Origin of the sequence: Pseudomonas sp. MYb2 (genome assembly GCF_002979955.1) — a bacterium.
In the GTDB taxonomy this organism is placed as follows: domain Bacteria; phylum Pseudomonadota; class Gammaproteobacteria; order Pseudomonadales; family Pseudomonadaceae; genus Aquipseudomonas.
The window spans coordinates 57,672-115,342 of sequence record NZ_PCQC01000004.1 but is presented as its reverse complement, the minus strand read 5'-3'; the positions used below and the strand labels follow the sequence as shown (position 1 = coordinate 115,342).

The 57,671-nt window shown below is 59.4% G+C and carries 43 protein-coding genes and 1 tRNA gene (2 of these 44 cut by a window edge); 21 read left to right on the top strand and 23 right to left on the bottom strand.

The genetic code is table 11. From position 1 onward, the window contains the following. The 4 genes from CQ009_RS07855 to CQ009_RS07840 all read right to left on the bottom strand — a co-directional run. Positions 1-600: the 5' portion of a FadR/GntR family transcriptional regulator gene (locus tag CQ009_RS07855; protein ID WP_175559635.1), read on the bottom strand. The gene continues 150 nt to the left of window position 1, outside the view; the window shows 600 of its 750 coding nt (coding positions 1-600); the start codon lies at positions 598-600; the stop codon falls past the left edge of the window. A gap of 190 nt (positions 601-790) precedes the next feature. Beyond that, positions 791-2,518: an ABC transporter ATP-binding protein/permease gene (locus CQ009_RS07850; RefSeq protein ID WP_105705452.1), complete on the bottom strand. Its 1,728-nt coding sequence runs from the start codon at positions 2,516-2,518 to the stop codon at positions 791-793. 96 nt (positions 2,519-2,614) lie between these two features. After that, entirely contained in the window at positions 2,615-3,175 is a 561-nt protein-coding gene (locus tag CQ009_RS07845) for a response regulator transcription factor (RefSeq protein ID WP_003221630.1), read from the bottom strand. Next, a complete protein-coding gene (locus tag CQ009_RS07840) occupies positions 3,168-4,430 on the bottom strand; it encodes an ATP-binding protein (protein WP_064387918.1) in 1,263 nt (420 codons plus the stop codon). Before CQ009_RS07840 ends, CQ009_RS07845 begins: the two co-directional genes overlap by 8 nt. Before the next feature lie 315 nt (positions 4,431-4,745). Here CQ009_RS07840 and CQ009_RS07835 point away from each other — a divergent pair, with 315 nt between their 5' ends. Then, positions 4,746-5,462, top strand: a complete 717-nt coding sequence (locus CQ009_RS07835; RefSeq protein ID WP_016984326.1) for an SIMPL domain-containing protein — start codon at positions 4,746-4,748, stop codon at positions 5,460-5,462. 169 nt (positions 5,463-5,631) lie between these two features. On the opposite strand, the gene CQ009_RS07830 is transcribed toward CQ009_RS07835, so the two are convergent. Further along, positions 5,632-6,033, bottom strand: a complete 402-nt coding sequence (locus tag CQ009_RS07830) for a DUF6124 family protein (protein WP_177430963.1) — start codon at positions 6,031-6,033, stop codon at positions 5,632-5,634. 931 nt (positions 6,034-6,964) lie between these two features. Here CQ009_RS07830 and CQ009_RS07825 point away from each other — a divergent pair. The 9 genes from CQ009_RS07825 to CQ009_RS07785 all read left to right on the top strand — a co-directional run bounded on the left by CQ009_RS07825 (position 6,965) and on the right by CQ009_RS07785 (position 19,591). Further along, positions 6,965-8,566, top strand: a complete 1,602-nt coding sequence (locus CQ009_RS07825) for an ABC transporter substrate-binding protein (protein ID WP_105705450.1) — start codon at positions 6,965-6,967, stop codon at positions 8,564-8,566. Positions 8,567-8,826: 260 nt separating this feature from the next. Beyond that, a complete protein-coding gene (locus CQ009_RS07820) occupies positions 8,827-10,452 on the top strand; it encodes an ABC transporter substrate-binding protein (RefSeq protein ID WP_105705447.1) in 1,626 nt (541 codons plus the stop codon). Positions 10,453-10,751: 299 nt separating this feature from the next. Then, positions 10,752-12,347, top strand: a complete 1,596-nt coding sequence (locus tag CQ009_RS07815; RefSeq protein ID WP_105705444.1) for an ABC transporter substrate-binding protein — start codon at positions 10,752-10,754, stop codon at positions 12,345-12,347. 175 nt (positions 12,348-12,522) lie between these two features. Then, complete coding sequence (locus CQ009_RS07810) at positions 12,523-13,938, top strand: OprD family porin (RefSeq protein ID WP_105705441.1); 1,416 nt, start codon at positions 12,523-12,525, stop codon at positions 13,936-13,938. Between the two features lie 77 nt (positions 13,939-14,015). Beyond that, a complete protein-coding gene (locus CQ009_RS07805) occupies positions 14,016-15,611 on the top strand; it encodes an ABC transporter substrate-binding protein (RefSeq protein WP_064387911.1) in 1,596 nt (531 codons plus the stop codon). A gap of 73 nt (positions 15,612-15,684) precedes the next feature. Next, positions 15,685-16,695, top strand: coding sequence for an ABC transporter permease subunit (locus tag CQ009_RS07800; protein ID WP_007953665.1), 1,011 nt, complete (start codon positions 15,685-15,687; stop codon positions 16,693-16,695). Positions 16,696-16,705: 10 nt separating this feature from the next. Further along, positions 16,706-17,632 carry an ABC transporter permease subunit gene (locus tag CQ009_RS07795; protein ID WP_064387910.1) on the top strand — a complete coding sequence of 309 codons (927 nt, stop codon included), beginning with the start codon at positions 16,706-16,708 and terminating at the stop codon, positions 17,630-17,632. 10 nt (positions 17,633-17,642) lie between these two features. Continuing rightward, on the top strand, positions 17,643-18,611 hold the full coding sequence (locus CQ009_RS07790; RefSeq protein ID WP_105705439.1) for an ABC transporter ATP-binding protein: 969 nt from the start codon (positions 17,643-17,645) through the stop codon (positions 18,609-18,611). Further along, positions 18,611-19,591 carry a peptide ABC transporter ATP-binding protein gene (locus tag CQ009_RS07785; protein ID WP_064387908.1) on the top strand — a complete coding sequence of 327 codons (981 nt, stop codon included), beginning with the start codon at positions 18,611-18,613 and terminating at the stop codon, positions 19,589-19,591. The genes CQ009_RS07790 and CQ009_RS07785 overlap by 1 nt, the downstream gene beginning before the upstream one ends. Before the next feature lie 211 nt (positions 19,592-19,802). Here the strand turns inward: CQ009_RS07785 and CQ009_RS07775 are convergent, their stop codons facing one another. From CQ009_RS07775 to CQ009_RS07765, 3 genes are all read right to left on the bottom strand, one after another. Further along, entirely contained in the window at positions 19,803-20,066 is a 264-nt protein-coding gene (locus CQ009_RS07775; RefSeq protein WP_064387907.1) for a hypothetical protein, read from the bottom strand. Between the two features lie 156 nt (positions 20,067-20,222). Then, complete coding sequence (locus CQ009_RS07770; protein ID WP_105705437.1) at positions 20,223-21,416, bottom strand: MFS transporter; 1,194 nt, start codon at positions 21,414-21,416, stop codon at positions 20,223-20,225. An 865-nt stretch (positions 21,417-22,281) separates the two neighbouring features. Next, positions 22,282-23,865, bottom strand: a complete 1,584-nt coding sequence (locus tag CQ009_RS07765) for a peptide chain release factor 3 (RefSeq protein WP_064387905.1) — start codon at positions 23,863-23,865, stop codon at positions 22,282-22,284. Positions 23,866-24,223: 358 nt separating this feature from the next. Here CQ009_RS07765 and CQ009_RS07760 point away from each other — a divergent pair, with 358 nt between their 5' ends. From CQ009_RS07760 to CQ009_RS07735, 5 genes are all read left to right on the top strand, one after another. Further along, complete coding sequence (locus CQ009_RS07760; RefSeq protein ID WP_172667905.1) at positions 24,224-24,913, top strand: ABC transporter permease; 690 nt, start codon at positions 24,224-24,226, stop codon at positions 24,911-24,913. Between the two features lie 21 nt (positions 24,914-24,934). Next, positions 24,935-25,828: a glycine betaine ABC transporter substrate-binding protein gene (locus tag CQ009_RS07755; RefSeq protein ID WP_105705435.1), complete on the top strand. Its 894-nt coding sequence runs from the start codon at positions 24,935-24,937 to the stop codon at positions 25,826-25,828. Positions 25,829-25,840: 12 nt separating this feature from the next. Then, complete coding sequence (locus CQ009_RS07750; RefSeq protein WP_064387903.1) at positions 25,841-26,494, top strand: ABC transporter permease; 654 nt, start codon at positions 25,841-25,843, stop codon at positions 26,492-26,494. Continuing rightward, entirely contained in the window at positions 26,491-27,648 is a 1,158-nt protein-coding gene (locus CQ009_RS07745) for a betaine/proline/choline family ABC transporter ATP-binding protein (protein ID WP_105705433.1), read from the top strand. The genes CQ009_RS07750 and CQ009_RS07745 overlap by 4 nt, the downstream gene beginning before the upstream one ends. 650 nt (positions 27,649-28,298) lie before the next feature. Then, positions 28,299-29,462: a type III PLP-dependent enzyme gene (locus CQ009_RS07735; protein ID WP_016986476.1), complete on the top strand. Its 1,164-nt coding sequence runs from the start codon at positions 28,299-28,301 to the stop codon at positions 29,460-29,462. Between the two features lie 282 nt (positions 29,463-29,744). Here CQ009_RS07735 and CQ009_RS07730 read toward each other — a convergent pair whose 3' ends face one another. After that, entirely contained in the window at positions 29,745-30,500 is a 756-nt protein-coding gene (locus tag CQ009_RS07730; protein ID WP_105705429.1) for a tetratricopeptide repeat protein, read from the bottom strand. Next, positions 30,497-31,177 carry a Fe2+-dependent dioxygenase gene (locus CQ009_RS07725; protein ID WP_064387900.1) on the bottom strand — a complete coding sequence of 227 codons (681 nt, stop codon included), beginning with the start codon at positions 31,175-31,177 and terminating at the stop codon, positions 30,497-30,499. Before CQ009_RS07725 ends, CQ009_RS07730 begins: the two co-directional genes overlap by 4 nt. 207 nt (positions 31,178-31,384) lie before the next feature. Here CQ009_RS07725 and CQ009_RS07720 point away from each other — a divergent pair, with 207 nt between their 5' ends. Together CQ009_RS07720 and CQ009_RS07715 are read left to right on the top strand one after the other, a co-directional pair. Beyond that, positions 31,385-33,700: a TonB-dependent siderophore receptor gene (locus CQ009_RS07720; protein WP_105705426.1), complete on the top strand. Its 2,316-nt coding sequence runs from the start codon at positions 31,385-31,387 to the stop codon at positions 33,698-33,700. A gap of 208 nt (positions 33,701-33,908) precedes the next feature. Then, positions 33,909-36,437, top strand: a complete 2,529-nt coding sequence (locus CQ009_RS07715) for a sulfite reductase flavoprotein subunit alpha (RefSeq protein ID WP_105705761.1) — start codon at positions 33,909-33,911, stop codon at positions 36,435-36,437. A 223-nt stretch (positions 36,438-36,660) separates the two neighbouring features. On the opposite strand, the gene CQ009_RS07710 is transcribed toward CQ009_RS07715, so the two are convergent. From CQ009_RS07710 to ptsP, 4 genes are all read right to left on the bottom strand, one after another. Continuing rightward, a complete protein-coding gene (locus tag CQ009_RS07710; protein ID WP_105705424.1) occupies positions 36,661-38,202 on the bottom strand; it encodes an alkaline phosphatase in 1,542 nt (513 codons plus the stop codon). Between the two features lie 186 nt (positions 38,203-38,388). Continuing rightward, positions 38,389-40,122 (bottom strand): PTS fructose-like transporter subunit IIB, encoded by a 1,734-nt coding sequence (locus CQ009_RS07700; protein ID WP_105705422.1) that lies wholly within the window; start codon positions 40,120-40,122, stop codon positions 38,389-38,391. Positions 40,123-40,133: 11 nt separating this feature from the next. After that, positions 40,134-41,075: a 1-phosphofructokinase gene (gene pfkB / locus CQ009_RS07695; RefSeq protein WP_105705420.1), complete on the bottom strand. Its 942-nt coding sequence runs from the start codon at positions 41,073-41,075 to the stop codon at positions 40,134-40,136. Beyond that, positions 41,075-43,936, bottom strand: coding sequence for a phosphoenolpyruvate--protein phosphotransferase (ptsP, locus tag CQ009_RS07690; RefSeq protein WP_064387895.1), 2,862 nt, complete (start codon positions 43,934-43,936; stop codon positions 41,075-41,077). Before ptsP ends, pfkB begins: the two co-directional genes overlap by 1 nt. Before the next feature lie 306 nt (positions 43,937-44,242). Here ptsP and cra point away from each other — a divergent pair, with 306 nt between their 5' ends. Then, positions 44,243-45,238 (top strand): catabolite repressor/activator, encoded by a 996-nt coding sequence (cra, locus tag CQ009_RS07685; RefSeq protein WP_105705418.1) that lies wholly within the window; start codon positions 44,243-44,245, stop codon positions 45,236-45,238. A 3-nt stretch (positions 45,239-45,241) separates the two neighbouring features. Next, positions 45,242-46,018, top strand: coding sequence for a TatD family hydrolase (locus CQ009_RS07680; protein ID WP_105705416.1), 777 nt, complete (start codon positions 45,242-45,244; stop codon positions 46,016-46,018). Positions 46,019-46,134: 116 nt separating this feature from the next. Here CQ009_RS07680 and CQ009_RS07675 read toward each other — a convergent pair whose 3' ends face one another. From CQ009_RS07675 to CQ009_RS07660, 4 genes are all read right to left on the bottom strand, one after another. After that, the gene (locus CQ009_RS07675; protein ID WP_105705414.1) at positions 46,135-48,165 is read right to left on the bottom strand and encodes a methyl-accepting chemotaxis protein; all 2,031 of its coding nucleotides are present in this window, start codon (positions 48,163-48,165) and stop codon (positions 46,135-46,137) included. A 219-nt stretch (positions 48,166-48,384) separates the two neighbouring features. Beyond that, positions 48,385-49,224 carry a regulatory signaling modulator protein AmpE gene (gene ampE / locus CQ009_RS07670; protein WP_064387891.1) on the bottom strand — a complete coding sequence of 280 codons (840 nt, stop codon included), beginning with the start codon at positions 49,222-49,224 and terminating at the stop codon, positions 48,385-48,387. Next, a complete protein-coding gene (gene ampD, locus CQ009_RS07665; protein ID WP_105705412.1) occupies positions 49,221-49,781 on the bottom strand; it encodes a 1,6-anhydro-N-acetylmuramyl-L-alanine amidase AmpD in 561 nt (186 codons plus the stop codon). The genes ampE and ampD overlap by 4 nt, the downstream gene beginning before the upstream one ends. A gap of 64 nt (positions 49,782-49,845) precedes the next feature. Further along, positions 49,846-52,026, bottom strand: coding sequence for a DUF1631 domain-containing protein (locus CQ009_RS07660; protein WP_105705410.1), 2,181 nt, complete (start codon positions 52,024-52,026; stop codon positions 49,846-49,848). Between the two features lie 255 nt (positions 52,027-52,281). Here CQ009_RS07660 and nadC point away from each other — a divergent pair, with 255 nt between their 5' ends. After that, the gene (nadC, locus tag CQ009_RS07655) at positions 52,282-53,130 is read left to right on the top strand and encodes a carboxylating nicotinate-nucleotide diphosphorylase (protein ID WP_105705408.1); all 849 of its coding nucleotides are present in this window, start codon (positions 52,282-52,284) and stop codon (positions 53,128-53,130) included. A gap of 49 nt (positions 53,131-53,179) precedes the next feature. Here the strand turns inward: nadC and CQ009_RS07650 are convergent, their stop codons facing one another. Then, positions 53,180-53,479 (bottom strand): DUF6388 family protein, encoded by a 300-nt coding sequence (locus CQ009_RS07650; RefSeq protein WP_064119459.1) that lies wholly within the window; start codon positions 53,477-53,479, stop codon positions 53,180-53,182. Between the two features lie 277 nt (positions 53,480-53,756). Between CQ009_RS07650 and CQ009_RS07645 the strand changes: the two genes are divergently transcribed. Further along, the gene (locus tag CQ009_RS07645) at positions 53,757-54,251 is read left to right on the top strand and encodes a hypothetical protein (protein WP_064387887.1); all 495 of its coding nucleotides are present in this window, start codon (positions 53,757-53,759) and stop codon (positions 54,249-54,251) included. A 6-nt stretch (positions 54,252-54,257) separates the two neighbouring features. Here the strand turns inward: CQ009_RS07645 and CQ009_RS07640 are convergent. The 4 genes from CQ009_RS07640 to truB form a co-directional block, all read right to left on the bottom strand. Continuing rightward, positions 54,258-54,333, bottom strand: a tRNA-Thr gene (locus CQ009_RS07640). A 193-nt stretch (positions 54,334-54,526) separates the two neighbouring features. Beyond that, positions 54,527-56,632 (bottom strand): polyribonucleotide nucleotidyltransferase, encoded by a 2,106-nt coding sequence (pnp, locus tag CQ009_RS07635; RefSeq protein ID WP_008088348.1) that lies wholly within the window; start codon positions 56,630-56,632, stop codon positions 54,527-54,529. A 193-nt stretch (positions 56,633-56,825) separates the two neighbouring features. Beyond that, a complete protein-coding gene (rpsO, locus tag CQ009_RS07630) occupies positions 56,826-57,095 on the bottom strand; it encodes a 30S ribosomal protein S15 (RefSeq protein ID WP_003197723.1) in 270 nt (89 codons plus the stop codon). A 142-nt stretch (positions 57,096-57,237) separates the two neighbouring features. Continuing rightward, positions 57,238-57,671 carry the end of a tRNA pseudouridine(55) synthase TruB gene (gene truB, locus CQ009_RS07625; protein WP_034154423.1) on the bottom strand. Its footprint extends 484 nt past the window's final position, so only the last 434 of its 918 coding nucleotides appear in the window; the start codon falls outside the window, past its right edge; its stop codon occupies positions 57,238-57,240.

Genomic DNA, 57,671 nt, shown 5'->3' with positions numbered 1-57,671 from the left:
CATGTAGTGCTGCTGATCATCGTGAGCCAGACGCGCAGAATTGAGCCGCGTACGCGGAATGATGCTGGTGCCCAGGTGGGTCATGATGTCGGTGAAGTAGCGGTTGCCGGTGGACAGCGCGATTTCCAGGTGGAAGGCAAAGTCCGAAGCAACAGCATCACTGGCGTGGGCCGCGCTTTCGTTGAGTGCATCGAGGGCGGCGCGCATGGTCGCCAGCTGCTCGGCGCTGCGGCGTTGCGCGGCCAGGCCGGCAGACTCCACTTCGAGGCTGATACGTAATTCGAGAATGGCCAGCACATCACGCAGGGTGACGACAGTGGCCGGGTCGATGCGGAAACCACTCGGGCTCGGCGTGTCGAGCACGAAGGTGCCGATGCCGTGGCGGGTTTCCACTTGCCCTGCAGCCTGCAAACGCGAAATCGCCTCGCGCACCACGGTGCGGCTGACGCCATGGGCTTCCATGATCGCCGACTCGGTGGGCAGTTTGTCACCGCGCTTGAGCAGGCCATCGCGGATCTGCTCGCTCAGCACCGTCACCAGTTCCTGGGCCAGGCTACGGCGCTTGCGCGGGAGGCGCGGGGTGTCGATCAGGTTTTCCATGGTTTGCATTTTGTCTCGAAAGTTCGGCTTGGGGGCATCATAGCTCAAGCGGGTTGTACGATCACTTTCCGGTTTACATCACTTTATGTAGGAGTGAGCCTGCTCGCGATGACGTCCGCACATTCAGCATCGATGTGACTGACCCAACGCTATCGCGAGCAGGCTCACTCCTACAGGGGTTTAACGATGATCAGGCGGTCACGGTCTGTTCAACCAAATGCCCGCTGTCGATCCGCACGTGCCGTGGATGGAAGCGTTTCAAACTGCTGCGATGGCCGACGCTGACAATGCTCAGCCCCGGTATCTGATCAATCAACGCCTGATACAGCGTCGCCTCGTCTTCCTCATCCATCGCTGAAGTCGCTTCGTCCATGTACAGCCATTGCGGCGCATAAAGCATGGCGCGGGCGAACGCCAAACGCTGCTGTTCGCCCGGCGAGAGCATGCGTTGCCAGTGATTGGCCTCGTCCAGTCGCGCGACCAGATGCGGCAAGCGGCAGGTTTCCAGCACTTGTGCATAACGTTCCGGCGCGTAGGTGTCGCCCGGTTGTGGATAACTCAACGCCTCGCGCAGAGTGCCGATCGGCAGATACGGTTTCTGCGGCAGAAACAGATAGCGCGCCGCCGGCAGACGAATGTTGCCGTGGCCTGCCGGCCACAGATGCCCCATCGCCCGCAGTAAGGTCGACTTGCCGCTGCCGGAACGGCCGCTGAGCATGACACGCTCGCCCGGCTCGACGGTCATGTCGGCGCTGGTCAGCAGATGGCGCCCGTCCGCCAGATCGAGGCCAAGGTTGTGCACCTGCAATTCACTGCCCTGATTCTGCACATCGATGGCTGGTGCGCGCTGTTCGTTGTCGGTCATCGCCTGACGAAAACTCAGCAGACGATCACAGGTGGCGCGCCAGGAAGCGAGGCTCTGGTACGCACTGATGAACCAGCTGAAACTTTCCTGGACGTTGCCGAAAGCCGAGCTGATCTGCATCAGCTCGCCCAGCTCGATCTTGCCGGCCAGGTAACGTGGTGACGCCACAATGAACGGAAAAATGATCGCGGCCTGGCTGTAACCGGCAGTGAAAAACGTCAGGCGCTTGGACACTTTCATGATGTCCCAGAAATTGTGCCAGACATTGCCGAAGCGGGCGCTCAAGCGACGGTTTTCGTTCGGTTCGCCGTTGTACAACGCGATGCTCTCGGCATTCTCGCGAATCCGCACCATGGAAAAACGCAGGTCGGCTTCGAAGCGTTGTTGTTGGTTGTTCAGACCGATCAAACGACGACCGATCAAGTGTGTCAGCCAACTGCCCACTACCGCATAAACCAGCACACACCAGAACATGTAGCCGGGAATCGTGATTCCATAGACCTCGATACTGCCAGACACGCCCCAGAGAATAATCGAGAACGACACCAGACTGACGATATTGCGCAGCAGCCCGATACCCAGTTCGAGGGTGTTGGAGGTGAAGTTGTTGAGGTCTTCGGAAATCCGCTGGTCCGGGTTATCGGTGTAACCGCCCTGCTCCAGCTGGTAGTAATTCTTGTCGGCGAGCCAACGCGAGAAATGCTTTTCAGTGAGCCAGGCCCGCCAGCGAATCGTCAGCATCTGAGTCAGATAGAGCCTGTACACCGCACCGATAATCGCCACGGCCGCAATGCCGCAAAAATACAGAATCAAGCGCCAGAACGCCGCTTCGTCCTTCTTTTGCAGGGCGTTGTAGAAATCCTTGTACCAAGTGTTGAACCACACCGAGATGCCCACGCTCAGCAGCGAGAGCGCGATCACCGCAATCAGCAGCGTCCAGGCCTTGCCCTTCTCTTCACTGCGCCAATACGGCGTGATGATCGCCCACACCTTGCGAAAAAACTGCCCGCGCACAGCATCGTTGACCGCGGAATATTCAGCGTTCTGATTCATGGATAAGGCTCGATATAGAAAAGAACAGACACGCACCGATCATAAATGATCGGTGCGTTTTATCGCGAGGGCTGGCGATAGTCGTTCAGCGCAGGTTCAGCGACGAACCGGGCGCTTCTGCAGTTTGCGCTGCAGGGTGCGGCGGTGCATGCCCAGGGCACGGGCAGTAGCGGAGATGTTGCCTTCGTGCTCGGTGAGCACGCGCTGGATGTGTTCCCACTGCAGGCGGTCGACCGACATCGGGTTTTCCGGCACCAGACTGTCGAGGTCGGCGTGCTCGGACAACAACGCGGCCAGCACGTCGTCAGCATCGGCCGGTTTGCACAGGTAGTTGCAGGCGCCGCGCTTGATCGCTTCGACCGCAGTGGCAATGCTCGAATAACCGGTGAGGATCACCACGCGCATTTCCGGGTCCAGCTCCAGCAGCTTGGGCAGCAGCACCAGACCGGAGTCGCCGTCCATTTTCAGGTCGAGCGCAGCGTAATCAGGCAGATCGGCCTGGGCGATGGTCAGGCCTTCCTCAGCGGAGCCGGCGGTGCTGACGCGAAAGCCACGGCGAGCCATGGCGCGGGCCATGACGCGGGTAAATGTTGCGTCGTCGTCGACCAGCAGCAAATGCGGCAGTTCTTCGCCTTCGACTTGGATTTCGTCACTCATGTTGGTCTCCTCGGGCGCCGTGGGGCAGGCGCAGCTCGGTGAGCGTGCCGCCTTCCTCATGACTATAGAGTTTCACTGAGCCGCCGGCGCGTGTCACGCTGGCCTTGCTCAAAAACAGGCCCAGGCCGAAACCTTTGCCCTTGGTGGTAAAAAACGGTTTGCCGATCTGCTCGGCGATGGCCAGCGGCACACCGGCGCCGTGGTCACGAATGCTGATGGTCAGGTTCTCGACGTCCCAGTCCAGGGTCACCTGGAGATTTTCCGGGCAGGCATCGGCGGCATTGTTGAGCAGATTCAACAGTGCCTGCGTCAGATCCGGCGGCGGCGCCATACGCGGCACCGTGCCTTGGCCGAGACGGTGGAAGCGATAACTGGCCTCCGGACGCATCAGGTGCCAGCGGTTGAGGGCTTCGTCGAGCCAGTCGGTGACGTCCTGCATCTCGACGGCCAGACGTCGATTGGCTTCGGCGGCGCGGACCAATTGCTGCAAGGTTTCCTTGCACAGTTTGACCTGGTCCTGCAGCACCTTCAGATCGTCCTGCAACAACGGGTCGGGATGATCCTGCTGCATCTCCTTGAGCAGTACGCTCATGGTCGCCAGCGGCGTACCCAATTCATGCGCCGCGCCAGCGGCCTGAGTGGCAACAGCCAGCAATTGCTGATCGCGCAGGCCTTCTTCGCGGCGAATAGCCCGTAACTCTTCCTGACGGCGCAACTCTTCGGCCATGCGTGCAGCGAAGAACGTGATCACTGCAGCGGCCAAGGCAAAGCTTAGCCACATACCGTAGATCTGCAGATTCTCGCGGGCCACCGGCAGGGTTTCCAACGGATAGAAACGCGTGAGCATCACGGTGTACAGCGCCAGCGCGATGCCGGACAGAATCACCGAATAGCGCCACGGCAGCGTCACCGCCGCGATGGTCAGCGGCACCAGATAGTAAGAAACAAACGGGTTGGTCGAGCCGCCGGAGAAGTACAGCAACGCACTGTGGATCACCAGATCACAGGCCAGTTGCAGCGCATATTCGAGTTCGGTCACCGGCCACGAAGTGCGCAGGCGCACGGCGGTAAACACGCAGAGCAGCGTCGAGCAGCCGAGGGTCATCGCCAGTTGCACCCACGGCAACGGCAACAATTGCAGCCAGTAGGCCAGGCCTACGGAACCGGCCTGCGCGGCGAGCACCAGGGTGCGGATGAAAGTCAGCCGCCAGAGATTCTGGCGAGTGGCGGAAGTCAATTGTACGGGGGCGAGCATGAGCTCTCCTGATGAGCGCTCCAGGCGGATCGCACGGAGTATAACCAACGCACGGCCTCGAGAGGCGAAAGTGCGGCAAACGACCACATGGCAAAAACATTATCGGCGGCTATAAGGACGCCTTCGCGAGCAGGCTCGCTCCCACCTTTGAAATGCATTTCCCTGTGGGAGCGAGCCTGCTCGCGAAGGGCTGCGCAGCAGCCCCGGCCATCTGTATAGAAGTTGTAACTGGGCGAACCGGATCACAGAAGCTAGAGTCTGATGGTTTCACGCAGGCCCCCGAACCATCACCTGCGCCCTCATCAAGGAGCTTTCATGCACACATTTCGCCGCAGCGCCGCCCTTCTCGCCCTGACCGTCGGCAGCATCGCCAGCCTCCCGGCCCTGGCCGCTGATGAGCTGCATTACAACCAGATTTCCCTGCGCGCCGAAGTCAGCACGGAAGTCGCCCGCGACCTGATGATCGTCACCCTCTACACCGAAGAGCAAAACACCGACCCGGCGAAACTCGCCGCCGACGTCAGCACCACCATGAACAAGGCATTGGCCCAGGCCAAGCAAGTCAAGGACATCACCCTGCGCCAGGGCAGCCGCAACAGTTACCCGATCTACGACACCAAGGGCCAGAAGATCACCGGCTGGCGTGAACGCGCCGAACTGCGCCTGGAAAGCGCCGACTTCGCCGCCCTGTCGAAACTCACCGGCGAACTGCTGGGCGACCTGAAAATGGGCGGTATGGACTTCGCCATCGCCGACCCGACCCGCAAGTCCAGTGAAGACCAGTTGCTCAAAGAAGCCGTCACCGCCTTCAAGGCCCGCGCCCAACTGGCCACTGATGCACTGGGCGGCAAGGGCTACAAAATCGTCAACCTGAACCTCAACAGTAACGGTTATCCACAGCCGTACCTGCGCGCACCGATGATGATGAAAGCGGCAGCGATGGATTCGGCCCCGGTGACGCCGGAAGTCGAAGCGGGCACCAGCCAGGTGAGCATGACGGCTGATGGTTCGATTGAAGTGTTGATGCAGTGATTTGATGTGGGCTGAATGAAAGACCGGCGATCAGTGAATGATCGCCGGTTTTTTTGTGTCCGAATTTTGGGGGGAATGATCTGCCCTCATCGCGAGCAGGCTCACTCCTACAGAGGAATGCATTTCAATTGTAGGAGTGAGCCTGCTCGCGATGAACGATAACGCGGTATCAAGCCTGCGGATCAACCCGATCCAGCGCCCGATTCACCGCCAACTCCGCCAGCATCACAATCTGCTGAATCGCCAACGCCGTGCTGCGTTGCGGGCGGCTGAGCTGATCAGCGAAATCGCCTGCCATGACATTCGCCGAAGCGAGTGACTCGCAGGCATGCGCGAGCAGACTTTCCGTGTCGATGTTCGGATGGACAAGGAACATCGTGCTGGGTAGACGCGGTTTACTGGGTTCGGGGCTGAGGTAGAAGTCGAGGGCGCGCTTTATCGCTTCGCGGTTTTTGATCTGATCGTCGGCGCGGATGGCGTCTTCGAGCGGGGTTGTGGATTCGAGGGGTGGATCGGGGACAATTTGATCTTTCATAAAAATCTGCTCGTCATTCGAGCCGCCCTCAGCCATTTCTCACGTGGCAAAGGGTGGCAGCTATGTGCGGAGTGAGAAACCGGTGAGCAGAAAACCGGCCAGACCGAAGTCTGCCCGCACACAGCCGCCATAAGGCATTGCGACAGCTAATAAGCCGGCCGCAATTATGGTCTTACTGGTGCTAGTTTCAAGCTCGGCGGGTTCTCACACCCGATCACTGAACATTCAGCGACACCCAGAGCCTAGAGAGCCGACGTCCGACGGACAACCTGAAAACCTTGTGGGAAGGTTCTGGTTATCTGACACAGATTTAAACAGTCAAAAGCAAACCCTCACCCTAGCCCTCTCCCAAAGGGAGAGGGGACTGACCGAGGTGTTTGGGCGAGCTACGCCGACGTGAAATACCGAGTCGAACTCAGATTTTGAAATGCCCAAAAATCGGCTCCCTCTCCCTCGGGAGAGGGCTGGGGTGAGGGGCAAATCCAACTCAAAACTAAAGCAGACACCCGCTTTTCACCACTCAATAGGCCGAGTGTCAGCTCGCCTGCTTTTGATCTTGATCCACGGGCGACGTCGGAAGGCTGAGTGGAGGGATTGATCCGGGCGTGGGAGCGCAGCGACCGTTTGGCGAAGCCAAACACAGCGGAAGTAGGTGCAGCGAAGCAAACCGGAGACGCTGCGCCCGGATCGATCCCGGAGCGAAGGAACCCCGAGCCCCAGCGAGCGGGCCGCACGCAGGAGCAAGCGTTTTTGGTTACTTTTTTCTGGGCCGGCATTCCGGGCGTTTGTAAAAAGTGACCCGCCGTAAGGGCGGAACCCTAAGCAGCCATCACCGCAGCAACGGATATGCCCACAACCGCTGGATATACCGAGATAGACACTCCCCCAAGAAAAACGATATTTCCGAAGCCCCCCAAATCCCCGCTACCCTGAAATCACAACCACCTCCAATCTCCCCGGGGACTCCATGGAAAGATTCACCCTCAAACCACTACTAATCACCCTCGCACTAACAGCCATAGCCCCGATCGCCAACGCCGCCACAACACTCGTTTATTGCTCCGAAGCCAGCCCGGCAGGCTTCGACCCCAGCCAATACACCAGCGGCACCGACTTCGACGCCTCCGCCGAAACCGTCTTCAACCGCCTCACCCAATTCAAACGCGGCGGCACCGACATCGAACCCGGCCTGGCAACCAAATGGGACGTCTCCAGCGACGGCCTGCAATACACCTTCCACCTACGCCAAGGTGTGAAATTCCACACCACGGAATATTTCACCCCGACCCGAGACTTCAACGCCGACGACGTCCTCTTCACCTTCCAGCGCCTGCTCGATCCGGACAACGCCTTCCGCAAGGCCTACCCGGCCGAGTCCCCGTATTTCACCGACATGGGCCTGAACACCACGATCAAGTCGGTAGAAAAACTCGACGAACAAACCGTGCGCTTCAACCTCAACAACGTCGACGCCGCGTTCGTGCAAAACCTCGCCATGAGCTTCGCCTCGGTGCAATCGGCCGAGTACGCCGCGCAGCTGTTGAAGGAAGGCAAAGCCGCCGACCTCAACCAGAAACCGATCGGTACCGGCCCGTTCGTGTTCAAGCGCTACCAGAAGGATTCGCAGATCCGCTACGCCGCCAACACGGCCTACTGGAAACCCGAAGACGTGAAGATCGACAACCTGATCTTCTCGATCACCCCGGACGCCGCCGTTCGCCTGCAAAAACTCAAGGCCGGCGAATGCCAGGTCAGCGGCTATCCGCGCCCGGCCGACATCGAAGTGATGGAAAAAGACCCGAATCTGCGCGTGCTAAAACAGGCCGGTTTCAACCTCGGATTCCTCGCCTACAACACCACCCACGCGCCGCTCGATCAGCTCAAGGTGCGCCAGGCGCTGGACATGGCCATCGACAAACCGGCGATCATCAAAGCCGTCTACCAAAGCGCCGGCCAGTTGGCGCAAAACGCCTTGCCGCCGGCGCAATGGTCGTATGACCCGACCATCAAGGACGCCCCATACGACCCGGCAAAAGCCCGGGTGCTACTGAAGGAAGCAGGGGTTGCGCCGGGTACAACCATCAACCTTTGGGCAATGACAGTGCAACGCGCCTCGAACCCGAATGCGCGGATGTCGGCACAGATGATCCAGCAGGACTGGGAGAAAATCGGCATCAAGGCCAACATCGTCAGCTATGAATGGGGCGAGTACATCAAACGCGCGAAAAATGGCGAACACGACGTCATGATCTATGGTTGGACCGGTGACAACGGCGACCCGGACAACTGGCTTGGCGTGCTGTACAGCTGCGCGGCAGTAAAGGGCAGCAACTACGCCAAATGGTGCGACCCGGCTTACGACAAACTGGTGCAACAAGCCAAGTTGTCCACCGACAAAACGCAGCGGGTAAAACTGTATCAACAGGCGCAACTGATCCTTAAACAGCAGGTGCCAATCACGCCGATTGCCAACTCCACGGTGTTCCAGCCACTGCGCAAGGAAGTCACTGATTTCCGGATTAGCCCGTTCGGTCTAACCCCCTTCTATGGCGTCGGTATAAATAAGTAACACCAGGCCCCAAGCCGGCGCGCACAACATGACTGTCGCACCGTTTTGGGGCTTCATTTGCACCGTAAAAACCACCCGCAAACGGTCAAATGCGTCAAAAGTTACACAGATGCGACATTAAGGTACGTACGTGCCACCGTTTAACGCTCGCTCACACTCTGGATCTTGCAATGGGTATGGCCCCTGCATAAGTATCCGCAGGCACGACTCACGAGGTCGTACCTCACAACTAAAAAATGACAACAAATCATGAGGCCAACATGCTTAAACACGCGGTCATTCCGTTTCTAGTCGGCGCAGGCTTGTTAGCCTCCGCACCTTTCGCATCCGCTGCGACTAACCTGGTGTTCTGCTCCGAAGGCAGCCCGGCCGGTTTCGACCCGGGCCAGTACACCACCGGAACCGACTTCGACGCCTCAGCTGAAACCATGTTCAACCGTCTGACCCAGTTCGAGCGCGGCGGCACCGCTGTGATTCCTGGTCTGGCGACCAAGTGGGACATTTCCGATGACGGCCTGACTTACACCTTCCATTTGCGTGAAGGCGTCAAGTTCCACACCACCCCGTATTTCAAGCCGACTCGTGAGTTCAACGCCGACGACGTGCTGTTCACCTTCAATCGCATGATTAACAAGGATGACCCGTTCCGTAAGGCGTACCCGACCGAATTCCCGTACTTCACCGACATGGGGATGGACACCAACATCACCAAGATCGATAAAGTCGACGAGCACACCGTCAAGTTCACTCTGAAAGAAGTCGACGCTGCGTTCATCCAGAACATGGCCATGAGCTTCGCTTCGGTGCAGTCCGCCGAGTACGCTGCCCAGCTGCTCAAGGACGGCAAAGCCGCCGACATCAACCAGAAGCCGATCGGCACTGGCCCGTTCGTGTTCAAGAGCTACCAGAAAGACTCCAACATCCGCTACACCGGCAACAAGGACTACTGGAAGCCTGAAGACGTGAAGATCGACAACCTGATCTTCGCCATCACCACCGACCCGTCGGTACGTATTCAGAAGCTGAAAAAGAACGAGTGCCAGGTCACCCTGTTCCCGCGTCCGGCCGACCTGAAAGCGCTGAAAGAAGACAAAACCCTGAAGATGCCTGACCAGGCTGGTTTCAACCTCGGTTACATCGCCTACAACGTGATGGACAAGGTCAAGGGCAGCAACGAGGCCAACCCGCTGGCTGACCTGCGCGTGCGCCAGGCGCTGGACATGGCCGTGAACAAGCCGCAAATCATTGATTCGGTTTACCAGGGCGCAGGCCAACTGGCCGTTAACGCCATGCCGCCGACCCAGTGGTCTTACGACACCACCATCAAGGACGCCAAGTACGATCCTGAGAAAGCCAAACAGCTGCTCAAGGAAGCCGGCGTCAAGGAAGGTACCGAGATCGTGCTGTGGGCGATGCCGGTGCAGCGTCCGTACAACCCGAACGCCAAACTGATGGCTGAAATGCTCCAGTCCGACTGGGCCAAGATCGGCTTGAAAGTGAAGATCACCAGCTACGAGTGGGGCGAGTACATCAAGCGCTCCAAAGGTGGCGAGAACCAGGCCATGATCATTGGCTGGAGCGGTGATAACGGTGACCCGGACAACTGGCTGAACGTACTGTTCGGCTGCGACTCGCTCAGCGGCAACAACTTCTCCAAGTGGTGCGACAAGAAGTTCGATGGCCTCGTCAAGGAAGCCAAGCGCACAACCGACCAAGGTAAGCGCACCGAACTGTACAAAGAGGCACAACATGTCCTCAAAGATGCAGTCCCGATGACACCTATCGCTCACTCGACGGTGTACCAACCCATGCGCGCCAACGTGCAGGACTTCAAGATCAGCCCATTCGGCTTGAACTCCTTCTACGGCGTCAGCGTCAGCAAATAAGGCACTGCAACGGCGACGTTTTTGACGTCGCCGTTGTTTTACCTGCCGGAAACTCAGGAAATTGCCTACAGCCAATTCCACTGCGGATTACAACAGTGGTATAGGACGCGTCGCCTTTTCCTACGAGCTTTAAGGCATTTACGCATTTACTGCCAGGACCGCGGCCCCTACCGTCGGGTACTGACCAGTTTCTGTGTGGGCCACCGGTTTGCCGTACGCACTGGATTGAGCTCGATGCAGCCAAACGTCTCAGGATGGGACGGCGGCGCATTGAACAACACTAAAAAAGAGGGAGCGTCATGCGCCATACCTTGATTTTTTCCGCATTGCTGGGCGCCGGCCTGTTGGCTTCGTCCGCCAGTTTCGCCGCCAGCAAGAGCCTGGTGTTCTGTTCCGAAGGCAGCCCGGCGGGTTTTGATACCGCGCAATACACGACAGCGACCGATAACGACGCGGCCGAACCGATCTACAACCGTCTGGTCGAGTTCGAAAAAGGCGCGACCAACGTCGTACCGGGTCTGGCCACCAAGTGGGACATTTCCGAGGATGGTCTCAAATACACCTTTCACCTGCGTGAAGGAGTGAAGTTTCATACAACGCCGTACTTCAAGCCGAGCCGCGACTTCAATGCCGACGACGTGCTGTTCACGTTCAATCGCATGCTTGATGCACAGCAGCCATTCCGTAAGGCTTACCCGACCGAGTTCCCGTACTTCAACGGGATGAGCCTGAACAAGAACATCGCCAAGGTCGAAAAGACCGGGCCGCTGACCGTGGAGTTCACGCTCAACAGCGTCGACGCCGCGTTCATCCAGAACCTCGCCATGAGCTTCGCCGCCATCCTGTCCGCCGAATACGCCGACAAGCTGCTGGCCGACGGCAAGCCGAGCGATATCAATCAGAAGCCGATCGGCACCGGGCCATTCGTATTCAAGAGTTATCAGAAAGACTCGAACATTCGTTACACCGGCAATAAACATTACTGGGACCCGAGCCGGGTCAAACTCGACAATCTGATCTTCGCGATCAATACCGACGCCTCGGTGCGCGTGCAGAAACTCAAGGCGGGCGAATGCCAGATCACCCTGCATCCGCGCCCTGCCGATGTTGAAGCGCTGAAGGCCGATCCGAAACTGCAGTTGATCTCCAAGCCGGGTTTCAACCTCGGCTACATCGCCTATAACGTGCGCCACAAGCCCTTCGACCAGCTCGAAGTGCGCCAGGCGCTGGACATGGCGGTGAATAAACAGGGGATTCTCAACGCTGTTTATCAAGGCGCCGGCCAACTGGCCGTCAACGCCATGCCGCCGACCCAGTGGTCCTACGACGACAGCATCAAAGACGCCGCCTACAACCCGGAAAAAGCCAAAGAGCTGCTCAAGGCTGCCGGTGTCAAAGAAGGCACCGAGATCACCCTGTGGGCGATGCCGGTGCAGCGTCCATACAACCCGAACGCCAAACTGATGGCCGAAATGCTCCAGGCTGACTGGGCGAAGATCGGTCTGAAAGTGAAAATCGTCAGCTACGAATGGGGCGAGTACATCAAGCGCACCAAGAACGGCGAGCACGACATCAGTCTGATCGGCTGGACCGGTGACAATGGGGATCCGGACAACTGGCTCGGCACGCTGTACAGCTGCGATGCCATTGGCGGCAACAATTACTCCATGTGGTGTGATCCGGCGTACGACAAGCTGATCAAACAGGCCAAGGTCGTCACCGACCGTGACCAGCGCACCGTGCTCTACAAACAGGCCCAGCAATTGCTTAAACAGCAAGTGCCGATCACGCCTGTCGCCCACTCGACGGTCAACCAGCCACTGAGCACCAGCATCGAAGGGTTCAAGGTCAGCCCATTCGGTCGCAACGTGTTCTCGGGTGTCAGTATCGATTAACCCAACCGATTAGCCGCAACGCTGAGGGGCGCTGTCTAGCCCCTCACGCAAGCGCTTTGCCGAAATTCGCCAATCCGGCCTTTGGCAAACGTTTGCGATGTGTGAATGAGTTCTAAACCAATAACCGGCATACCAAAAAAAGCCGGCATAAAAAGAAAGTAAAGGAGCTTCACCCATGAAACTGAGCAGCACCGCGATACTGGCCTTGGCCATCAGCAGCGTCACCGCCACGGCTTACGCGGAAACCCAAAGCCAGGCGTTCACCCCGGTGACCGTCAACGAAAAAAGTGCCCAGGCCGAAGCCACTGGCTTCCTCGAGGGTCAATCGATCAGCGGTTCGACCCGTAACTGGTACGCCAACGAGCAACTCAAGCGCGGCGGCAAGTTCGCTTACCGCAAGAACGGTCAATCGGCCGAAACCGACCGCCGTATCAACTGGGTACAAGGCACGATCATCAAGTACAACTCGGGCTTCACCGAAGGTACTGTCGGTTTCAGCACCGAAGTGGCGGCCTACAACGCCATTGCGCTGGAGCGTGATCGCGAAAACCTCGCGTCCAACAACGGCGGCGCACCGGGCACCCGTCCAGGCGCGGGCAACAACCGTACCCTGACCCGTGAAGGCGGTGACGCTGTCGGTCAATGGAGCAAATTGGGCCTGGCCAACGTCAAGGCGCGTATCTCCAACACCACTCTGACCGCCGGCCGCATGAACTTCAGCAGCCCGCAGGTCGACGTGATCGGCAACCGTCCGCTGCCATCGAGCTTCGAAGGGATCGCGATCCACAGCGAAGAACTGAACAACCTGTCCTTCGACCTGGCAACCTTCGACCGCGTCTCGCCACGTACCGAAGAAAGCCTCAGCAAGTTCCGCTCCGAATACGGCAGCATCGACGCTGAAGCTGACCACGTGAACACCGCCGGTATCTCGTACCAGCCGTTCGCCAGTCTGACCACCAGCCTGTGGGGCACTCAGGCTGAAGACCTGTGGAACCAATACTACTTCGGCGCTACGCACGTACTGGGTGACAGCTCCGTGCTGAGCCTGACCACCGGTCTGAACTACTACAAGACCGTCGACGAAGGCAAAAAACTGCTGGGCGAAATCGACAACGATACCTACTCGCTGTCGTTCGGTCTGACTCACCTGGCGCACACCCTGACTTTCTCGTATCAGGAAGTGAACGGTAACGAGTACTTCGACTACCTGCACGAAACCAACGGTATCTACCTGGCCAACTCCCTGCTCTCGGACTTCAACGGCCCGAACGAGAAATCCTTCCAGGTTTCCTACGGCATCAACATGGCCGAATACGGCGTGCCGGGCCTGAAGTTCAACATCTACCAGGCGCGCGGCTGGGGCATCGACGGCACTCACTACAAGGGTGGCGGCTATGATGGCGTGCAGTCGATGGACGGCGAGCACCACTATGAATACGGCGTTGGCGCAACCTACGCCGTACAAAGCGGCCCGCTCAAGGCCACCACGATTCGTGGCACCTACACCGCTCACCGCGCCAGTGAAAACCAGGCTGACGGCAGCATCAACGAGTTCCGTCTCGTGACCACGATTCCGTTCAACATCCTGTAAGAACGCCAACCGTCGGCTGACTCATGATGAGTCAGCCGTTCGGTTTTTTGTCTTCAACCGATTGCAGAGGGTTATCGATGAAAATGCTTCCCCTACGTGCGGCCATTGCGGCTGCGTTGCTGAGTGTCGCTGTCGGCGTCTCGGCCAAACCCTTGGTGGTCTGCACCGAAGCCAGCCCGGAAGGCTTCGATATGGTCCAGTACACTACTGCAGTCACGGCCGATGCGGTGGCCGAAACCATCTTCAACCGACTGGCGGACTTCAAGCCCGGCACCACGGAAGTGATCCCGGCGCTCGCCGAGTCCTGGGACATCAGCGAAGACGGCCTGACGTACACGTTCCACCTGCGCAAAGGCGTCAAGTTTCACACCACCGAATACTTCAAGCCGACCCGCGACATGAACGCCGACGATGTGGTCTGGAGCTTCCAGCGTCAGCTGGACCCGAATCACCCGTGGCACAAACTGTCGAGCGTGGGCTTCCCGTACTTTGAAAGCATGGGCTTCAAGGAACTGCTCAAAAGCGTAGAAAAAGTCGACGACAACACGGTCAAATTCACCCTGACCCGCCGCGAAGCACCGTTCCTGGCCGACCTCGCGATGGCGTTCTCCTCGATCTACCCGGCCGAATACGCCGATCAGTTGCTCAAGGCGAACAAGACCGGCGACCTCAACAACAAGCCAGTCGGTACCGGCCCGTTCATCTTCCAGCGCTACGCCAAAGACGCCCAGGTACGGTTCAAGGCCAACCCGGAATATTTCCGTGGCAAGCCGCCGGCCGACGCGCTGATTCTGGCGATCGCCATCGACAACAACGTGCGTCTGCAAAAGCTCAAGGCCAACGAATGCCAGGTCACCCTGTATCCGAAGCCGGATGACATCCCGAGCATCAAGAAAGACAGCAACCTGAAAGTCGATGAACTGGACGCAATGACCGTGGCCTACATCGCCTTGAACACTCAGCACAAGTACATGAGCGACGTGCGGGTGCGCAAGGCGATCGACATCGCCTTCGACAAGGAAGCCTACGTCAACTCAGTGTTCGGCAAGGGCAACGCTACAGCAGCCGTCAACCCGTACCCGCCGACCTTGCTCGGCTACAACCACGACCTGAAGAACCCGCCACGCGATCTGGACAAGGCCCGCGCCCTGCTCAAGGAAGCCGGGGTTCCGGAAGGCACCGTGTTTACCCTGTTTACCCGCAACGGCGGCGGCCCGACCAACCCGAACCCGATGCTCGGCGCGCAAATGATGCAGGCTGACCTGGCCAAAGTCGGGATCAAGATCGACATCCGCGTGATGGAATGGGGCGAAATGCTCAAACGCGCCAAGGCCGGCGAGCACGACATGGTTTCGGCCGGATGGGCGGGCGACAACGGCGACCCGGATAACTTCCTGACGCCTATGCTCAGTTGCGAAGCGGCAAAAAATGGCGAGAACTATGCTCGCTGGTGCAACGAAAAATTCCAGGCACTGCTGGATGAAGCACGGGCTAAAGTAGATCCGGCCGAACGCGCAAAGCTCTACGCACAGGCGCAAGTGCTGTTTAATCAGGACCAGCCATGGATCAGCATGGCCCATACCAGGATGTTTACCGCAATGCGCAACAACGTAGAGGGTTATCACATCAGCCCTCTCACCACTAATAACTTCGCCACCACCCAGGTGAAGTAGATAAGAAACTCCCGGTGTCCCTGACCCCAGGGACGCCGGGCACGCCTAACCGGCTGATGAGGTACCACACAAGATGTTTAGTTTTATTGCCCGCCGACTGGGGTTGTTGATCCCCACGTTTTTCGGCATCACCTTGCTGACTTTCGCGTTGATTCGCATGATTCCGGGCGACCCCGTGGAAGTGATGATGGGCGAACGTCGGGTCGACCCCGAAATGCACGCTCAGGCAATGGAACGCCTAGGTCTGAACAAGCCGCTGTATGCCCAGTATCTGGATTACATCGGCAAACTGGCCCACGGCGATCTCGGCGAATCCCTGCGTACGCGTGAAAGCGTCTGGACCGAGTTCACCTCCCTCTTCCCGGCGACCCTGGAACTGTCCATGGCCGCCCTGCTGTTCGCCGGCATTCTCGGGCTTCTGGCCGGAGTGATTGCGGCACTCAAGCGAGGATCGCTGTTCGACCACGGGGTGATGGGCATCTCCCTCGCGGGGTATTCGATGCCGATCTTCTGGTGGGGTCTGATCCTCATCATGTTCTTCTCGGTGAGCCTGGGCTGGACCCCGGTTTCCGGGCGCATCGACCTGCTTTACGACATCGAGCCGCGCACCGGTTTCATGCTGATCGACACCCTGCTGGCCGATGACATGGGCGCATTCCTCGATGCCCTGCATCACCTGATTCTGCCGGCCATCGTGCTTGGCACCATTCCGCTGGCGGTGATCGCGCGGATGACCCGTTCGTCGATGCTCGAAGTGCTGCGCGAAGACTACATCCGTACCGCCAAGGCCAAAGGCCTGTCGCCGTCGCGCGTGGTGTTCGTTCACGGTTTGCGTAACGCACTGATTCCGGTACTCACCGTGGTCGGTCTGCAAGTCGGCACATTGCTGGCCGGTGCGGTTCTGACCGAAACCATTTTCTCCTGGCCCGGCATCGGTAAATGGCTGATCGAAGCCATCGGCGCCCGGGACTATCCGGTTGTGCAAAACGGCATCCTGTTAATCGCCTGCCTGGTGATTCTGGTCAACTTCGTAGTGGACATCCTCTACGGCTTTGCCAACCCACGCATCCGTCATCAGCGCTGAGGTCCATACCATGAGCACTCCAACATCCTCAGTAGCCACGTCCGCCGCAAGCGCGGATCAAAGCCTGCTGTACCCGTCTCCGTACAAAGAATTCTGGCAAGCCTTCTCCAAGAACAAAGGCGCGGTTGCCGGCCTGCTGTTCATGTCGCTGGTGATTTTCTGCGCACTCTTCGCGCCGTGGGTCGCCCCGCACAACCCGAGCGAGCAATACCGCGACTTCCTGCTGACGCCGCCAGCGTGGCTGGAAGGCGGGCAGATGCAGTTTCTGCTCGGCACCGATGAACTGGGTCGTGACCTGCTGTCGCGTCTGATCCAGGGCTCGCGTCTGTCGCTGCTGATTGGCTTGTCGTCGGTCGTCATGTCGCTGATTCCGGGGATCCTGCTCGGCCTGTTCGCCGGTTTCTTCCCGAAGATGATTGGCCCGACCATCATGCGTCTGATGGATATCATGCTGGCCCTGCCGTCGCTGCTGCTGGCTGTGGCGATTGTCGCCATCCTCGGCCCTGGCCTGATCAACACCGTGATCGCTATCGCCGTGGTTTCGCTGCCGTCCTACGTGCGTCTGACCCGTGCCGCCGTGATGGGCGAACTGAACCGCGACTACGTGACCGCCGCGCGCCTGGCCGGTGCCGGTCTGCCACGCCTGATGTTCATCACCGTGCTGCCGAACTGCATGGCGCCGCTGATCGTGCAGGCGACCCTGAGCTTCTCCTCGGCGATTCTCGATGCCGCAGCACTGGGCTTCCTGGGCCTTGGCGTACAACCGCCAACCCCTGAGTGGGGCACCATGCTGGCCTCGGCCCGCGACTACATCGAACGCGCCTGGTGGGTAGTCAGTCTGCCTGGTTTGACCATTTTGCTCAGCGTGCTGGCAATCAACTTGATGGGCGACGGCCTGCGCGATGCGCTCGACCCGAAACTCAAGAACGCCGCCTGAGGAGATTCCCATGTCACTGCTAGAAATCAAGAATCTCAACGTTCGCTTCGGCGACAAAAACGCGACCCCGGTGGTCGACGGCCTCGACCTCAAAGTCGACAAAGGCGAAGTATTGGCCATCGTTGGCGAGTCGGGTTCGGGTAAATCCGTGACCATGATGGCGCTGATGGGCCTGATCGAGCATCCCGGCATCGTCACCGCTGACTCGCTCAGCTTCGACGGCAAAGACATGCTCAAGCTGAGCAATCGTCAGCGTCGGCAGATCGTCGGCAAAGACTTGTCGATGGTCTTTCAGGATCCGATGACCGCGCTGAACCCGAGCTACACCGTCGGTTTCCAGATCGAAGAAGTGCTGCGTCTGCACCTGAAAATGTCCGGCAAGCAAGCGCGCAAACGTGCGATCGAACTGCTGGAAAAAGTCGAAATCCCCGGTGCTGCCAGCCGTATGGACGCCTACCCGCATCAACTGTCCGGCGGTATGAGCCAACGCGTTGCGATCGCCATGGCGATTGCCGGCGAGCCGAAACTGCTGATCGCCGACGAACCGACCACGGCACTCGACGTGACGATTCAGGCGCAGATCATGGATCTGCTGCTGGCGTTGCAGAAAGAACAGAACATGGGCCTGGTGCTGATCACTCACGACCTTGCGGTCGTGGCGGAAACCGCTCAGCGCGTCTGTGTGATGTACGCCGGCCAAGCCGTTGAAGTCGGTCAGGTGCCGCAACTGTTCGACATCCCGGCGCACCCCTACAGCGAAGCGCTGCTCAAGGCGATTCCCGAGCACAGCCTCGGCGCTACACGTCTGGCCACCCTGCCGGGCATCGTCCCGGGTCGTTACGACCGTCCGCAAGGCTGCCTGCTGTCACCGCGCTGCCCGTACGTGCAGGACAGCTGCCGCGCGCAGCGTCCAGGCCTTGATCCGAAAGCCCACAGCCTCGCCCGCTGCTTCTACCCGCTGAACCAGGAGGTGGCGTAATGGCCGTCGTACTTACCGCCCGCGACCTCACCCGTCACTATGAAGTCTCCCGTGGCCTGTTCAAGGGCCACGCGACCGTGCGCGCACTCAATGGCGTGTCGTTCGAACTGGAAGCCGGCAAGACCCTCGCCGTCGTCGGTGAATCGGGCTGCGGCAAATCCACTCTGGCCCGCGCGTTGACGCTGATTGAAGATCCGTCCTCCGGCTCGTTGAAAATCGCCGGCCAGGAAGTCGCCGGCGCCGACAAGGCCCAGCGCAAGCAACTGCGCAAAGACGTGCAGATGGTCTTCCAAAGCCCGTACGCGTCGTTGAACCCACGGCAGAAAGTCGGTGACCAACTCGGCGAACCACTGCTGATCAACACCAACCTTTCCGCCGCCGAGCGTCGCGAAAAAGTCCAGGCGATGATGAAGCAGGTCGGCTTGCGTCCTGAGCACTATCAGCGTTATCCGCACATGTTCTCTGGTGGTCAGCGTCAGCGTATCGCGCTCGCCCGGGCGATGATGTTGCAACCGAAAGTGCTGGTGGCGGACGAACCGACTTCGGCCCTCGACGTGTCGATTCAGGCGCAGGTGCTCAACCTGTTCATGGATCTGCAGCAGGAGTTCAACACCGCCTACGTGTTCATCTCGCACAACCTCGCAGTGGTGCAGCACGTGGCCGATGACGTGATGGTGATGTACCTCGGTCGCCCGGTGGAAATGGGCCCGAAGAACGACATCTACGAACGCCCGCTGCACCCGTACACCCAGGCGCTGCTCTCGGCGACCCCGACCATTCACCCGGACCCGAACAAGCCGAAAATCAAGATCGTCGGCGAACTGCCTAACCCGCTCAATCCGCCACCGGGCTGCGCGTTCCACAAGCGCTGCCCGTATGCGACCGAGCGTTGCAGCACTGAAGAGCCGTTGTTGCGTCCGCTGGACAACCGGCAGGTGGCTTGTCACTACGCCGAGCAGTTCCTCGACGGCGCGGCGTAAACAAATCCGGAAGCTACAAAGAAACTGTAGGAGTGAGCCTGCTCGCGATGGCGTAATTTCAGTCAACATCCTCATCGACTGATCCACCGCTATCGCGAGCAGGCTCACTCCTACAGGGATCGTATTTCAAATAGCGTTAGGTATTGAGCAAACCCCTTCCACCTCGATTGCGCATCAGTCGAGTCAGAAGGGGTTTTCTTTTGCCGGCGATTTACGTCTGGCTATCGCCTTCGTCATCCGGATCGTCGGTGTCCGGCTCGTCGGTGGTCGAGTCGTCATCATCGGCGCTGCCACCCTGCCCCTGATCGCCCGGCTCGGACTCGGACTTGGCCAACATCAGTCCGCTGTGCCCAACCTGACCATTGAAGGCCTGGGAATCGTGATCCTCGCACTCGGCCCAGGCCGTTGCGGTGCCGAGGGACAGCATGACCATCACTTTCAACAGCAATAAAACCCGTAGCAACCTGCTTTTCATAGCCGACTCCATCCATTTTCAGGTGAGACATTCGTGCCGGACTGGCGCTGTGTGAAATCTAGTTCCGATCAGTCGGGCTCACCAGTTAGGACGCTAACGGGCGCGCAGAAATGCCGTCGGCGGACAGATTGCTTTCGAATAAGCTCAATAACCGGATCAGCTAATCGCGCGGGTGGCTTGCCACGTCAACGGGATCGATATCAGCAGCAGGGTTGCACTGGCCAGCCACACGCTGTGACCGCCGAAGTTGCCGTACAGCTGACCACTGAGCACCGGCGACAGCAGCGCGCTGGCACTCCAGCTCATGAAGAACAAGCCGAAGTACTGCCCACTTTTGCCACGCTGGGCATACTGCATGGCCAATACATTCAGCGGCGGCATGAACAGCGCCTCGCCCAAGGTCCAGATCACCGTTGACAGGCAGACGAACGCCAATCCGGAACCGAACGGCAACATGCCCAGCCCACAGGCCAGCAGCAAACTGCCCGCCACCATTTGTCGTCGCGAGCCCCAGCGCTCGCCCCAGTGCGACAGCGGGATCTGCAGCGCGATCACCAACAGCGCATTGAGCCCGAACTGCCAGCCGATTGCCTCGGTGCTCAAGTGGTAGTAATCACGCAGATAGTTGCCCAGCGTGCTGTAGACAGTGTCGAACGCGATGCCGAGCACGGCCGTCGCTGCCAGCAACCAGAGGAAGGGTTTGTCGCGGTATGGCACACCCGCTCCAACCGCGCCGGTCGTAGAAAGCTCGGCATTGATCAGCACCGGCCGACGCCATGTCGTCCGGACAAACCACAGCAAGGCCAACAACGTCATCGCTGCACTACCGAAAAACACCCAGCGAAAATCGGTCTGCGCCAACACCCCGCCCGCGACCCCGGCGGCGGCCATGCCGAGATTACGCGCCACCCGGCTCAAGGCCTGCGCACGCGAACGCTGCGCCACCTCGCAATATTCCATGATCAGGCGCTGGTGCAGGGTGCGAATGGCGCCATCAATGGTCCCGCTGAGCAACAGCAAAGCCGCCAGCAACGGCACCTGCGTCACCAGCCCCAGCAGAATCAGCACCCACACCGAGATGAAAAACAACGCTGCCGTCAGCCGCGCGGTGCGCACATGATCACTGAGCCAGCCACCGAGCATCGAACCGACCAGCAAACCCGCACCGTACGCCGACAGCAACCAGCCGACAGTCTCGATCGCCAGCCCCAGCTCCTGGCGCAGGTACAACGCCATGAACAGCTTGACCATGCTGCTCAGGCGATTGATGAACAATAACGCCGCGAGCACCCAGGCCATCACGCCGAAATAGCCGTCCAGTCGTAGCCAGTGAGTCAGGCGACTCGTCATTCCGTTGACCTCTCCAAAGCGACTTGCGTGGAGCGGAACACTAACGATCAGCACGCGGGTTGTCGCGTTCAAGTACATCGAGATTACAAAAAACCGAGTCGTCCTACAGCCATTGCGCGCGATAAAACCGTGCCGAAGATCAACAGCCCCTCACCCTAACCCTCTCCCAAAGGGAGAGGGGACTGACCGAGGTGTTTGGGAGAGCTACGCCGACGTGAAATACCGAGTCGACCCTCAGATTCTGCAACAGATCAAAAGCCCCTCACCCTAGCCCTCTCCCAGAGGGAGAGGGGACTGACCGAGGTGTTTGGGAGAGCTACGCCGAAGTGAAATACCGAGTCGACCCTCAGATTCTGCAACAGATCAAAAGCCCCTCACCCTAGCCCTCTCCCAGAGGGAGAGGGGACTGACCGAGGTGTTTGGGAGAGCTACGCCGAAGTGAAATACCGAGTCGAACCAAGGATCTGAAAGGCTCACAAATCGGCTCCCTCTCCTTGGGGAGAGGGCTGGGCGGGCGGCGTTCCGATGAGGGGCAAATCCACCACAAATCCAAAGCCGACCAAGCTGTGCTCCTCACCACTCAACAGGATGAGCGTTAGCTCGGCTGCAGCTTTTGATCTTGATCCACGGGCGACGTCGGAAGGCTGAGTGGAGGGATTGATCCCGGAGCGAAGGAACCCCGAGCCCCAGCGAGCGGGCCGCACGTAGGAGCAAGCCTTTTGGGTTACCTTTTCGGCGTTTGGAAAAGGTGACTCGCCGTAAGGGCGAAACCGCCAGCCGCAACAACCAAAAAAACGGATATACACCCAGAAAAAAGCCCCCAAGGCCAAAACCTTGGGGGCTCTCGAACAACAAAGCTCAACGCTTAATGATGCTCACGCGTCGCACGGAATTTCACATCCGGCCAACGCTCTTCCATCAACGCCAGGTTAACCCGCGTCGGCGCCAGGTAAGTCAGGTGACCACCGCCATCGACCGCCAGGTTTTCCACAGCCTTGTTGGAAAATTCCTCAAGCTTCTTCTTGTCGGCGCACTCAATCCAGCGCGCGGAATACACAGTGATCGGCTCATACGAGCACTCAACCTTGTATTCCTCTTTCAAACGGCTGGCGACCACATCGAACTGCAGCACACCCACAGCGCCAAGAATGATGTCGTTGCTGCGCTCCGGGAAGAACACCTGTGTTGCGCCCTCTTCGGCCAACTGCTGCAGACCCTGACGCAACTGCTTGGACTTCAGCGGATCACGCAGACGCACACGACGGAACAGTTCCGGCGCAAAGTGCGGAATACCGGTAAAGCCCAGGGTTTCACCTTCACTGAAGGTGTCGCCGATCTGGATGGTGCCGTGGTTGTGCAGACCGATGATGTCGCCGGCAAAGGCTTCTTCAAGCTGTTCACGCTCGGAGGAGAAGAACGTCAGGGCGTCGCCGATGCGCACGTCCTTGCCGGTGCGCACATGGCGCATCTTCATGCCTTTTTCGTACTTGCCCGAGCAGATACGCATGAAGGCGATACGGTCGCGGTGCTTCGGGTCCATGTTCGCCTGGATCTTGAAGATGAAGCCCGAGAACTTCTCTTCGACCGGCTCAACAGTCCGCTCGTTAGCCACACGGGCCAGCGGACGTGGCGCCCAATCAACGACGGCGTCGAGTACGTGGTCAACACCGAAGTTGCCCAATGCAGTACCGAAGAACACCGGAGTCAACTGACCGTCGAGGAATTCCTGCTGGTTGAATTCGTGGCAGGCGCCCTGAACCAGTTCCAACTGTTCGATGAAACGGTCGTACTCGTCGCCCAGGTGCGCGCGCGCCTCGTCCGAATCGAGCTTCTCGATGATCTTGGTTTCGGTGCGTTCGTGACCGTGACCGGCGGTGTAGACGATGATGTAGTCGTCGGCCAGGTGGTACACGCCCTTGAAGTCGCGGTAGCAACCGATCGGCCAGGTGATCGGCGCGGCTTTGATCTTCAGAACGGCTTCGATTTCGTCGAGCAGTTCGATCGGGTCGCGGATGTCACGGTCGAGTTTGTTGATGAAGCTGACGATCGGCGTGTCACGCAGACGGCAGACGTCCATCAGCGCAATGGTCCGTGGTTCGACACCTTTACCGCCGTCGAGAACCATCAATGCCGAGTCCACCGCCGTCAGAGTGCGATAGGTATCTTCGGAGAAGTCTTCGTGGCCCGGGGTGTCGAGCAGGTTGATCATGTGTTCGCGATACGGGAACTGCATGACCGACGTGGTAATGGAAATACCCCGCTGTTTCTCCATCTCCATCCAGTCGGATGTCGCATGGCGATCGGATTTACGGGATTTCACCGTACCGGCCACTGCAATCGCCTTGCCCATCAACAGGAGCTTTTCGGTGATCGTGGTTTTACCGGCATCGGGGTGGGAAATAATGGCGAAAGTGCGGCGTTTCGCGACTTCGGCGGCCTGGTTGGTCATGGGAAATCGCCTGGCGGTGATTCAAAAAAGGGCCGCGATTATAGCCCAACTCGATGCAATAACCGAACCGTTGAGCACATTAAGGGTGGCCAAATGCTGCCGCAGATGGGAACCTTTTAAAGCACGGAGACGTCCATCCCCTGTTACGAATTTTCGTCAGGGGCTGAAAAATCAGCAAGTTAGCCTGACGAGGCTGCGCTCATGGCTCGCTTTCAGACCGCTTTGCCGGGACTGAAAAACGGCTACTTTTCGCGAACGACGCTCCCGGCAGCCAAGGCTTGGCTTGCCACACGGGACTGCGCTCGCCGACTACAAAAAAAGGAGTCCGCCTGTGGCTATCCGCTATGGCAAAGGGCTGATGGGAGGTGCGGTGGTGATCGCGCTCCTGGCCCTGCTGGTCCACTGGATCGGCATCAACACGATCGAACACTACCGCGACGATTTGTTGTTTTACCTGCAAGCTCATCTGATTCTCGTCCTCGCTTCAATGCTGGCCGCCCTTGTCGTGGGCATCCCCGCCGGCATCTTCCTCAGTCGCCCGACCATGGTCGGACGCGCCGAACGCTTCATGCAGATCTTCAATATCGGTAACACCGTGCCTCCGCTGGCCGTGCTCGCGATTGCCCTGGGCATCCTCGGCATCGGCAGTGGCCCGGCGATCTTCGCTTTGTTCCTCGCCTCCCTGTTGCCGATTGTGCGCAACACCTACGAAGGCCTGAAAAATGTCCAGGGCTCGCTGAAAGAAGCAGCCGTCGGCATCGGCATGACCCCGCGCCAGGTGCTGTGGAAAGTCGAGCTGCCCAACGCCGTGCCGATCATTGTCGGTGGTGTGCGCGTGGCTTTGGCAATCAACGTCGGCACCGCGCCGCTGGCCTTCCTGATCGGTGCCAACAGCCTTGGCAGCCTGATCTTCCCTGGCATCGCCCTGAACAATCAGCCGCAACTGCTGCTCGGCGCCGCGTGCACCGCGCTGCTGGCCTTGCTGCTCGATGGCGTCGTCACCCTCGCCAGCCGTCTCTGGCTGGAACGCGGTTTGCGCCCGTCTTAAGGCTTTTGCGAAGGAATATTTATGAAACGACTTAGCTTGATCTTAGGCTGCGTATTGCTGTTCGCGGGAATCGCGCAAGCCGCTGAAAAACCGTTGATCCGCCTCGGCGCCCGGGTCTTCACCGAGCAGACCCTGCTCGCCGAAATCACCGCGCAATACCTGCGCAGCAAAGGCTACGACGCGCAGATCACCGGCGGTCTGGGCAGCAACCTCGCCCGCAGCGCCCACGAAAGCGGACAGCTGGACATGCTCTGGGAATACACCGGCGTGTCGCTGGTGGCCTACAACCATGTCACAGAAAAACTCGACAGCGCCCAGTCCTACGCCCGGGTGAAAGAACTCGACGCGAAAAAAGGCCTGATCTGGCTGACGCCGTCGAAATTCAGCAACACCTACGCCCTCGCCCTGCCGAAAAGGGTCGCCGAGGAATATCCGCAGATCAACAACATCAGCCAGTTGAACGAAGTGCTGCGCGCCGAAGCCAAGACCAATCATCTGGTGGCTCTGGACACCGAGTTCGCCAACCGCTCCGACGGCCTGATCGGCATGGTCGATCTCTACGGCATGAACCTGACCCGCAAGAACATCCGCCAGATGGACGCGGGCCTGGTCTACACCGCGTTGCGTAACGGTCAGGTATTTGCCGGTCTGGTCTACACCACCGACGGTCGCCTCAACGCCTTCGGCCTGAAGTTGCTGGAAGACGACAAGCACTACTTCCCCGACTACACCGCCGCGCCGGTGGTGCGTCAAGCAACGCTGGACGCCAATCCGAAACTGGCCGAGCAACTCAAGCCACTGGCCGAACTGTTCGATGACGAAACCATGCGCCAGCTCAACGCGCGGGTCGACGTCGATCATGAAAGCCCATCGAAAGTGGCCGCCGATTTCCTGCGCCAGCACCCACTTGATTAAGGAGGAAAAGTCATGGAATTTCTGAACGCCTTTTCCCACCTCGACTGGCAGCAGGTGATGCACCTGACCTGGCAGCACATCACCCTCGTCGGCATCGCCGTGACGTTGGCGATCCTCATCGGCGTGCCGCTGGGCATTCTGATGACACGCTTTCCGACCCTCGCCGGTCCCTTGCAAGCCAGCGCCACGGTGCTGCTGACCGTGCCGTCGATTGCCCTGTTCGGTCTGCTGCTGCCGTTCTACTCCAAGTTCGGCCAAGGCCTTGGGCCGATGCCGGCGATCACCGCCGTGTTCCTTTATTCATTGCTGCCGATCATGCGCAACACCTACCTCGCCCTCACCGGCGTCGAACCGGGCATCCGTGAAGCCGCACGCGGCATCGGCATGACCTTCGGCCAGCGCCTGCGCATGGTCGAGTTGCCGATCGCCGTGCCGGTGATCCTCGCTGGCGTGCGCACCGCCGTGGTGATGAACATCGGCGTGATGACCATCGCCGCAACCATCGGCGCCGGCGGCCTCGGTGTGTTGATCCTCGCTTCCATCAGCCGCAGTGACATGTCGATGCTCATCGTCGGCGCGCTGCTGGTCAGTCTTCTGGCCATTTTCGCTGACCTGTTTCTCCAATGGCTGCAACGCTCGTTGACTCCAAAAGGACTGCTCAAATGATCGAACTTCAAAACCTCAGCAAAACTTTCCAAAGCAACGGCAAAGACGTCAAAGCCGTGGACTCGGTAAGCCTGACCGTCAATGAAGGCGAAATCTGTGTGTTCCTCGGGCCATCGGGTTGCGGCAAAAGCACCACGTTGAAAATGATCAACCGCCTGATCAAACCGACCTCGGGCAAGATCCTCATCAACGGCGAAGACACCACCGATCTCGACGAAGTGACCCTGCGTCGCAACATCGGTTACGTGATCCAGCAGATCGGTCTGTTCCCGAACATGACCATCGAAGAGAACATCGTCGTCGTGCCGAAACTGCTCGGCTGGGACAAACAGAAATGCCACGACCGCGCCCGCGAATTGATGAGCATGATCAAGCTGGAGCCCAAGCAGTATCTGCATCGCTATCCGCGTGAATTGTCCGGTGGCCAGCAACAACGCATCGGTGTGATCCGCGCACTGGCAGCGGATGCTCCGCTGCTGTTGATGGACGAGCCGTTCGGTGCGGTCGACCCGATCAACCGCGAGATGATCCAGAACGAATTCTTCGAAATGCAGCGCGCGCTGAACAAGACCGTGATCATGGTCAGCCACGACATCGACGAAGCGATCAAACTCGGCGACAAGATTGCAATTTTCCGCGCCGGCAAACTGCTGCAGATCGATCATCCGGACACGCTGTTGGCGCACCCGGCGGACGATTTTGTCAGCAACTTCGTCGGCCAGGACAGCACGCTCAAGCGTCTGTTGCTGGTGAAGGCGGAAGACGCGGCGGACAACGCGCCGTCGGTGAGCCCGGAAACGCCGGTGGCCGATGCGCTGGAATTGATGGACGAACATGACCGCCGTTATGTCGTGGTCACTTGCGCCGAGAACAAAGCGCTGGGGTATGTGCGTCGTCGTGATCTGCATCGTCAGACCGGCACTTGCGCGCAATATCTGCGCGAGTTCAACGCCACGGCGGCGTACGACGAGCATCTGCGCATCCTGCTGTCGCGCATGTACGAGTTCAATCGCGCATGGTTGCCGGTGATGGATGCCGAGCGGGTGTTCCTCGGTGAGGTCACGCAGGAGTCGATTGCGGCTTATCTGAGTTCGGGTCGTTCGCGCGGGATGAAGACCAATATCGTCTCGCCGGCTGAGGCGGTGGTCGCCTGATCAACCGGTAAAACACAAAACCCTGTAGGAGTGAGCCTGCTCGCGATAACGCAATATCAGTCAATGAAGATGTCGGCTGAAAAAAAGTCATCGCGAGCAGGCTCACTCCTACAGAACCGGGGGTGTTACCAAGTCATTCACAAGGCGGAAAAGAATCTCAACACCTGAGAACCAGACAGCATGCGCTGGGTAGCCTTCCAAACAACCAAAATCCCCCTCACCCCGCCCTCTCGCCGCCAACGTCGCCGATGTTGCCGCCATCACACTTCCCCACGACTTAGCCGACATAATCCGCGAACGTGCAGGTATTTTTAACACTCGAAAATTCTCGGGGAACATCTGCCCGTCATCTCGGTCGGCTACAAAGAGTGATGAACGCGACGCACGTCAGAAGCGTGCAAAAACGCGACATTTTTAGTTGATCTCACGCCCCTCACGCCCTAAAGTTCGCGCCGAACGTCCATGCTGGAAACGATCCATCCGGCTCAAGTACTGACGACGAGACAGCAAGGCCAAGGGAAAGCTGCACATCCCATGGCCTTTTTGCTTTCGGCGACATGCCTTGGGAAGTAGGCGAACCAAAGTGGGGATACGGAGGGCGTTCATTTGCACCCATTGATTAACTTAGTTTGCCAGTAGGAGTTCCCAGCATGTCGATCCAGGTCGAAGACTATTTTGCGCGCGCTACATTCGACAAAATGAAGGCGTTTGCCGACAAACAGGAAACCCCGTTCGTGGTGATCGACACCGCGATGATCAGCCAGGCCTACGATGACCTGCGCGCCGGTTTCGAATTCGCCAAGGTCTACTACGCGGTCAAGGCCAACCCGGCCGTCGAGATCATCGACCTGCTCAAAGAGAAAGGTTCGAGCTTCGACATCGCTTCGATCTACGAGCTGGACAAGGTAATGGATCGCGGCGTCAGCGCCGACCGTATCAGCTACGGCAACACCATCAAGAAATCCAAGGACATCCGCTACTTCTACGAGAAGGGCGTGCGTCTGTTCTCCACCGACTCCGAAGCCGACCTGCGCAACATCGCCAAGGCTGCCCCGGGCTCGAAAGTCTACGTGCGAATCCTCACCGAGGGCTCGACCACCGCTGACTGGCCACTGTCGCGCAAATTCGGCTGCCAGACCGACATGGCCATGGATCTGCTGATCCTCGCTCGCGACCTGGGCCTGGTGCCTTACGGCATTTCCTTCCACGTTGGCTCGCAGCAACGCGACATCAGCGTCTGGGACGCAGCAATCGCCAAGGTCAAAGTGATCTTCGAGCGTCTGAAAGAAGAAGACGGCATCCACCTCAAGCTGATCAACATGGGCGGCGGCTTCCCGGCCAACTACATCACCCGCACCAACAGCCTGGAAACCTACGCCGAAGAAATCATCCGCTTCCTGAAGGAAGACTTCGGTGATGACCTGCCGGAAATCATTCTTGAGCCAGGCCGTTCGTTGATCGCCAACGCCGGCATTCTGGTCAGCGAAGTGGTTCTGGTTGCACGCAAGTCGCGCACCGCCGTCGAGCGTTGGGTGTATACCGATGTGGGCAAGTTCTCCGGCCTGATCGAAACCATGGACGAAGCGATCAAGTTCCCGATCTGGACCGAAAAGAAAGGCGAGATGGAAGAAGTCGTTATCGCCGGCCCAACCTGCGACAGCGCTGACATCATGTACGAGAACTACAAGTACGGTTTGCCGCTGAACCTGGCGATCGGTGATCGGTTGTACTGGTTGTCGACCGGTGCCTACACCACCAGTTACAGCGCAGTCGAGTTCAATGGCTTTCCGCCGCTGAAGTCGTTTTACGTGTAAGCGCTTAAGCCGTAATGCAAAAAGCCCATGACGTGTCATGGGCTTTTTTGTGTCTGTGCGTTCGGCTTGAAGTTTTGCGGGGTACTTGAAACCGAGGCCCCTCACCCCAGCCCTCTCCCAAAGGAGAGGGAGCCGACCGAGGTGTAAAGCGTCATTCACCGACCGGAAATACCGCGTCGATTATGGATTCGGCAAAGCACTTTCAGGTCGGCGCACCTCTCAAGCATCCCCAATCGGTCCCCTCTACCTCCGGGAGAGGGCCAGGGTGAGGGCTTTGCGAATTCAGACGCGCTGCAAGTCTGTGCATCGACGCACGAACCGAGCAGCCATCCCCTGAATCCTGGGATCTGTCGCACCTAGCAGCGCCTGACTCGCCAACCGCAGAAAATTCAGATTACCGCCGGCCAAAGCTTTCTCAAGCCAATCGACCGCCTCATCAATCCGCCCTTCATCCGCCAACACCGCCGCGAAACTGAACTGCCCACGAAAATCCCCACCCACAGCCGAACGCCGATACCAATCACGCGCCGCCGTAAGATCCGCCGGGCACACCTGCCCTTCTTCCAGATACCGCCCCAGCAGATTCATCGATTTCGCATGGCCCAATTCAGCCGCACGCCGATACAACGCCAGCGCCTGCAGATGATCCACTGCGACACCCCGCCCGGTCGCCAGCAGATTGGCCAGGTTGTACATCGCCCAATCCAGCCCAGCATCAGCTGCAATGCGGTATTGCTGCGCGGCAATTGACGCATTCGCCGCTACGCCCCAACCGTGTTCATGGCAGCGACCAAGCATGTTGCGCGCCATCAGATGCCCACGCCCCGCCGCGATGCCAAACCAGCGCAGCGCCAGCGCCTGATCCTGCGCAATGCCTTGGCCATCCAGCAGAATCTGTCCGAGCAACGCTTGCGCTTCGACAACGCCTTCACCCGCGGCGAGCAGAATCGCCTGCGCCGCGCGAGCCGGGCTTTCTTCGAGCATCGCGCTGAGTTGCGCGCCGTCGAGGACTTCCTCGCGGCGTAGTTGAAAACTCATACCTCGACCCAGCGACGCAGCAGGTTGTGATAAGTGCCGGTGAGGCGGATCAGCGAAGGATGATCAGGCAGGTCTTGCGTCAGTTGCTGGATCGCGCCGTCCATCTCGAACAGCAACGCGCGCTGGCTGTCTTCGCGTACCAGGCTCTGCGTCCAGAAGAATGAGGCGTAGCGCGCGCCACGAGTAACTGCGTTGACTTTATGCAGGCTGGTGCCGGGATACAAAACCATATCACCGGCCGGCAGTTTCACTTGCCGAGTGCCGTAGGTGTCCTGGATTTCCAGCTCGCCGCCGTCGTAATCCTCAGGCTCGCTGAAAAACAGCGTCGCCGACAGATCGGTGCGCACCCGCTCGATGCTGCCCTTGGGCTGGCGCACCGCATTGTCGATGTGGAAATCGAAACTGCCGCCGGCCGTGTAACAGTTCACCAACGGCGGGAAGACTTTGTGCGGCAACGCGGCGGACATGAACAACGGATTTTTCCACAGCCGCTCAAGCATCGCCGCACCGATTTCCTTGGCTAGCGGATGGCCTTCAGGCAACTGTAAATTGTGCTTGGCCTTGGCCGACTGGAAACCAGCGGTGATCTTGCCATCAGCCCAATCGGCCTGCTCCAGAGCCTCGCGAATGCGCTGCACCTCGTCTTTCGCGAACAATCCAGGGATGTGCAGCAGCATGGCGATGTCACCAGATGGCAAAGAGGCGGCAATGGTATTGATTCTTATTGGCCATGTAAAACCCGGGAGACGAATGAACTGGCAAAAACCGTAAGGTTAAATTGTAAAGAATGTAAATTCAGTGCAGTTAGCAATGTTTCGCAATTGATACGAATACCTGTTTACCCTATATTCCGCCGCCTCAAATCCTTGGGGAGGGGAATAAAAATGGCACGTCAACACGCACAATTACCGGTCAGTTCACCACGTCTGCTCGCCTCAGCTATTGGCGTAGCGATCACCGCCGGCTCCGCTGGCCATATGGTCTTCGCTGCGGAAAAAACCGACAGCAAAGCCTCCGGCAATGCCATCGCCCTGGACGCCACCGCCATCAACGGCGAAGCGCAGGACCCAACGTCCTACCAGGTCGAGAAAGCCTCCTCGCCCAAGTACACCGCACCACTGGTCGATACGCCGCGCTCGGTGACCGTTATTCCACAACAAGTCTTGAAAGACACCGGCGCCCTGAACATGCAGGACGCGCTGCGCACCGTGCCGGGAATCACTTTCGGTGCCGGTGAAGGTGGTAATCCACAGGGCGACCGTCCGTTCATCCGTGGTTTCGACGCCCAAGGCGACACCTACCTCGACGGCGTGCGCGACACCGGTTCACAGAGCCGCGAGATCTTCGCCGTAGAAAACATTGAAGTCAGCAAGGGCCCGAACTCCGCCATCGGCGGTCGTGGCGCAGCAGGCGGCAGCATCAACCTGGTGAGCAAGAAAGCGCACCTGGGCAACTCGTTCGACGGTGGTTTCACCTGGGGCTCCGACCAGACCCAGCGTTACACCCTCGACGGTAACTACCAGTTCAGCGACACCGCGGCTGGCCGTCTGAACCTGATGAGCCACGAGAGCAATGTCGCCGGTCGTGACAAGGTCGATTACGACCGTTGGGGTATCGCCCCGTCTCTGGCGTTTGGCCTGGGCACCGACACCCGCGTCAACCTCGATTACTACCATCTGGAAAGCAACGACACCCCGGATTCGGGCGTGCCGTACACCATTCCTGCCGGTGGCTCCGCTGCACGCACCAAGTCCAATCCGGACAAGCCTTACGCCGGCGGTGATCACAGCAACTTCTACGGTCTGGATCGCGACTTCCGCAAGGGCCGCACCGACACCGCGACCTTCGCCATCGAGCATGACCTGAGCGACTCGCTGACCCTCAAGAACACCCTGCGTCACGGCACCAGCATGCAGGATTACATCCTGACCCAGCCGGACGACAGCAAGGGCAACGTCAACAACGGCAGCGTCTGGCGTCGTGCCAATACTCGGGTGAGCAACACCGAGACCACCACCAACCAGACCGACCTGTTCGGCAACTTCTACGTCGCCGGCTTCAAGAACAGCTTCTCCACCGGTGTCGAATACACCCGTGAGGAAAGCCAGAAGTCCTCGTACAACGTCAACACCGACACCACACCGCGCACCAGCGCCGCGACCACCAACTGCAACCCGGGTCTGATCGGCGCAGCCAGTGGCTACAACTGCACCTCGCTGTCGAACCCGACCCCGAACGATCCGTGGAACGGCGCCATCTCGCGCAACTACGCCGGCACCGACACCCAGTCCGACACTTACGCACTGTATGTATTCGACACCCTGGAGTTGTCCGAGCAATGGCTGGTGAACATGGGCCTGCGTTACGACCACTTCGAAACCGGCTACAAGTCCTACAACAACGCTGGCAGCACTACCTCCAAGGGTGATGACACCAGCGAGTTCGTCACCGGTCAGTTCGGTGTCGTCTACAAGCCAGCAGAGAACGGCAGCATTTACGCGTCCTACGCTACCTCGGCGACGCCACCGGGCAACACGCTGGGTGAAGGCCAGGAAGGCAACCCATTGGGCGGCACGGCAGATCGCAGCGGCAACCTGTTGAGCAGCGACATGGAGCCGGAAACCACCAAGAACTACGAAATCGGCACCAAGTGGGATCTGCTCAACGATCGCCTGTCGCTGACCGCTGACATCTTCCGCACCGAGAAAGAAAACGCTCGTGTGCAAGTCGATACCTCGTCGTACGAAAATGCCGGCAAGACCCGCGTGCAAGGCGTCGAACTGTCGGCCAGCGGCAAGATCACCGACAAATGGCAAGTGTTCGCCGGCTACGCCTACATGGACAGCGAACAAGTCGACGGCGGTCCACTGGGCCGCGCCAACGATGGCAACGAACTGCCGAACACGCCGAAGAACAGCGCCAGTCTGTGGACCACTTACCAGGTCACGCCGAAGCTGACTATCGGTGGCGGTGCGTTCTACGTGGATGACGTGTTTGGCAGCGTGGCCAACACCACCATGGTCGATTCGTATGTGCGTTACGACGCGATGGCAGCCTACAAGCTGACCAAGAACGTCGACCTGCAACTCAACGTGCAGAACCTGACCAACGAAAACTACTACGACAAAGCCTTCTCGACCCACTTCGCCAACCAGGCGGCGGGCCGAACGGCGCTGTTGAGCACCAATTTCCACTTCTGACCCTGCAGGAGCTGCGGCACGCTGCGATCTGTTGATCCTGATCTTAAAAGCAAAGTCAAAAGATCGCAGCCTTCGGCAGCTCCTACAAAAACAGTCGGCCCCGTTCATTCAATTGAACGGGGCTTTTCTGCGTAATAAAGAACGCTTCTCGATAACCCACGGCATAATGCGCGCCGTGAAGACAATTTCCGAACGGACGGCGAGTGACGTGTTGAAGAAAACCCTGTTCCAGTTGCACTGGTTTTTTGGCATCACCGCAGGCCTGGTGCTGGCCCTGATGGGCATCACCGGCGCGGCCTATTCGTTTCAGGACGAAATCCTGCGGGCGATCAATCCGTCCGTGCTGCAAGTGGAAAAACAAGTCGCCGGCGTCCTTCCGCCCGTCGAACTGGTCGAGCGCATCGAAGCCACCTCGGGCAAGAAAGTCTCGATGCTCTGGGTCGAGACCGACAGCGGTAACGCGGCGAAAGTTTTCTTCACCCCGCCCAAGGGCGAACGTCGCGGTGAAATGCGCTACTTCGACCCGTACACCGGCGAGTTCATGGGCGATGCCGTCGGCCAGGACTTCTTCGGCCTGATGCTGCAACTGCACCGCTTCCTCGCCATGGGCGATACCGGGCGCAACATCACCGGCGCCTGCACGCTGATCCTGCTGTTTTTCTGCCTCTCCGGTCTGTACCTGCGCTGGCCGCGACAGTGGAACAGCTGGCGCGTATGGCTGACGCTGGACTGGAAGAAAAAGGGCCGCACTTTCAATTGGGATCTGCATTCGGTGGCGGGCACCTGGTGCCTGTTGGTCTATCTGCTGCTGGCGCTGACCGGGTTGTCGTGGTCGTACGAGTGGTACAACAAAGGCCTGACCAAATTGCTCTCCGACGCGCCGCAAAACGAACGCGTACGCGGTGGTCGCGGCCCGGCGCCGGAAGGCCCGGCGCCAACCGCCGACTACGCGGCGATGTGGAGCAGTATCTACAGCGCGGCAGGTCCGGGCCTGTCTGCCTACAACATTCGGATGCCGCCTGTGGCCGGTCAACCGGCGACGGTGTTTTACCTGCTCGACAGTTCGCCGCATGATCGTGCGCTCAACCAGATCACCCTCGACCCGGCCACCGGCATCGTCAAACGCGTCGACCGCTACGCCGACAAGAGCTTCAAGTCACAACTGCTGACGAGCATTTATGCGCTGCACGTCGGCAGCTATTTCGGCCTCGTCGGGCGAATCATCATCACCCTTGCGGCGGTGTGCATGCCGTTGTTCTTCATCACCGGCTGGCTGCTGTACCTCGATCGCCGACGCAAGAAAAAACAGATCAAGGATGCGCGCAAAGGCCTCGATCAACCGGCGGGCGACGCCTCGGCATGGCTGATCGGTTTCGCCAGTCAAAGCGGTTTCGCCGAGCAACTGGCGTGGCAGACCGCCGGGCAATTGCAGGCCGCCGGACTGCCGGTGAAAGTGCAGCCACTGGCGAATGTCAGCGAGCAGGATCTGCGTGAATCGAACAATGCGTTGTTTGTCGTCAGCACCTTCGGTGACGGCGAAGCACCGGACAGCGCTCGTGGTTTCGAGCGCAAAGTCTTGAGCAAAGCCTCGACACTCGACAGCTTGAACTACGCGGTGCTCGGTCTCGGCGATCGTCAGTATCAGCACTTCTGCGGTTTCGCCAAACGCCTGCATCAGTGGCTGAGCGAACACGGCGGCAAGACGCTGTTTGCGCCAGTGGAAGTCGACAGTGGCGACCCGTATGCGCTGCGCCACTGGCAGACGCAACTCGGCCTGCTCACCGGGCAAGCGCCGGTTGATACCTGGCAAGCGCCGAGCTACGACAACTGGACGCTGGTCCGCCGCGAACTGATGAACCCGGACAGCAGCGGCGCGCCGGTTTACCTGTTGGGCCTGAGCGCACCGAATACCAGCAGTTGGTTAGCTGGCGACCTGGTCGAAGTGCTACCGCGCAACTGCCCGTGGGCCATCGAACATTTCCTCGACGGCCTCGGCATTCGTGGCGAGACCACGGTGAAAATCAACGGCCTCGACGAGCCGCTGGAAGTCGCGCTGGCTTCGCGTCAATTGCCAGAGCACCGCGCGCACCTGGTTGGCCTGCACGCGCAATCACTGGTCGATGCAATGGTGCCGTTGGCCATGCGCGAATACTCGATCGCCTCGATTGCCGCCGACGGTGTGCTGGAGCTGATCGTGCGTCAGGAGCAGCATTCGGATGGCAGTCTGGGCATTGGCTCTGGCTGGCTGACCGAGCATGCGCCGGTGGGCGGCAGCATCAGTTTGCGGGTTCGACGCAACAGTGGTTTCCACCTGCCGAACGAACCCGTGCCGATGATTCTGCTGGGCAACGGCACCGGTCTGGCCGGGTTGCGCAGTTTGCTCAAGGCGCGGATTGCCGATGGTCAACAGCGTCAGTGGTTGCTGTTCGGCGAGCGCAATCGTGAACACGATTTCCTCTGCCGCGCGGAGCTGGAAGAGTGGTTGGTCAATGGTGACCTGGAGCGACTGGATCTAGCGTTTTCGCGGGATCAGGCGGAGAAGGTTTATGTGCAGGATCGTTTGCGTGAGTCGGCTGATGAGCTGAAGAAATGGCTGGCGGAGGGGGCGGTGATTTATATCTGTGGCAGCCTTCAGGGGATGGCTTCGGGGGTTGATCAGGTGCTTAACGACATTCTCGGGGCAGCCGAAGTGGAGCGGTTGATTGAGCAGGGTCGATATCGGCGTGATGTCTATTAAAGAGCCCCTCACCCTAACCCTCTCCCGGAGGGAGAGGGAACTGACCGTGGGCGATTTAAGCTATACGCCGACCTGAACGTCCCTCACCGAATCCATAATCGAGAAAGGCTTTGTGCTGATCTCATAATCAACTCGGTCTTTCAGGTCGACGTACCTCTTCAGACACCTCGATCGGCTCCCTCTCCCTCCGGGAGAGGGCTGGGGTGAGGGTAGTTTTTGATCTTTAGACGGGTTGCAGTTTTTTCTCGAACACCGCCACCCCATTCAAATCCCGCAACACCACACTCATCTCCCCACTCCCCCCTTCAATATTCACCTCGCCAAAAAACTGAAACCCGGCAAACGGTGACGTGTTCTGCGCGGGCGGCGCCTTCTCGAACACCACTTCCGGGCCAAAGGTTTTATCCAGCGGATTAGGCCCAAAGCTCCCGGCATTCAACGGCCCCGCGACAAACTCCCAAAACGGTTCGAAATCCTGAAACGCCGCGCGATCCGGGTGATAGTGATGCGCCGCGCAGTAATGCACGTCGGCGGTGAGGAAGACGAAATTGCGCACTTGCTGTGCGCGCAGATAGCCGAGCAACTCGGCGATTTCCACCTCGCGCCCCTGGGCCGGTCCCGGATCACCGTTGGCCACCGCTTCCCAACGCACGACACCCGGACTGACCTCGCCATCGGGCACGCCAAGACCAATTGGCATGTCGGCGGCGATGACCTTCCATTGCGCTTTCGACTTCTTCAAACCGCGTTTGAGCCAGTCCAGTTGCTCACGCCCGAGAAACGGTTTCGCCGCGCCGAGGTTGTCGTCGTTGGCGCCGCGATAGCTGCGCATATCGAGCACGAACACATCCAGCATCGGGCCGTAGCTGAGCTTGCGATAAATACGCCCGCCACCGTCGGCAGCCTGCAAACGCATCGGCGAATATTCCAGCCAGGCCTTGCGTGCGCGCCCGACCAGGGTGTGGATATCTTTCTCCTGATAACGCTCGTCGAGTTGCTTGCCCGGTGACCAGTTGTTGACCACCTCATGGTCGTCCCACTGCCAGATCTGTGGCACTTCGGCGTTGAAGCGACGGATGTTTTCGTCCATCAGGTTGTAGCGGTAGTTGCCGCGATAATCGTCGAGGGTCTGCGCGACTTTGCTCTTGGCTTCAGTGGTGAGGTTGCGCCAGATCCGGCCACCTTCAGTGGTGAGCTGAGCGGGCACCGGGCCGTCGGCGTAGATGGTGTCGCCGCTGTGGATAAAAAAGTCCGGCAGGCGCAGACGCATGGCTTCGTAGATGCGCATGCCGCCGATGTCGGGGTTGATACCGAAGCCTTGGCCGACGGTGTCGCCGCTCCAGACGAAACGAATGTTGCGCCGCGCCGTCGGTGCGCTGCGCAGGTGACCCAGCCACGGTTCGCTGGCGACGCTGGTCTGCGCATCCTTGAAATAAACCCGATAAAAAATCGCCTGATCGGCCGGCAGCCCGGTGAGCTCGACCCGAGCGGTGAAATCTGTGCGCGCATCGGCCAGCGCCGAGACCAATCGGCGGGGATGGCGAAACTGGCTGCGGGTGTCCCACTCGACCACCATATGCGCCGGCCGATCGCTGCGACTCCAGATCATCGCGCGGTCGCCCTGCAGGTCGCCGGACTGCACGCCATCGGTGAGTTGCGGGCGGTCCTTGACCGAGGCAATCACCGCCGGCGCCAGACTTGGCATCAGCAATCCGGCGCCGACAACTTGCATGACGCGCCGGCGACCGGGGTTGAAATCGCTCATGGTGTTCTCCCTGAAAAAAGGAAAACTTAAGCACGCGATCATGAAACACACATGACACCAGACACACCGCGGAACCCATTGTAGGAGTGAGCCTGCTCGCGATATCGGTGTATCAGCCGACACTCATGTCACTGACAGACCGCTATCGCGAGCAGGCTCACTCCTACAAGGGTTTTGTGGTGTCAGTCAGGCCTTGGCGGGCTCCAGCGCCAACTCGACGGCTTCAGGCCGTTTGACCGTCGCATAGACCACAGCGGTCAACAAACTCCCCGCGACAATCGCCAGCAGATACAGCAACGCATGGTTGATCGCATTCGGAATCGCCAACACAAACAAGCCACCGTGCGGCGCCATCAGTTTGCAGCCGAAATACATCGACAACGCACCGGTCAACGCACCACCGGCAATGCTCGCAGGAATCACCCGCAACGGATCTTTCGCGGCAAACGGAATCGCCCCTTCGGAGATAAAGCACAGCCCCAATACCAGCGCCGCTTTACCCGCCTCACGTTCGGTCTGGGCAAACTTGCGCCGCGCAATAAACGTGGCGATGCCCAGGCCAATCGGCGGCACCATCCCCGCCGCCATCGTCGCCGCCATCGGCGCATAACTTTGCGACGCCAGCAGCCCCACCGAGAACGCATACGCTGCTTTGTTGATCGGCCCGCCGAGGTCGACGCACATCATGCCGCCGAGCAACACACCGAGCAGAATCGCGTTGGTGGTGCCCATGCTATCGAGGAAATGCGTGAGCGCCCCGAGCATGCCGGCGACCGGTTTGCCGACCACGTAGATCATCACCAGACCGGTGAACAGGCTGGCGAACAACGGAATGATCAGAATCGGTTTCAGCGCCTCAAGACTTTGCGGCAAGGCGACATATCGACTGATCGCCTTCGCCGCATAACCGGCGATAAAACCGGCGACGATGCCGCCGATAAAACCAGCGCCCAAGGTGCTCGCCAACAGACCACCGATCATCCCCGGCGCCAGACCTGGACGGTCAGCAATCGAATAGGCGATGTAACCCGCCAGCAACGGCACCATCAGTTTGAACGCGGTCTCGCCGCCGATCTGCATCAGCGCAGCGGCCAAGGTGCCTTCTTCCTTGAACGCGGTGATGCCGAACACGAACGACAGCGCGATCATCAAACCGCCGGCCACTACCATCGGCAGCATGAACGACACGCCGGTCAGCAGGTGTTTGTAGATGCCGGTTTTCTCTGGCTTGGCCGGTGTTTTGCCGTCACTGGCCGCGCTTTCCACAACAGCTTCGGCCAGCGCTTTTTTCAGCGTGGCTTCGGACTGCTTCAACGCAATCCCGGTGCCGCAGCGATAGATTTTCTTGCCGGCGAATCGCTCGGTGGCGACTTCGATGTCCGCCGCCAGCAACACCACGTCTGCCTCGGCAATCGCCGCTGCGCTCAACGGAGTTTTCGCGCCCACCGAGCCTTGGGTTTCGACCTGCAATTCATAGCCCAGACGCTTGGCGGTTTGCTGCAAGGCTTCGGCCGCCATGAAGGTGTGGGCGACACCGGTCGGGCACGCGGTGATGGCGACGATACGTGGCGCGCGCGCTGCATCGGCAACCGGTTCAGCCGCGCTGGCAACGTAGACCTCAGCCTCTTCTGCGCCACGGCGCAGCACTGCTTCAACATCCTGCAACGCCTGCGCCGGGGCAATCTGGAACACACGTTTGCCGACAAAACGTGTCATGTCGACCGCGCCGGTGGCCACCAACAAAACCCACTCCGCCGCTTCGATTGTCGCTGCCGACAACTCGCGTTCCGGGTGCGCGGCATCGACCACTTCAACGCTGGTGCTCCAGCCCTGACGCTGCGCCGCCGCATCGAGCAGACGCGCGCAGAGCACACTGGTGACCATACCGTTCGGGCAAGCCGTAACAATGGCTAGTTTCATGACAAACCCTCTTATTGTTCTGTCAGGGGGCGCACGCGCACGCCCTGTTCGAGCTGCGCCAGTTGCGCAGCATCGTTGATGCCGAAACCGATCTGGGTCACCGCCATCGCGGCAATCGCAGTGGCCGTGCGCAGGGTTTGTTCAGGCGTGTCGGCGCTGAGCAAACCGTGGAGCATGCCGGCCAGCAACGAATCACCGGCACCGACCGTACTGGCGACGCTGACCTTCGGCGGCGTCGCGTGCAGTGCCGAACCGACGCTGAACCAGTTCACGCCGTCAGCACCGTGGGAGATCACCACGTGTTCGATGCCTTGCGCGTGCAATTGCGCCGCTGCTTGCGCTTCAGCGGCGTGAGAAACCACCTCGCAACCGAGCGCATCGGCGAGTTCTTCAGTGTTCGGTTTGATCAGCCACGGACTGGCTTTCAAAGCTTCGCGCAACGCTTCGCCGCTGGAGTCGAGAGCGACTTTCAGGCCGAGCTGATTGAGCCGTTCGATCAGCTCACGCAGCCATTGCGCCGTGACCCCGCGCGGCAGACTGCCGGCGACCACCACCGCGTCATGTCCCGGTGCAATCTGCACCAGCCGCTCCAGCAACGCTTGCTGCGCGGCGGCATCGACCACCGGCCCCGGGCCGTTGATGTCGGTGATGCGTCCACTCTGTTCAGCGACTTTGATGTTGCTGCGCGTTTCGCCCGGCACGCGGATAAACGCATCGACAAAACCGCGCTTGGCGAACAGGGTTTCGAACGCTTGCAGATTGTCTTCGCCGAGGAAACCACTGACCGTCAGTTGATGACCGAGGTCGGCGAGCACCTGGGCGACGTTAACGCCTTTGCCGGCGGCGTGGGTGTGCATCTCGTCGCTGCGATTGACCTGACCGGCCTCCAGGCGTGGCAGTTCGACGGTAAGGTCGAGCGCCGGATTAAGGGTCAGGGTAAGAATCTTGGCCATTACAGGGCCTCCACTAATGCGCGCACTTCGTTGGCGCTGCCCACGGCCAGGGCCTGTTGAGCAAGGGTTTGCGCCTGAGTCAGGCTGAGTTCGCGGATGCGTGCCTTGACTTCAGCAATGCTGCGCCCGGACACACTGAGTTCATCGACGCCGAGGCCGACCAGCACCGGCACCGCCAGCGGATCCGCCGCCAACTCACCGCAAACACCGACCCACTTGCCGTGGGCATGGGCCGCGCGCACGGTGATGTCGATCAGTTGCAGCACAGCCGGGTGCAAACCGTCAGCCTGCGCCGACAGGGTCGGGTGGCCACGGTCGATGGCCAGGGTGTATTGCGTCAGGTCGTTGGTGCCGACGCTGAAGAAGTCGACTTCCTTGGCCAATACCGGCGCGAGCAAAGCGGCGGACGGCACTTCGATCATGATCCCCAGTTGCAGATCGGCGACCGGGATTTCCAGGCGCAGACGTTCGGTCATGTCGCGGGCCTGACGCCACTCTTCAACACTGCCGACCATCGGGAACATGATGCGCAGCGGACGGTTGTCCGCCGAACGCAGCAAGGCGCGCAATTGCGCTTCCATGATCTGCGGACGTTGCAAGGTCAGGCGAATGCCACGCACGCCGAGGAACGGGTTTTCTTCCTTGGCGATCGGCCAATACGGCAGCGGTTTGTCGCCGCCGACATCCAGCGTGCGCACCACCAACGGGCGACCGGCGAGACCATCAAGCACGCGGCGGTATTCGGCTTCTTGCGTCGCCTCGTCCGGCGCTTGCGGATGGGCCATGAAAATCAATTCGGTACGCAGCAGACCGATGCCTTCGGCGCCCTGCTCCACCGCGCTGATCACGCCGGCGCTTTCGCCGATGTTGGCGAACACTTCGACGGCGTGACCGTCGGAGGTGTGCGCCGGTTGATGGCGCTGTTCGGCGGCAATCTTCAAGCGTTGTTCGCGGGTGTCGCGTTCTTCGGCGGCGCGTTGCAGGGTCGCAGCATCGGCGTCGACATGCAGACGACCGCGCTGGCCGTCGAGCAGCAACGGCGTGCCCGGCGCCAGCAACAACACCGCGGCGCCAGCGCCGACCAGCGCCGGAATCCCGAGGGCTCGCGCGACGATTGCGCTATGCGCCGTGGCGCCGCCGCGTGCGGTGAGAATCCCCGCCACGCGCGCCGGATCCAGCCGCGCGACGTCGGAGGGGCCGACTTCGTCCATGACAAGAATGTACGGTTGCTCAGGCTCACTCGGGGTCTGCACGCCACACAGTTGCGCCAGCACGCGGCGACCGATGTCGCGCAGATCCGCCGCACGCTCGGCAAGCAAAGCGTCCTGCAGTGATTCCTGTTGTTTGGCCGCTGCTTCGATCACCGCCATCCACGCCGCTTCGGCGCTTTCGCCTTGCTTGAGGCGGGTGTCGACTTCATCGGTGAGTTCCGGGTCGTCGAGCATTTCCTGGTGGGTGATGAAGATCTCGCGGATGGCCTTGGCCTTGCTGCGTTCGATCAGGCCTTGAATGTCGTTGCGCACATCGCTAAGCGCTTGCTTGAGACGCTCGCGTTCGATGGCAGCGGACTCGCCGCGCATTGGGTAATCGATGGTCTGTTGCACTTGAATGTGCGCCGGGCCGATGGCAATGCCGGGCGCGGCGGGAATGGCTTGCAACTGAGTGCCGGACGCCGGGGCAATGACTACTTCGGCGATGTCGGCAAAGACTTCTCGTTGTTCGCTAATCGCGGGCAGCGGCTCGACTTCTTCGCCGAGGCCTTCTTCGATAGCGGCGAGCAACGCGGGCAAGGCATCGGCGGCAATGCTCGGCTCGGCAATCAACTCCAGCACCTGACCACGACGGGCGCCGAGGCTGAGCAGTTTGCTCAGACTCTTCACCGACACGGCGCTGTCCTGGCCGTCGACAATGCGCACACGAATCTCACCGTCAAAACTCTTTGCCAGTTGCGCGAGGATCTTCGCCGGACGCGCGTGCAAACCGTGGGCGTTGGCCAGCGCGATGCGCGCACTCGGCCAATCGGCGGGCAATTCACCGCCGAGCACTTCGAGGACTTTACGGCTGCTGGTGGCGCGGCCCAGCTCATGGCCGCGACCTTCAATCAGCAACGCACAGAGGCGTTCGAGCAGCGCTTGGTGCGCCTCGCCCAGACTGGCCAGGCAGAACAGACCACTGAGTGGCTGGCCAAGGTAGCGCATCGGTTTGTCCGGGGTGACGAACGCCAGACCCGGACGCTTCACCGTTTGTTCGCTGTGCAGCCACCACAAGCCGTCGCCCAGCGGCAGCGCTTCGACTTGTTGCAACACCGCAGAGAAACCGTTACTCACACAATCGGCCTGCCGCAGCAGACGTGCGCCACGCCAGACCAGTTCTTCGAAATCGTCGGCCGAGACGCCGAGGCCGATCATCTGCGCGTCCAGCGCCAGCTCTTGCGGCGCGCCTTGCAGCAGTTTCAGCAGCGCTTCAGGCGAACTGGCGCGACGCAGGGCCTGACCCAGATCGGTCTCGCCGAGGGCACGGGTCAGCAGTTGCAGCAGACGCAGGTGTTCGTCGGATTTGGCGGCGATGCCAATCGCCAGATAAACGATCTGGCCATCGCCCCAATCCACGCCTTCCGGGAACTGCATCAGGCGCACGCCAGTGGCGAACACCTGATCGCGGGTTTCCGGGGTGCCGTGGGGAATGGCAATACCTTGACCGAGAAAGGTCGAGCCCTGGGCTTCCCGGGCCTGCAATCCGGCGAGGTAGCCGTCGGCGACCAGACCATCGGCCACCAGATGATTGGCCAGCAATTGCAGGGCGGCGGGTTTATCCACAGCCGATTGGCCCATGGATATCTGCTCTATAGTGAGCTCGAGCATGCGATCTCCTTTTTGGCACATGAAGGTGCCAGGTATTGTTTTGGATGGTTGCAGCTTAGGCGCTCTGCCGCTTTGCTTTTCAGCGGCAGTTTTGGCGGTTTCACGGCAGCACCGGCCAAAGGCGCCTAAAACGTAGAAAATACGCTTGCTGAAACGTTTAATCTAGATTGATCGGCACGTTACTCGATAATGTCCCATCCTTGAAGTCCAACTTGTCGGATGCGCTGCGACAATAGTCGCCTGCCCTAATCGGGTAGGATTGGCGAAAATGTGGCGGCAAGCTCGCAAAAACAAGGAAATCCCGGGTTGAAACTCAGTGATATCGCGCGGTTGGCCGGAGTGTCCGTGACCACCGCCAGCTACGTCATCAACGGCAAGGCCGAACAGCAGCGCATCAGCACCGCGACCGTCGAGCGCGTGCGGGCAGTGGTCGATCTGCATGGCTTCACGCCAAACCCTCAAGCAGCCGGGCTGCGCAGTCGGCACACGCGCACGCTGGGCTTTATTCTGCCGGATCTGGAAAACCCCAGTTACGCGCGGATCGCCAAACTGCTCGAGCAAGGTGCGCGGGCGCGCGGCTATCAGTTGCTGATCGCCAGCTCCGACGATGCACCGGACAGCGAGCGGCAACTGCTGCAACTGTTCCGCGCGCGCCGTTGCGATGCGCTGATCGTCGCCAGTTGCCTGCCGGCCGGCGATGACAGCTATCGGCAGTTGCAGGCCAAGGGTCTGCCGATCATCGCCATCGACCGGGTCATGGAGCCGGAGCATTTCTGCTCGGTGATCAGTGACGACCGCGAGGCCAGCCTGCACCTGACCCAGAGCCTGCTCGACCCGCAACCCAGGCAGATCGTTCTGCTTGGTGCGCGCCCGGAACTGAGCATCAGCCAGGAACGTGCTGCCGGGTTCAAACAGGCGCTGGTCGACTTCAAAGGCGAGGTGCTGGTCGAGCACGCTGAATCTTTCAGCCGTGAGTGCGGCAAGCAGTTGATGGAAGAACTCCTGCAACGCCTGGGGCATTTGCCGGACGCGTTGGTCACCACGTCCTACGTGCTGCTGCAGGGCGTGTTCGATGCGCTGCATGACTTCCCGCTGAAATCGCGGCCGCTGCGTCTCGGCACCTTTGGCGACACGCAGTTGCTGGATTTCCTGCCGCTGCCGGTCAACGCCATGGCCCAGCAGCACCAGTTGATTGCCGACAAGGCGCTGGAACTGGCGCTGGCGGCCGTCGAGCAGTCGGAGTACAAGCCCGGTGTGCAGGCCATCGCGCGGACATTCAAGCAGCGTATTCACCGAGACTGAATCGTGGATCTGATCGACAGCCACACCCACCTCGATTTCCCCGACTTCGACGAAGATCGACAGGCGTTGCTCGTCGAAAGCCGTGCCCTCGGGGTGCAGCGGATGGTGGTGTTGGGGGTTTACGAGGGTAACTGGCAACGGGTGTGGGATCTGGTGCAGAGCGATGCCGATTTGTACGCGGCGTTCGGTCTGCATCCGGTGTACCTCGATCAGCATCGCCCGGAAGATCTGACCGCACTCGGCGATTGGCTGACACGCTTGCGCGGTCATCGGCAGTTATGTGCGGTGGGCGAAATCGGTCTGGATTACTTCATCGAAACGCTGGATCGCGAGCGACAACAGGCGCTTTTCGAAGCGCAACTGCAATTGGCGGCGGATTTTGAGTTACCGGCGTTGATCCACGTCCGGCGCAGCCACGCGGCGGTGATCGCAACGCTCAAACGCTTCAAGCTCAAACGCGCGGGGATCATCCACGCCTTCGCCGGTAGCCGTGAAGAAGCGCGGGAGTACATCAAACTGGGTTTCAAACTGGGCCTGGGCGGCGCGCCGACCTGGCCGCAGGCACTGCGCATGCATCGCGTGCTGGCGGAGTTGCCGCTGGAGTCGATCGTGCTGGAAACCGATTCACCGGACATGGCGCCTGTCATGTTTCCCGGTCAGCGCAACAGTCCGGCGCACTTGCCGGCGATTTGTGAGGCGCTGGCCGGACTGATGAAAATCAGCCCGCAACAACTGGCCACGGCCAGCACCGCCAACAGCTGCGAAGTCTTCGGCTGGTAACACATCTCCCCCTGTAGGAGCTGTCGAGTGAAACGAGGCTGCGATCTTTTGATCTTTGAAATCAGGATCAAAAGATCGCAGCGTGCCGCAGCTCCTACAGGGGATTTGTGTACAGCTCAGACGCGGAAGGCGCTGATCAGTTGTTTCAGTTCCACGACCTGAGCCGACAATGCCCGGCTGGCATCTTCGGTCTGATGCGCCCCCTGCGCGGTGCGCTCGCCGGCGCGGTTGATCTCGACGATATTCTGATCAATGTCATGGGCCACCGCCGTTTGCTGCTCAACGGCAGCGGCGATCTGCTGGTTCTGATCGACGATCATGCCCACAGCCCCAAGGATGTTTTCCAGTGCTTGCTGAACCTTCTCCGACTGCCCGACCGTGCCGTTGGCCATCTGATGGCTGACGCCCATGGCTTTCACCGCTGCACCGACACCGCCGTGCAGCTTGGCGATCATTTGTTCAATCTCTTCGGTCGATTGCTGGGTGCGTTTGGCCAGGGTGCGCACCTCATCGGCAACCACGGCGAAACCACGACCCTGCTCACCGGCACGGGCCGCTTCGATCGCGGCGTTGAGCGCCAGCAGATTGGTCTGCTCGGCGATGCTCTTGATTACTTCAAGAACACGGCTGATCGATTGGCTGTCACTGGCGAGTTGATTGATCACCAACACTGACTGATCGATCTCGCTGGCCAGCGCAGCAATGCTGCCCTGCTGCGACTCCACCAGCCCACGACCGCTGATGGTCTCGTCATTCACGCTGTGGGCGCTGCTCACCGCCGCGGCGGCACTGCGTGCGACTTCCAGTGAAGTCGCCGACATCTGGTTCATCGCCGTCGCCACTTGTTCGATCTGCGTGCGCTGGCCCGCCACCGCCTGATTGCTTTGTGCGGAGACGTTTTCAACCTGGCCGGCCTGACGCTCGACTTCGCCCACGGTCTGGCCGACGCGCTCGATCAAGTCGTGAATCTTCTTCACCGTGCCGTTGAACACTTCGCCCAACTCACCCAGCTCATCACGACTGTTGGCCTTGAAGTTAACCGTCATGTCACCGGCCGCGACCTTGTCCATCATCGCCCCGAGGCGTTTAAGCGTGGTGCGGGTCGAAGCGTAGAAGCCACCATAGAGGTAGAAAATCAACACGAACACCACCGACAGCGCCACAGTCTGCAGAAGCATGTGTGTGCGATTCTGCGCCAGACGCTGCTGCAACTGAGTGTCGAGGAATTTCAACGTGGCGTCGTTGAGCTCGTAGGTCTTGCCGATCAGCCCGGTGACCTGATCGTAAAAAGCTTGCCACGGCGCATCGAGGGTGTCGGCCATGACGACCTGCTCTTCGAACAGTTCGCTGGCCTGTTTCAACGAGGCCTTGCTGTTGTCGGCCATCGCACTGAGGCGTTCCCGCGCAGCTTTACTGGAGCCGAGGGCGTCCTGCAATTTCAAAGCGTACTCCGCCTGGAGTTTTTCGATCTGCACCAACAGCTCATCGAAACGGGTGCTTGAGGCGCTGTTGAGAAAACCCTGGCCCAATGAATACGAACCCATGGCCCGGCCTTCGCCGAGGGTTTGCGTGACGGTCGGCGTGATCAGGGTCACCAGTTCGCTGAGCTGGCGGATATCGCTCTGGTTGTCGCGGCTCAGGCCGGCCTGACTGGTGATGATCTGGCTGAAAATCTGCGCACTGGCCAGCAGTTTGCCAATCAACGCGCTTTTGCTCTGCAGCGAGTTTTCCGTTTGCTGCGCCTTGAATGCGGCGATCATTTCATCGCGTTTGCCGTCGAACACCTGGATATGTTCGGGATCGTCGGTCATCGCCGTCAGCCCTTGCAGGCGTGTCAAAACCGCTTGTTCAAGCGTGGTGATTTGCGCTTCGACATTCCCGGCCTTGCCAGACTGACCGAGGGTGACGTTGATCTGCACCAGATTGTTCAGCGTCTCCAGATCCCGGCGCAGGGCCAGGCTGCTGCCCAGCAGATCAAGGCTTTGCAGCTCGACGCGGGTGCCCTGGAATTCGCGATAGGAATCGCGCACCAGATAGAAATTGGTCACCAGCATCGGCACCAGGAACAGCACGCTGATCAGGCTGAACTTCATGCCGAAGCTCAGACGGTTCATCAGCGAGACGGCGGGATAGAGCAAGCTCTTCACTGGAAGTCTCCCTTGGTTTTTCTTGTTTTTATTGGCAGGCGCGGGGCGACAGCAGATAGCCACTATCGGGCGCTGTCTCTGTATAGCTCAAATCGAAGGGAGGTTTTGTAACTTAAGGTTAACAACGAAAAAGATCGCAGCCTGCGACAGCTCCTACAGGAAACACACAATCCCTGTGTAGGAGCTGCCGCAGGCTGCGATCTTGTGATCTTTTTTTAATCAGTGAACCAGAACCGTCCACAAGGCAAACCCGGCATACCACAGCACTGCCGCACGCAGCAGCAGTTCCCACAGGCAATCGAGAGTGTTGATGCCATCCGGACCGACCGCAGGCGGTGGGATCTCTCCAGCAGCCAATCCAACCTTGTTGATCAGTTGCGCAGCGCTGATGTTCCAGTTCAGCAGCTCATGCAGCATCACCCGGCTGACCGCAACAAAGTTGCCGACCAGCGCCAGGCTGGCCGCCAGCAAGCGTACCGGCACCCAATCAAAGGCATGGCGCATTTGCCCGGCGCGTTCGGCCAGTGCGGGATTCTTGCCGTGTTCTTCGGCCAGCGCCAACAAGCGATAAGCCAACGCCGCCACCGGCCCGAGCAGGAAGTACCAGAAGATCACCGCGAAGAAACTCTGATAAGCCTCCCACAGCAGATGCCCCTGCACGCGATCAAGCAATTGCTCGCCGCTGTCAGCGCAAATATCCAGATCGCGCTTGGCCACATGTGCCGCCGCTTGCAGATCCTCACGGCGCCAGGCATCACGGAACGGCCCGAGACCGCCGAGTAAATCGCCGCGTCCCAGACTGTAAATCACCACCAGTAAATGCACCGGCAAGGCCAGCAAGCCATAGGCTACTGGCTCCAGCACCACCAGCAACAAGCCAAGCAGCGCCACCGGCAGCAACACCAGAATCGTCAGCACTATCCATGGCTGGCTGGCCAGTCGCGCGCTGCTTTCGAGTTTGTTCAGTTCGCGGATCCATCCGCCATCGCGTTGAACCCGATGGCGCAAGGCCGAGAACTTCTCGATCCAGACCGCCAGCAGTAACACCAGAAAACTCATTGTCCTTCCTCTTGTGCCAGGGCTGCGCGGTAACGCGCCCAGTCGAATGCCGGGCCAGGATCGGTCTTACGCCCGGGTGCTATATCGCTGTGCCCGCAAATACGGGCGCCGGTGATAGCCGGAAATGCTGTTTGCAACTGACGGGTCAGCGTCGTCAAGGCTTGATACTGCGCATCGGTGAACGGCAGATCATCGGTGCCTTCGAGTTCGATGCCCACGGAAAAATCGTTACAGGTTTCGCGGCCGTCGAAAATCGACACTCCGGCATGCCACGCCCGTTCGAGACAGGAGACAAACTGGGTAACCTTGCCGTCACGTTCAATCAGAAAGTGCGCCGAGACGCGCAGGTCAACAATCCCTGCAAAATAGGGATGTTCGGTGACATCCAGACGATTCTGGAAAAATTCCTGCACCTTGCCCGTGGCGAACTGCGCCGGTGGCAGGCTGATGTTATGGATGACCAACAGGGAGACTTCGCCCGCAGGACGCTCATTGAAGTTGGGCGATGGGCAGACCTGCACCCCGTGACACCACCCGCTAGCGGGATCCAACTGCATACCGATTCCTTCAACGCCGACTGTGTTGACGCCCAGTATGCCGTGATCGGCCCCCGGCGCGCGATCACTTGGCGCGATTGAGTCGCCGCAGATTGCCCAGCACTGACTCCAGCGCCCGGTCGAACAGCAGCGTATCGTCCAGCGCACGGACGGCGCCACGGCGGAATTCGAGGGCGAGGCTGGTGCGACTGCGTTCGCGTACTTTCGTCCCGGTGCGATCGACAAAGATGTACTTGCCCGTGGCTTCGATGATAGCGGCCAGTTTGCAGCGCAAGTTGTGTTCGTCGTCTTCCGCAAACGCCACCCAACTGCCGAGGCGCAACTGGTCAACCTGGCGCAGACCTGCATCGTCGTGAGGCAAACGTACGGAGGTCAGTTCCACCGAGCCCTCGTCAGCGGTCGGCAAAACGATCTGCTGCGACACTTCGATCATCATCGTCGCTTGATCGGTGTCCGCCGCTCGCTCCAATACCTTCACGTGCAGCGCTTCGAGTTCGCTGAAAAACTCACCGGTGGCAAACGGATCGAACGCGATACTGGTCAGGCCATCACGCAGCGACTTGAGCAACCCCGGCACCAGAGTCAATAAACGCAGACTGAACTCGGGATCATCATGACGCTGCACGCTCCAGATCAATTGCTCCATGGTCTGCACATCGGCCTGCCACTCTGCGGACTGATCGCCATGTTTGAGGCGCGTCAGCAGCAGCACCTTGCTCCAGGCGTTCTGGACGAAAGTGACTACCGACGGCGGCAGGACTTTGCCCAGCAATGCCTGATTCAATGCCTGTTCGACCCGGCGCCGGGCCAGTTCAGTTTTGGCGCGCCCCTCTTCGGCGTCGCGCAAACGCTGCTCCAGCAGTTCGCTGCGGCGGCGTTCGTCGCTGGTAAAGGCGAGGAAGTCGGCGAGCAGCTCGGAAAAAATCGCCGGGTCATCGACAAAATCGCTGAGCAGGCGCTGCACCACTTGTTCGATGCGCACGTACAAACTGTCGCGCTCGGCACTGTCGCAGTCGCCCCAGCCCATGGCTGCGTCGGCGATTTCATTGAGCAGGCGCCGCGCCGGATGGCTGCTACGGCTGAAAAAGCTTTTGTCGAGGACGGCTACCTTCAGCATCGGAATCTGCAAACGAGCAATCAGCGCCTTGAGCGAATCCGGTACGTTGCGATCTTCGAGGATGCAATCGAAGACCATGGCGATCAGGTTGATCACGTCTTCGTCTGCACCACCGACGATCCGCGACTTGCCACTTTTGACGCTGACCCGCGTCAGCAGTTGTTCGAGCTGATTGCGCAGATCGAAGTCGTCCTGCGCGGCGAGCGCTGGCACGTATTGTTGCAAATGCGAAAGCAGGCGTAGCAGGTCGCGTGTGGTGATCGGTTGGCTCGCGCTGCTGGGTTCCAGGGTCGGCGCCACGCTGCCGCGCACATGCAACAGCAACTCCTGCAGCGCGGCGAACACTTCTTGCACGCCTTCGTCGGCGGGCGTCGGCTCATGACTTTCTTCGCTGTAGACACTCGCGGCCGCTCGATCCATGGCGCGCCGCGCCGGTGCCGGTTTCAACGCCGGCAACACGCCGGTGGCGAGCAACAGCTGGTTGGCCTCAGCGTAAAGCTGTTCGGTGTCGGCCAGCACATAGCGCTCGAACAGTTTGAGCAGGATCAACTTGACCTTGATCTCCACGCCCAGATTGCGCCCGGCCTGCAAAAAGAACTCGCACAGCATCGCCGGGCCGAGCGGGTTGTGCTGATCGTCGAGGGTATTGCCGAGCAAGGCGTTGAGCCGCAGGGTCAATTGATCGAGGGCGAAACCATCGCGTTTGAGCACCCGACCGACCATGGTTTCGACCGCTACGCTGCGCTCCATGTCATCGGTGCGCGGTGCCGAGTCCTCAAACATCAGCGTGCGTGGCAGCGTGCTGTGCGTGGGGTCGTATTGAGTGAGACCGACGAAGGCCTCGAAAAACTGTTCGAGAAAGCCGCGCTCGATATTCTTGCGCTTGAGGCGCAGGTCGCGCATGGCTTCGAAAAAGATGTTCTGCTCGACGTCGTTGCGCGCCCGATCGGCCATTTCAAACAGCGTGTCGTCGGCGTTATCGAACAGTTCCTGCAAACCGTGACGCAGTTGCTGCGCAGCCTTGTCGCGAACCTGAAGCAGAATCACAGGCAGGCGGGCGAGCGGCGAGTGATTCGCCTGATCGGTAGCGGCCTTGTGCAAAGGCACTACTTTCCCGTCGTTGTGCATCCAAGCCTCCTGGAACGGTGATTCTTAGGACGTCAAAGCTATGACGTCAAATGCAAGGCGGATTATCTTGCAAAAGATGTCTCCGGCGCTATAGCCGTCAGGGTTTCCCCTATACCGGCGCCCTTCCAGTGACCACGGTTCAACACTGTTTGCTCAAACAAATTCGACCGGATGCAGTCAGGCACGCACGTTCTCGCCTTGGGTTGGCTGATCCCATGCCCCTATAATCGAACCACTTTGTTTGTGGAGCCCGTTATGCCGAATCTACGTCTCGCCGATTTGACCGCCGAAATCGAAGCCAACGTGCGCCGTGCGTTGCTCGAAGACATCGGCAGCGGCGACATCACCGCGCAACTGATCCCGGCCGAACGCCTGGCCAAAGCCACCATCATCACCCGCGACGAGGCCGTCGTCTGTGGCACGGCGTGGGTCGATGCAGTATTTCGTCAGCTCGATCCCCGCGTTGCAGTGCACTGGCAAGTGGTCGATGGCGAGCGGGTCAAAGCCAATCAACCGCTGTTTCATCTGGAAGGTCCGGCGCGGTCGCTGCTGACCGGTGAACGCAGTGCGCTGAACTTCCTGCAGTTGTTGTCAGGCGTGGCCACACGTGCGCAGTACCTCGCAGACTTCGTCGGCGCTACTGACGTCAAGCTGCTCGATACCCGTAAAACCCTGCCAGGCCTGCGCCTGGCGCAGAAGTACGCAGTGACCTGTGGTGGCTGCCACAATCACCGCATCGGACTGTACGACGCGTTCCTGATCAAGGAAAACCACATCGCTGCCAGCGGTGGCATTCCACAAGCCATTGCCGCCGCGCACAAGATCGCGCCGGGCAAACCGGTGGAAGTCGAAGTGGAAAGCCTGGATGAGCTGAAAGAAGCACTGGAGGCAGGCGCTGACATCATCATGCTCGACGAGCTGAGCCTGGATGACATGCGCGAAGCCGTGCGCCTGAACGGCGGCAAGGCGAAGCTGGAAGCGAGCGGCGGTATCAACGAAAGCACGTTGCTGCCGATTGCCGAGACCGGGGTGGATTACATCTCGATCGGCGCGATGACCAAGGACGTCAAAGCGGTCGACCTGTCGATGCGCTTGAGTCTCTGAAGACTACGCAATAAAAAACGCCAGCCCGGATAAGGCTGGCGTTTTTGTTTCAGACCACCAGATTATTCATCTCGCAGTACTCATCCCACTCGACACCCAGTACTTCGGCCGCCTCTTTGTGCAGCACGAGACGCTGCGCCTCGAACTCCTCCGGCGTGCTCGTGTACTTGAGCGTCAACTCCCACGGCTGCAGGCCCTGAGCTTCGGCCTCGTCTTCGAACGCCCACTGGATCTGATCTTTCTGATCATCAGGACTGAGATCCTTGATCTCTTCCAGCAGTTGGGGCGCATCAAGCTTGTACTTTTCCAGCGCTTGTTCGTGACGTTGCTCTTGAGTTAATTCGGTCATGGCGTTCTCGCTGATCGTAAGAATGGAGGATGGATCTGGATCATCAAGGATCTCTCTGACGCGGTTTTTTCCGGCCTTCGGAACCATTCGGGATCATCTGAAAACTGCTAAGCGATGCTCATGCAGGCACCGAATATAGGACGTTTGCATGACGAATTACACGGCTCTTTACATCTCTCGCACAAAAAGTTGACCTGCGGAACATAAATACGAAATCCGAGTCATAGCGATGTGCCACTTCGGCACCCATCTTCGCTGTTCACAAGGAAAACCAGTGATGCGCAGTTTTTCGAAAATGTCCGCCGTTATCTCCACCACCGCTCTGATTGCTGCCATGGCTCTTCCCGCAAGCGCCATGGCACTGGAGCTGAGTTCCAGTAGCCCCTCCTACGGTGACAAATTTTCGTTGATCCACAACGACTATGGCAAAGAAGTGGTGATCCGCAGCGATTTCAGCGTCGATGAATTGAAAAAAATGCGCGACACCGTCAGCGATCAATCACGTCAGATCGAAGAACTCAAACGCAGCAGCGGTTCGAGCTCCAGTTCCAGCGGCAAGGAAATCGAGGAGCTGAAAAACAAGGTCAAGGAACAGGATCGCAAGCTCGAAACCCTCGGCCGTCAGGTGGAAGACCTCAAGCGCAACAGCGGTTCCAGCTCCAATTCGAACAGCAGCGAGATTTCCAGTCTGAAGCAGAAAATCAACGACCAGGATCGGGCGATGGATCAGCTCAAACGTACTGTCGAGGATCTGAGCCGCAAGGTGAAATAAGGAAGATGGTGCCCGAGACAGGAATCGAACCTGCGACCTTCGCGTTACGAGTGCGCTGCTCTACCGGCTGAGCTACACGGGCGGTGGGCTAAACCTAGCACCGGTTTTCACAAAAGCAAAGGTCGCTGCCTGCGGCAACTCCTACATGATCGGGTTACCACAGCGCTTTTGTGGACGCTGCCGCAGGCTGCGATCTCTGGGTGTTTATGACAGACAAAAAAATGCCCCGCCGTTTTCACGGCGGGGCATTTTATTGCGCTAAAGCCTGGGGGTGATTAAACGCCCGAAGCCTTCGCCGCTGCCACGTCCTTGATGGACAGTTTGATACGACCGCGGTTGTCCACGTCCAGTACCAGCACTTCCACTTCCTGGCCTTCTTTCAGGATGTCGGTCACTTTCTCTACACGAGCATCGCTCAACATCGAGATGTGCACCAGACCGTCCTTGCCTGGCAGGATGTTGACGAATGCGCCGAAATCGACGATGCGCTCAACTTTACCCACATAGATCTTGCCGATCTCGGCTTCAGCGGTGATGCCCAGAACGCGCTGACGTGCTGCTTCAGCCGCTTCCTTGGTTTCGCCGAAGATCTTGATCGAACCGTCGTCTTCGATGTCGATCGAAGCCTTGGTTTCTTCGCAGATCGCACGGATGGTCGCGCCACCTTTACCGATAACGTCACGGATCTTGTCGGTGTCGATCTTCATCGCGATCATGGTCGGTGCGTTGGCCGACAGTTCGGTACGCGACTGGCCGATGATCTGGTTCATCTGACCGAGGATGTTCAGGCGCGCTTCCAGGGCTTGGCCCAGAGCGATTTCCATGATTTCTTCGGTGATGCCTTTGATCTTGATGTCCATCTGCAGCGCGGTAACACCTTTGGCGGTACCGGCTACTTTGAAGTCCATGTCGCCCAGGTGGTCTTCGTCACCGAGGATGTCGGTCAGGACGGCGAATTTCTCGCCTTCTTTAACCAGACCCATGGCGATACCGGCAACCGGCGCCTTCATCGGCACACCAGCGTCCATCAGGGCCAGGGAAGCGCCGCAAACGGAAGCCATCGAGCTCGAACCGTTGGATTCGGTGATTTCCGAAACCACACGGATGGTGTACGGGAACACGTCAGCGGCTGGCAGCATGGCTGAAACCGAACGACGGGCCAGACGGCCGTGACCGATTTCACGACGACCAGCACCACCCATGCGACCACACTCGCCCACCGAGAACGGAGGGAAGTTGTAGTGCAGCATGAACGGGTCTTTTTTCTCGCCTTCCAGGGTGTCCAGCAGCTGTGCGTCACGGGCGGTGCCCAGTGTTGCAACAACCAGAGCCTGGGTTTCACCACGGGTGAACAGTGCCGAACCGTGAGTCTTCGGCAGAACGCCGACTTCGATGTTCAGCGGACGTACGGTTTTGGTGTCGCGACCGTCGATACGTGGCTTGCCGTTGACGATGTTTTCGCGAACGGTGCGGTATTCGATCTCGCCGAAAGCGGCTTTGACTTCGCTGGACGAAGGCTGGCCTTCTTCACCGGACAGCTTGGCAACCACCTGATCCTTCAGCTCACCCAGGCGAGCGTAACGGTCGGCCTTGATGGTGATGGTGTAAGCCTGGGAGATTGCGTCGCCGAACTCGGCACGGATAGCGCCCAGCAGTTCGGTGGCTTCTGGCGCCGGAGCCCAGTTCCAGGTTGGCTTGGCAGCTTCAGCGGCCAGTTCTTTGACGGCGTTGATCACCACCTGGAACTCGTCGTGAGCAAACAGTACGGCGCCCAGCATCTGGTCTTCGGTCAGCTCTTTGGCTTCCGATTCAACCATCAGGACGGCGTCGGAAGTACCGGCAACGACCATGTCCAGGCTCGAAGCAGCTTGCTGCTCGTAAGTCGGGTTCAGCAGGTAGCCGGTGCTTTCGTGGAAGGCAACGCGAGCGGCGCCGATCGGGCCGTCGAACGGAATGCCCGAAATGGCCAGGGCAGCCGAGGTACCGATCATCGCAGCGATGTCCGGATCGGTCTTCTTGCTGGTGGAAACAACGGTGCAGACAACCTGCACTTCGTTCATGAAACCTTCTGGGAACAGCGGACGGATCGGACGGTCGATCAGTCGGGAAGTCAGGGTTTCTTTTTCGGAAGGACGGCCTTCACGCTTGAAGAAACCGCCAGGGATCTTACCGGCAGCGTAAGTCTTTTCCTGGTAGTGAACCGACAGAGGGAAGAAGCCCTTGCCTGGATCAGCTTGTTTTGCACCGACTACAGTCACCAACACGCTGACGTCGTCGTCAACGGTGACCAATACTGCGCCGGAGGCCTGACGGGCGATACGGCCAGTCTCGAGGGTAACGGTCGATTGACCGAACTGGAATTTTTTGATTACCGGGTTCACGGTGTCCTACCTTCTTTGTGGCTCTTGGGGGAACTGGTTTCTTGCGAATTCTTGGGCAATGTCGGGAATCGGCCCAACGCCTGTCCAGGGTAAAACATGCATCCAGATAAAACTTGAGGCTGGGAGCCTGCAAGACGCCGGCGGTAAACCGCTGACGTCCGACAGACCACCAACCTCATAGCGCAATCGCTGATTAGCGACGCAGACCCAGGCGAGCGATCAGAGCGCTGTAACGGCTCACGTCCTTGCCTTTCAGGTAGTCCAGCAGCTTGCGACGCTGGTTTACCATGCGGATCAGACCACGACGGGAGTGGTGATCTTTACCGTTGGCCTTGAAGTGACCTTGCAGTTTGTTGATGTTGTGGGTCAGCAGTGCAACTTGCACTTCTGGCGAACCAGTGTCACCAACAGCTTGCTGGTAGTCAGCAACGATTTGAGCTTTTTCTTGAACGTCGAGAGCCATGAGGCAATCCTTTTATCAGGAAACTGTTTCAGGGAAACAGTTTCAACAGGCCAGGGACAAATCCCTGTATCTATAAATGAGTCGTGACCGTGCCTGTTAACAGCCACACTCGCCGACCTGCTGTTACACAGGCCGGTTCCGGTCATTCTGACCGAATCAAACGACGTGGCGCGATGCGCCCGTCTTCGCTCACTTCACCGATACCGATGAAGCGACCATTGTGATCCTGTACCCGTACCATGCCGAACTTCGGAGCATCCGGAGCACGCACCGGCTGACCGTTGAGCCAGTAGAACGCGCTCGCTTCCGAGAAGTGCAGCAACGGCCAATCGAGCAAGCCGCTGTCCGATGGCATGAGGAAGCGATCAACCGCTTCATTGCCGCCTTCGGCATGTACCGCTTCCAGTTCTTCGAGGGTAACTGTCTGCGCCAGGGTGAAAGGCCCGGCTTGGGTACGACGCAATTCTGCGACGTACGCACCACAACCGAGTTGCTCACCGATATCCTCCACCAGGGTGCGAATATAGGTGCCCTTGCTACAATCCACCGCAAGACGCGCAGTATCGCCTTCGAAGG

Excerpts from the sequence above, each read along its gene's own strand:
- CQ009_RS07850 (WP_105705452.1), bottom strand. The coding sequence starts at position 2,518 with ATGAATCAGAACGCTGAATATTCCGCGGTCAACGATGCTGTGCGCGGG.
- CQ009_RS07845 (WP_003221630.1), bottom strand. The coding sequence starts at position 3,175 with ATGAGTGACGAAATCCAAGTCGAAGGCGAAGAACTGCCGCATTTGCTG.
- CQ009_RS07840 (WP_064387918.1), bottom strand. The coding sequence starts at position 4,430 with ATGCTCGCCCCCGTACAATTGACTTCCGCCACTCGCCAGAATCTCTGG.
- CQ009_RS07835 (WP_016984326.1), top strand. The coding sequence starts at position 4,746 with ATGCACACATTTCGCCGCAGCGCCGCCCTTCTCGCCCTGACCGTCGGC.
- CQ009_RS07830 (WP_177430963.1), bottom strand. The coding sequence starts at position 6,033 with ATGGCTGAGGGCGGCTCGAATGACGAGCAGATTTTTATGAAAGATCAA.
- CQ009_RS07825 (WP_105705450.1), top strand. The coding sequence starts at position 6,965 with ATGGAAAGATTCACCCTCAAACCACTACTAATCACCCTCGCACTAACA.
- CQ009_RS07820 (WP_105705447.1), top strand. The coding sequence starts at position 8,827 with ATGCTTAAACACGCGGTCATTCCGTTTCTAGTCGGCGCAGGCTTGTTA.
- CQ009_RS07815 (WP_105705444.1), top strand. The coding sequence starts at position 10,752 with ATGCGCCATACCTTGATTTTTTCCGCATTGCTGGGCGCCGGCCTGTTG.
- CQ009_RS07810 (WP_105705441.1), top strand. The coding sequence starts at position 12,523 with ATGAAACTGAGCAGCACCGCGATACTGGCCTTGGCCATCAGCAGCGTC.
- CQ009_RS07805 (WP_064387911.1), top strand. The coding sequence starts at position 14,016 with ATGAAAATGCTTCCCCTACGTGCGGCCATTGCGGCTGCGTTGCTGAGT.
- CQ009_RS07800 (WP_007953665.1), top strand. The coding sequence starts at position 15,685 with ATGTTTAGTTTTATTGCCCGCCGACTGGGGTTGTTGATCCCCACGTTT.
- CQ009_RS07795 (WP_064387910.1), top strand. The coding sequence starts at position 16,706 with ATGAGCACTCCAACATCCTCAGTAGCCACGTCCGCCGCAAGCGCGGAT.
- CQ009_RS07790 (WP_105705439.1), top strand. The coding sequence starts at position 17,643 with ATGTCACTGCTAGAAATCAAGAATCTCAACGTTCGCTTCGGCGACAAA.
- CQ009_RS07785 (WP_064387908.1), top strand. The coding sequence starts at position 18,611 with ATGGCCGTCGTACTTACCGCCCGCGACCTCACCCGTCACTATGAAGTC.
- CQ009_RS07775 (WP_064387907.1), bottom strand. The coding sequence starts at position 20,066 with ATGAAAAGCAGGTTGCTACGGGTTTTATTGCTGTTGAAAGTGATGGTC.
- CQ009_RS07770 (WP_105705437.1), bottom strand. The coding sequence starts at position 21,416 with ATGACGAGTCGCCTGACTCACTGGCTACGACTGGACGGCTATTTCGGC.
- CQ009_RS07765 (WP_064387905.1), bottom strand. The coding sequence starts at position 23,865 with ATGACCAACCAGGCCGCCGAAGTCGCGAAACGCCGCACTTTCGCCATT.
- CQ009_RS07760 (WP_172667905.1), top strand. The coding sequence starts at position 24,224 with ATGGGAGGTGCGGTGGTGATCGCGCTCCTGGCCCTGCTGGTCCACTGG.
- CQ009_RS07755 (WP_105705435.1), top strand. The coding sequence starts at position 24,935 with ATGAAACGACTTAGCTTGATCTTAGGCTGCGTATTGCTGTTCGCGGGA.
- CQ009_RS07750 (WP_064387903.1), top strand. The coding sequence starts at position 25,841 with ATGGAATTTCTGAACGCCTTTTCCCACCTCGACTGGCAGCAGGTGATG.
- CQ009_RS07745 (WP_105705433.1), top strand. The coding sequence starts at position 26,491 with ATGATCGAACTTCAAAACCTCAGCAAAACTTTCCAAAGCAACGGCAAA.
- CQ009_RS07735 (WP_016986476.1), top strand. The coding sequence starts at position 28,299 with ATGTCGATCCAGGTCGAAGACTATTTTGCGCGCGCTACATTCGACAAA.
- CQ009_RS07730 (WP_105705429.1), bottom strand. The coding sequence starts at position 30,500 with ATGAGTTTTCAACTACGCCGCGAGGAAGTCCTCGACGGCGCGCAACTC.
- CQ009_RS07725 (WP_064387900.1), bottom strand. The coding sequence starts at position 31,177 with ATGCTGCTGCACATCCCTGGATTGTTCGCGAAAGACGAGGTGCAGCGC.
- CQ009_RS07720 (WP_105705426.1), top strand. The coding sequence starts at position 31,385 with ATGGCACGTCAACACGCACAATTACCGGTCAGTTCACCACGTCTGCTC.
- CQ009_RS07710 (WP_105705424.1), bottom strand. The coding sequence starts at position 38,202 with ATGAGCGATTTCAACCCCGGTCGCCGGCGCGTCATGCAAGTTGTCGGC.
- CQ009_RS07700 (WP_105705422.1), bottom strand. The coding sequence starts at position 40,122 with ATGAAACTAGCCATTGTTACGGCTTGCCCGAACGGTATGGTCACCAGT.
- pfkB (WP_105705420.1), bottom strand. The coding sequence starts at position 41,075 with ATGGCCAAGATTCTTACCCTGACCCTTAATCCGGCGCTCGACCTTACC.
- ptsP (WP_064387895.1), bottom strand. The coding sequence starts at position 43,936 with ATGCTCGAGCTCACTATAGAGCAGATATCCATGGGCCAATCGGCTGTG.
- ampE (WP_064387891.1), bottom strand. The coding sequence starts at position 49,224 with ATGAGTTTTCTGGTGTTACTGCTGGCGGTCTGGATCGAGAAGTTCTCG.
- ampD (WP_105705412.1), bottom strand. The coding sequence starts at position 49,781 with ATGCAGTTGGATCCCGCTAGCGGGTGGTGTCACGGGGTGCAGGTCTGC.
- CQ009_RS07660 (WP_105705410.1), bottom strand. The coding sequence starts at position 52,026 with ATGCACAACGACGGGAAAGTAGTGCCTTTGCACAAGGCCGCTACCGAT.
- nadC (WP_105705408.1), top strand. The coding sequence starts at position 52,282 with ATGCCGAATCTACGTCTCGCCGATTTGACCGCCGAAATCGAAGCCAAC.
- CQ009_RS07650 (WP_064119459.1), bottom strand. The coding sequence starts at position 53,479 with ATGACCGAATTAACTCAAGAGCAACGTCACGAACAAGCGCTGGAAAAG.
- CQ009_RS07645 (WP_064387887.1), top strand. The coding sequence starts at position 53,757 with ATGCGCAGTTTTTCGAAAATGTCCGCCGTTATCTCCACCACCGCTCTG.
- rpsO (WP_003197723.1), bottom strand. The coding sequence starts at position 57,095 with ATGGCTCTCGACGTTCAAGAAAAAGCTCAAATCGTTGCTGACTACCAG.